Origin of the sequence: Burkholderia cepacia ATCC 25416 (genome assembly GCF_001411495.1) — a bacterium.
GTDB classification, from domain to species: domain Bacteria; phylum Pseudomonadota; class Gammaproteobacteria; order Burkholderiales; family Burkholderiaceae; genus Burkholderia; species Burkholderia cepacia.
This window is the reverse complement of record NZ_CP012981.1, coordinates 3497655-3553894: the sequence shown is the minus strand read 5'-3', so window position 1 is coordinate 3553894 and position 56240 is coordinate 3497655. Positions and strand designations below refer to the sequence as shown.

52 protein-coding genes, 3 tRNA genes, 3 rRNA genes and 1 pseudogene (2 of these 59 cut by a window edge) are annotated in these 56240 nt (G+C 64.6%); 31 read left to right on the top strand and 28 right to left on the bottom strand.

The features are described from left to right. On the bottom strand, positions 1–470 hold the 5' end (the start) of the coding sequence (locus APZ15_RS16425; protein WP_027786884.1) for a DUF2863 family protein. Its footprint begins 748 nt before the window's first position; only the first 470 of its 1218 coding nucleotides appear in the window; its start codon is at positions 468–470; the stop codon falls past the left edge of the window. A gap of 567 nt (positions 471–1037) precedes the next feature. Between APZ15_RS16425 and APZ15_RS16420 the strand changes: the two genes are divergently transcribed. From APZ15_RS16420 to APZ15_RS16390, 8 genes are all read left to right on the top strand, one after another. Further along, positions 1038–2570, top strand: a 16S ribosomal RNA gene (locus APZ15_RS16420). A 63-nt stretch (positions 2571–2633) separates the two neighbouring features. Continuing rightward, a tRNA-Ile gene (locus APZ15_RS16415) sits at positions 2634–2710 on the top strand. A gap of 89 nt (positions 2711–2799) precedes the next feature. Continuing rightward, positions 2800–2875: transfer RNA gene (locus APZ15_RS16410), tRNA-Ala, on the top strand. Between the two features lie 287 nt (positions 2876–3162). Then, a 23S ribosomal RNA gene (locus tag APZ15_RS16405) occupies positions 3163–6043 on the top strand. A gap of 155 nt (positions 6044–6198) precedes the next feature. Next, positions 6199–6311 (top strand): 5S ribosomal RNA (gene rrf / locus APZ15_RS16400). The 16S, 23S and 5S rRNA genes sit together here with 2 tRNA genes alongside, the layout of an rRNA operon. 255 nt (positions 6312–6566) lie before the next feature. Further along, a complete protein-coding gene (gene cueR, locus APZ15_RS16395) occupies positions 6567–6971 on the top strand; it encodes a Cu(I)-responsive transcriptional regulator (protein WP_027786885.1) in 405 nt (134 codons plus the stop codon). Positions 6972–7186: 215 nt separating this feature from the next. Further along, positions 7187–7333, top strand: a complete 147-nt coding sequence (locus APZ15_RS39370; RefSeq protein ID WP_006478295.1) for a DUF3563 family protein — start codon at positions 7187–7189, stop codon at positions 7331–7333. A 114-nt stretch (positions 7334–7447) separates the two neighbouring features. Further along, positions 7448–7816, top strand: coding sequence for a hypothetical protein (locus APZ15_RS16390; protein WP_172535149.1), 369 nt, complete (start codon positions 7448–7450; stop codon positions 7814–7816). Between the two features lie 15 nt (positions 7817–7831). On the opposite strand, the gene APZ15_RS16385 is transcribed toward APZ15_RS16390, so the two are convergent. Both APZ15_RS16385 and APZ15_RS16380 read right to left on the bottom strand, forming a co-directional pair. After that, positions 7832–8677 (bottom strand): 23S rRNA (adenine(2030)-N(6))-methyltransferase RlmJ, encoded by an 846-nt coding sequence (locus APZ15_RS16385; RefSeq protein ID WP_021164367.1) that lies wholly within the window; start codon positions 8675–8677, stop codon positions 7832–7834. A 112-nt stretch (positions 8678–8789) separates the two neighbouring features. Next, entirely contained in the window at positions 8790–9761 is a 972-nt protein-coding gene (locus APZ15_RS16380; protein WP_027786887.1) for a potassium channel beta subunit family protein, read from the bottom strand. Positions 9762–9925: 164 nt separating this feature from the next. Here APZ15_RS16380 and APZ15_RS16375 point away from each other — a divergent pair, with 164 nt between their 5' ends. After that, positions 9926–10714 (top strand): 3-hydroxybutyrate dehydrogenase, encoded by a 789-nt coding sequence (locus APZ15_RS16375; protein WP_048026652.1) that lies wholly within the window; start codon positions 9926–9928, stop codon positions 10712–10714. 152 nt (positions 10715–10866) lie between these two features. On the opposite strand, the gene APZ15_RS16370 is transcribed toward APZ15_RS16375, so the two are convergent. Continuing rightward, positions 10867–12066: an amino acid aminotransferase gene (locus APZ15_RS16370; protein WP_027786889.1), complete on the bottom strand. Its 1200-nt coding sequence runs from the start codon at positions 12064–12066 to the stop codon at positions 10867–10869. Between the two features lie 263 nt (positions 12067–12329). On the opposite strand from APZ15_RS16370, the gene uvrB reads away from it, so the two are divergent. From uvrB to APZ15_RS16345, 5 genes are all read left to right on the top strand, one after another. Next, positions 12330–14420, top strand: a complete 2091-nt coding sequence (uvrB, locus tag APZ15_RS16365; RefSeq protein ID WP_027786890.1) for an excinuclease ABC subunit UvrB — start codon at positions 12330–12332, stop codon at positions 14418–14420. A gap of 220 nt (positions 14421–14640) precedes the next feature. Next, positions 14641–15192 (top strand): iron transporter, encoded by a 552-nt coding sequence (locus APZ15_RS16360; protein ID WP_021163417.1) that lies wholly within the window; start codon positions 14641–14643, stop codon positions 15190–15192. Between the two features lie 55 nt (positions 15193–15247). After that, entirely contained in the window at positions 15248–15580 is a 333-nt protein-coding gene (locus APZ15_RS16355) for a cupredoxin domain-containing protein (RefSeq protein ID WP_027786891.1), read from the top strand. A 58-nt stretch (positions 15581–15638) separates the two neighbouring features. Continuing rightward, on the top strand, positions 15639–16481 hold the full coding sequence (locus APZ15_RS16350; RefSeq protein WP_021163415.1) for an FTR1 family iron permease: 843 nt from the start codon (positions 15639–15641) through the stop codon (positions 16479–16481). After that, the gene (locus APZ15_RS16345; RefSeq protein WP_027786892.1) at positions 16478–17875 is read left to right on the top strand and encodes a 4Fe-4S binding protein; all 1398 of its coding nucleotides are present in this window, start codon (positions 16478–16480) and stop codon (positions 17873–17875) included. The genes APZ15_RS16350 and APZ15_RS16345 overlap by 4 nt, the downstream gene beginning before the upstream one ends. A 273-nt stretch (positions 17876–18148) precedes the next feature. Here APZ15_RS16345 and hemP read toward each other — a convergent pair whose 3' ends face one another. The 3 genes from hemP to APZ15_RS16330 form a co-directional block, all read right to left on the bottom strand. Then, the gene (hemP, locus tag APZ15_RS16340) at positions 18149–18394 is read right to left on the bottom strand and encodes a hemin uptake protein HemP (RefSeq protein ID WP_021163412.1); all 246 of its coding nucleotides are present in this window, start codon (positions 18392–18394) and stop codon (positions 18149–18151) included. Positions 18395–18532: 138 nt separating this feature from the next. Continuing rightward, positions 18533–19015, bottom strand: coding sequence for an SRPBCC family protein (locus tag APZ15_RS16335; protein ID WP_027786893.1), 483 nt, complete (start codon positions 19013–19015; stop codon positions 18533–18535). Positions 19016–19114: 99 nt separating this feature from the next. After that, positions 19115–19987: a pirin family protein gene (locus APZ15_RS16330; protein WP_027786894.1), complete on the bottom strand. Its 873-nt coding sequence runs from the start codon at positions 19985–19987 to the stop codon at positions 19115–19117. A 122-nt stretch (positions 19988–20109) separates the two neighbouring features. On the opposite strand from APZ15_RS16330, the gene APZ15_RS16325 reads away from it, so the two are divergent. Beyond that, complete coding sequence (locus APZ15_RS16325; protein WP_021163408.1) at positions 20110–21084, top strand: LysR family transcriptional regulator; 975 nt, start codon at positions 20110–20112, stop codon at positions 21082–21084. Between the two features lie 398 nt (positions 21085–21482). Here the strand turns inward: APZ15_RS16325 and APZ15_RS16320 are convergent, their stop codons facing one another. From APZ15_RS16320 to APZ15_RS16280, 9 genes are all read right to left on the bottom strand, one after another. Continuing rightward, on the bottom strand, positions 21483–21911 hold the full coding sequence (locus APZ15_RS16320; protein WP_021163407.1) for an ExbD/TolR family protein: 429 nt from the start codon (positions 21909–21911) through the stop codon (positions 21483–21485). A 13-nt stretch (positions 21912–21924) separates the two neighbouring features. Next, a complete protein-coding gene (locus APZ15_RS16315) occupies positions 21925–22656 on the bottom strand; it encodes a MotA/TolQ/ExbB proton channel family protein (protein ID WP_027786895.1) in 732 nt (243 codons plus the stop codon). A 36-nt stretch (positions 22657–22692) separates the two neighbouring features. Next, on the bottom strand, positions 22693–23424 hold the full coding sequence (locus APZ15_RS16310) for an energy transducer TonB (protein ID WP_027786896.1): 732 nt from the start codon (positions 23422–23424) through the stop codon (positions 22693–22695). Between the two features lie 217 nt (positions 23425–23641). Continuing rightward, complete coding sequence (locus tag APZ15_RS16305; RefSeq protein WP_011352654.1) at positions 23642–23878, bottom strand: (2Fe-2S)-binding protein; 237 nt, start codon at positions 23876–23878, stop codon at positions 23642–23644. A gap of 151 nt (positions 23879–24029) precedes the next feature. Beyond that, a complete protein-coding gene (gene murI, locus APZ15_RS16300) occupies positions 24030–24890 on the bottom strand; it encodes a glutamate racemase (RefSeq protein ID WP_027786897.1) in 861 nt (286 codons plus the stop codon). Between the two features lie 39 nt (positions 24891–24929). Next, the gene (gene bfr / locus APZ15_RS16295; protein ID WP_011352652.1) at positions 24930–25406 is read right to left on the bottom strand and encodes a bacterioferritin; all 477 of its coding nucleotides are present in this window, start codon (positions 25404–25406) and stop codon (positions 24930–24932) included. A gap of 194 nt (positions 25407–25600) precedes the next feature. Beyond that, positions 25601–27124 carry a fumarate hydratase gene (locus tag APZ15_RS16290; protein WP_006478316.1) on the bottom strand — a complete coding sequence of 508 codons (1524 nt, stop codon included), beginning with the start codon at positions 27122–27124 and terminating at the stop codon, positions 25601–25603. A 34-nt stretch (positions 27125–27158) separates the two neighbouring features. Further along, positions 27159–27776: a TIGR00645 family protein gene (locus APZ15_RS16285; protein ID WP_027786898.1), complete on the bottom strand. Its 618-nt coding sequence runs from the start codon at positions 27774–27776 to the stop codon at positions 27159–27161. Between the two features lie 113 nt (positions 27777–27889). Further along, on the bottom strand, positions 27890–28786 hold the full coding sequence (locus APZ15_RS16280; RefSeq protein WP_027786899.1) for a DMT family transporter: 897 nt from the start codon (positions 28784–28786) through the stop codon (positions 27890–27892). Between the two features lie 316 nt (positions 28787–29102). Here APZ15_RS16280 and acs point away from each other — a divergent pair, with 316 nt between their 5' ends. The 3 genes from acs to APZ15_RS16265 all read left to right on the top strand — a co-directional run bounded on the left by acs (position 29103) and on the right by APZ15_RS16265 (position 33532). Then, positions 29103–31085 (top strand): acetate--CoA ligase, encoded by a 1983-nt coding sequence (gene acs, locus APZ15_RS16275; RefSeq protein WP_027786900.1) that lies wholly within the window; start codon positions 29103–29105, stop codon positions 31083–31085. A gap of 83 nt (positions 31086–31168) precedes the next feature. Further along, positions 31169–31513: a DUF4212 domain-containing protein gene (locus tag APZ15_RS16270; protein WP_021163615.1), complete on the top strand. Its 345-nt coding sequence runs from the start codon at positions 31169–31171 to the stop codon at positions 31511–31513. Positions 31514–31516: 3 nt separating this feature from the next. Then, positions 31517–33532: a sodium:solute symporter family protein gene (locus tag APZ15_RS16265; protein WP_027786903.1), complete on the top strand. Its 2016-nt coding sequence runs from the start codon at positions 31517–31519 to the stop codon at positions 33530–33532. Between the two features lie 63 nt (positions 33533–33595). On the opposite strand, the gene APZ15_RS16260 is transcribed toward APZ15_RS16265, so the two are convergent. The 4 genes and pseudogenes from APZ15_RS16260 to APZ15_RS16250 form a co-directional block, all read right to left on the bottom strand. Further along, complete coding sequence (locus tag APZ15_RS16260; protein ID WP_226153356.1) at positions 33596–34249, bottom strand: hypothetical protein; 654 nt, start codon at positions 34247–34249, stop codon at positions 33596–33598. A 2-nt stretch (positions 34250–34251) separates the two neighbouring features. Beyond that, positions 34252–34413, bottom strand: coding sequence for a hypothetical protein (locus tag APZ15_RS39355; RefSeq protein WP_226129833.1), 162 nt, complete (start codon positions 34411–34413; stop codon positions 34252–34254). Between the two features lie 324 nt (positions 34414–34737). Continuing rightward, positions 34738–34828 (bottom strand) — tRNA-Ser (locus APZ15_RS16255). Between the two features lie 57 nt (positions 34829–34885). Continuing rightward, positions 34886–35074, bottom strand: a pseudogene (locus tag APZ15_RS16250) (hypothetical protein); the annotation flags it as partial. Positions 35075–35229: 155 nt separating this feature from the next. Here APZ15_RS16250 and APZ15_RS16245 point away from each other — a divergent pair. The 8 genes from APZ15_RS16245 to APZ15_RS16210 all read left to right on the top strand — a co-directional run bounded on the left by APZ15_RS16245 (position 35230) and on the right by APZ15_RS16210 (position 42034). After that, positions 35230–35859: a LysE family translocator gene (locus APZ15_RS16245; protein WP_027786907.1), complete on the top strand. Its 630-nt coding sequence runs from the start codon at positions 35230–35232 to the stop codon at positions 35857–35859. A gap of 45 nt (positions 35860–35904) precedes the next feature. Further along, positions 35905–36321 (top strand): hypothetical protein, encoded by a 417-nt coding sequence (locus APZ15_RS16240; RefSeq protein ID WP_027786908.1) that lies wholly within the window; start codon positions 35905–35907, stop codon positions 36319–36321. A gap of 353 nt (positions 36322–36674) precedes the next feature. Then, positions 36675–37766: a toxic anion resistance protein gene (locus tag APZ15_RS16235; RefSeq protein WP_027786909.1), complete on the top strand. Its 1092-nt coding sequence runs from the start codon at positions 36675–36677 to the stop codon at positions 37764–37766. A gap of 20 nt (positions 37767–37786) precedes the next feature. After that, positions 37787–38533, top strand: coding sequence for a VWA domain-containing protein (locus tag APZ15_RS16230; RefSeq protein ID WP_027786910.1), 747 nt, complete (start codon positions 37787–37789; stop codon positions 38531–38533). 45 nt (positions 38534–38578) lie between these two features. Beyond that, positions 38579–39595 carry a DUF475 domain-containing protein gene (locus APZ15_RS16225; RefSeq protein ID WP_027786911.1) on the top strand — a complete coding sequence of 339 codons (1017 nt, stop codon included), beginning with the start codon at positions 38579–38581 and terminating at the stop codon, positions 39593–39595. 101 nt (positions 39596–39696) lie between these two features. After that, positions 39697–40353: a TerD family protein gene (locus APZ15_RS16220; RefSeq protein WP_021163605.1), complete on the top strand. Its 657-nt coding sequence runs from the start codon at positions 39697–39699 to the stop codon at positions 40351–40353. Between the two features lie 51 nt (positions 40354–40404). Beyond that, complete coding sequence (locus APZ15_RS16215; RefSeq protein ID WP_027786912.1) at positions 40405–41271, top strand: hypothetical protein; 867 nt, start codon at positions 40405–40407, stop codon at positions 41269–41271. 142 nt (positions 41272–41413) lie between these two features. Then, a complete protein-coding gene (locus APZ15_RS16210; RefSeq protein ID WP_027786913.1) occupies positions 41414–42034 on the top strand; it encodes an HAD family hydrolase in 621 nt (206 codons plus the stop codon). Between the two features lie 23 nt (positions 42035–42057). On the opposite strand, the gene APZ15_RS16205 is transcribed toward APZ15_RS16210, so the two are convergent. Further along, positions 42058–43167, bottom strand: a complete 1110-nt coding sequence (locus APZ15_RS16205; RefSeq protein WP_027786914.1) for a fatty acid desaturase — start codon at positions 43165–43167, stop codon at positions 42058–42060. Between the two features lie 204 nt (positions 43168–43371). On the opposite strand from APZ15_RS16205, the gene APZ15_RS16200 reads away from it, so the two are divergent. Further along, entirely contained in the window at positions 43372–44409 is a 1038-nt protein-coding gene (locus tag APZ15_RS16200) for an AraC family transcriptional regulator (protein WP_027786915.1), read from the top strand. A 61-nt stretch (positions 44410–44470) separates the two neighbouring features. Here the strand turns inward: APZ15_RS16200 and APZ15_RS16195 are convergent, their stop codons facing one another. The 5 genes from APZ15_RS16195 to cysD all read right to left on the bottom strand — a co-directional run bounded on the left by APZ15_RS16195 (position 44471) and on the right by cysD (position 51328). After that, on the bottom strand, positions 44471–45520 hold the full coding sequence (locus tag APZ15_RS16195) for a lactonase family protein (protein WP_027786916.1): 1050 nt from the start codon (positions 45518–45520) through the stop codon (positions 44471–44473). Next, positions 45507–46874 carry an MFS transporter gene (locus tag APZ15_RS16190; RefSeq protein WP_027786917.1) on the bottom strand — a complete coding sequence of 456 codons (1368 nt, stop codon included), beginning with the start codon at positions 46872–46874 and terminating at the stop codon, positions 45507–45509. The genes APZ15_RS16195 and APZ15_RS16190 overlap by 14 nt, the downstream gene beginning before the upstream one ends. Before the next feature lie 257 nt (positions 46875–47131). After that, positions 47132–48319 carry a helix-turn-helix transcriptional regulator gene (locus tag APZ15_RS16185; protein WP_027786918.1) on the bottom strand — a complete coding sequence of 396 codons (1188 nt, stop codon included), beginning with the start codon at positions 48317–48319 and terminating at the stop codon, positions 47132–47134. A gap of 115 nt (positions 48320–48434) precedes the next feature. Beyond that, a complete protein-coding gene (cysN, locus tag APZ15_RS16180; RefSeq protein WP_027786919.1) occupies positions 48435–50348 on the bottom strand; it encodes a sulfate adenylyltransferase subunit CysN in 1914 nt (637 codons plus the stop codon). Next, positions 50348–51328, bottom strand: a complete 981-nt coding sequence (cysD, locus tag APZ15_RS16175; protein ID WP_226153355.1) for a sulfate adenylyltransferase subunit CysD — start codon at positions 51326–51328, stop codon at positions 50348–50350. Before cysD ends, cysN begins: the two co-directional genes overlap by 1 nt. A 130-nt stretch (positions 51329–51458) precedes the next feature. Between cysD and APZ15_RS16170 the strand changes: the two genes are divergently transcribed. The 4 genes from APZ15_RS16170 to APZ15_RS16155 are packed head-to-tail and all read left to right on the top strand — an operon-like array spanning position 51459 to position 55589. Beyond that, positions 51459–52568: a DUF1214 domain-containing protein gene (locus APZ15_RS16170; RefSeq protein ID WP_027786921.1), complete on the top strand. Its 1110-nt coding sequence runs from the start codon at positions 51459–51461 to the stop codon at positions 52566–52568. Further along, positions 52565–53758 carry a sulfotransferase family protein gene (locus APZ15_RS16165; RefSeq protein ID WP_027786922.1) on the top strand — a complete coding sequence of 398 codons (1194 nt, stop codon included), beginning with the start codon at positions 52565–52567 and terminating at the stop codon, positions 53756–53758. The genes APZ15_RS16170 and APZ15_RS16165 overlap by 4 nt, the downstream gene beginning before the upstream one ends. A 41-nt stretch (positions 53759–53799) precedes the next feature. Beyond that, positions 53800–54591, top strand: a complete 792-nt coding sequence (locus APZ15_RS16160) for an SDR family oxidoreductase (RefSeq protein WP_027786923.1) — start codon at positions 53800–53802, stop codon at positions 54589–54591. A 17-nt stretch (positions 54592–54608) separates the two neighbouring features. Further along, entirely contained in the window at positions 54609–55589 is a 981-nt protein-coding gene (locus tag APZ15_RS16155; protein WP_027786924.1) for a hypothetical protein, read from the top strand. A gap of 50 nt (positions 55590–55639) precedes the next feature. On the opposite strand, the gene APZ15_RS16150 is transcribed toward APZ15_RS16155, so the two are convergent. Both APZ15_RS16150 and APZ15_RS16145 read right to left on the bottom strand, forming a co-directional pair. Then, the gene (locus APZ15_RS16150) at positions 55640–56092 is read right to left on the bottom strand and encodes a nuclear transport factor 2 family protein (RefSeq protein ID WP_027786925.1); all 453 of its coding nucleotides are present in this window, start codon (positions 56090–56092) and stop codon (positions 55640–55642) included. Positions 56093–56105: 13 nt separating this feature from the next. After that, a protein-coding gene (locus APZ15_RS16145; RefSeq protein ID WP_027786926.1) for an SRPBCC domain-containing protein crosses the window boundary here: on the bottom strand, positions 56106–56240 show its final stretch. Its footprint extends 345 nt past the window's final position; 135 of the gene's 480 nt are visible here — the last part of the coding sequence; its start codon lies off the right edge, out of view; its stop codon occupies positions 56106–56108.

The window sequence follows — 56240 nt, the reverse complement described above, 5'->3', positions numbered from 1 at the left end:
GTCTCGACGTGGTGCCGCGGCAACTGGTCAATGCTGTAAAGGAACGGTGCCAGGCCGACGAGGGTGCCGTTCGCAAGGACGTGTGCCTGCAGGTGCGTTCGCAGCGCGTCGGCAACGTCACTCTTGAGCGGGCCGGACGGAATCATGTAGCGCGTCCATGCGAGAACCGGGACGGCGACCAGCAGCGCGTCGAACGGTTGGCCGTCGTGCTCGATCACCATCGACTCGCTGTGCGTCTCGGCCATGTCGGCGAGCGCGCCATAGGCGTCGGGATGATTCTGCTGAAGATGGTCGAGCGCTGCGTCGAGCGTGGTCTGGTTGCCGTTGCGGACAATCTTGGCGAGCAGCGCGTCGAGCTTCGCTTCCCAGAAGCGATCCTCGATGCGGCTGCCCGACGCGAAGAGCGCAAGCGACAGACCGACCAGTTTGTCGGCATCGGGGGGGAGGCGTTTGGCGATTCGCTGGCGCATATTAAAGACGTATATAGAAAGAGGCGAAGAACCTCACATTCTAGTCCGTTCTTTGCACCATAAGCGGTCTCGTGCCAAGGCATGGCAGATCGGCCGGATTGCAGCCCTTGTAAAAAAGTTGCGTCAAACCCCTTGCGCAGTTGGAAGAGGGTGCTTAGAATCACGCCTCTTTCGCGCTAACGGAAACGCGGCGCGGGAGAGGGAAGCGAAGCTGGTGGTGTGCTGCAGTGTCGGGCGCGCGGCTGGTCTGGAAGTTGAACCCCGCAGTCGCAACGATGTAGTGTAAAAAGTTGTTGACGAGCTGCGAAACACGGTTCATAATCTCGCTTCTCTGCTGCTGAAAACGCAGCGCTGCCGGGAAACACGAAGTTCCTCGCAGATTGCTCTTTAAAAATTAACAGCCGATAAGTGTGGGCGCTTGATGGAAGCGAGCTGATCCTCGGATCAGATAGCAAAAGTATCAAGAGTCTCACACTAAAGTAAGTCAGGTTTATGAAGTAATTCATTTACCTGTCAGCTTTGAGTGAGCGACCGGTTCTTAACCGAACCGAAAACAGTAACAGGTTTAAACTGAAGAGTTTGATCCTGGCTCAGATTGAACGCTGGCGGCATGCCTTACACATGCAAGTCGAACGGCAGCACGGGTGCTTGCACCTGGTGGCGAGTGGCGAACGGGTGAGTAATACATCGGAACATGTCCTGTAGTGGGGGATAGCCCGGCGAAAGCCGGATTAATACCGCATACGATCTACGGATGAAAGCGGGGGACCTTCGGGCCTCGCGCTATAGGGTTGGCCGATGGCTGATTAGCTAGTTGGTGGGGTAAAGGCCTACCAAGGCGACGATCAGTAGCTGGTCTGAGAGGACGACCAGCCACACTGGGACTGAGACACGGCCCAGACTCCTACGGGAGGCAGCAGTGGGGAATTTTGGACAATGGGCGAAAGCCTGATCCAGCAATGCCGCGTGTGTGAAGAAGGCCTTCGGGTTGTAAAGCACTTTTGTCCGGAAAGAAATCCTTGGTTCTAATACAGCCGGGGGATGACGGTACCGGAAGAATAAGCACCGGCTAACTACGTGCCAGCAGCCGCGGTAATACGTAGGGTGCAAGCGTTAATCGGAATTACTGGGCGTAAAGCGTGCGCAGGCGGTTTGCTAAGACCGATGTGAAATCCCCGGGCTCAACCTGGGAACTGCATTGGTGACTGGCAGGCTAGAGTATGGCAGAGGGGGGTAGAATTCCACGTGTAGCAGTGAAATGCGTAGAGATGTGGAGGAATACCGATGGCGAAGGCAGCCCCCTGGGCCAATACTGACGCTCATGCACGAAAGCGTGGGGAGCAAACAGGATTAGATACCCTGGTAGTCCACGCCCTAAACGATGTCAACTAGTTGTTGGGGATTCATTTCCTTAGTAACGTAGCTAACGCGTGAAGTTGACCGCCTGGGGAGTACGGTCGCAAGATTAAAACTCAAAGGAATTGACGGGGACCCGCACAAGCGGTGGATGATGTGGATTAATTCGATGCAACGCGAAAAACCTTACCTACCCTTGACATGGTCGGAATCCTGCTGAGAGGCGGGAGTGCTCGAAAGAGAACCGGCGCACAGGTGCTGCATGGCTGTCGTCAGCTCGTGTCGTGAGATGTTGGGTTAAGTCCCGCAACGAGCGCAACCCTTGTCCTTAGTTGCTACGCAAGAGCACTCTAAGGAGACTGCCGGTGACAAACCGGAGGAAGGTGGGGATGACGTCAAGTCCTCATGGCCCTTATGGGTAGGGCTTCACACGTCATACAATGGTCGGAACAGAGGGTTGCCAACCCGCGAGGGGGAGCTAATCCCAGAAAACCGATCGTAGTCCGGATTGCACTCTGCAACTCGAGTGCATGAAGCTGGAATCGCTAGTAATCGCGGATCAGCATGCCGCGGTGAATACGTTCCCGGGTCTTGTACACACCGCCCGTCACACCATGGGAGTGGGTTTTACCAGAAGTGGCTAGTCTAACCGCAAGGACGACGGTCACCACGGTAGGATTCATGACTGGGGTGAAGTCGTAACAAGGTAGCCGTATCGGAAGGTGCGGCTGGATCACCTCCTTTCCAGAGCTATCTCGCAAAGTTGAGCGCTCACGCTTATCGGCTGTAAATTAAAGACAGACTCAGGGGTCTGTAGCTCAGTCGGTTAGAGCACCGTCTTGATAAGGCGGGGGTCGTTGGTTCGAATCCAACCAGACCCACCATTGTCTGACGTGTCGGTGATCGTTAGCGCTTTAGCGCTTACGAGTACCCCAAGCCGACCGGCTAACACCTGAGGGCATCTGTACTCAATGGGGGCATAGCTCAGCTGGGAGAGCACCTGCTTTGCAAGCAGGGGGTCGTCGGTTCGATCCCGTCTGCCTCCACCAATCACCAACGCTAAGTGCTTGGTTCATATGATGAACCGAGAATTTTGCATTGGCGATTGAGCCAGTCAGAGCGGTACGAAAGTATCGGCTGTCGTTCTTTAACAATCTGGAAGAAGTAAGTAATTTGGATAGCGGAAGCGTCTTGAGATGGACGTGGAAACTATCCGGGTTGTGATTGTATCGATGTATCTCAAGATGATTCGAACTCTAAGTTTGACTCAATTGGAATACGGCACAACGCGAGAACTCAACCTGTAGCGACTGTCGATGAGACAGACTCGTTATAGGGTCAAGCGAACAAGTGCATGTGGTGGATGCCTTGGCGATCACAGGCGATGAAGGACGCGGTAGCCTGCGAAAAGCTACGGGGAGCTGGCAAACAAGCTTTGATCCGTAGATGTCCGAATGGGGAAACCCACTCCTTTTGGAGTATCCATGGCTGAATACATAGGCCATGTGAAGCGAACGCGGTGAACTGAAACATCTAAGTAACCGCAGGAAAAGAAATCAACCGAGATTCCCAAAGTAGTGGCGAGCGAAATGGGATGAGCCTTGCACTCTTTATTTGTATTGTTAGCCGAACGCTCTGGAAAGTGCGGCCATAGCAGGTGATAGCCCTGTAGGCGAAAACAGTATGAAAGAACTAGGTGTGCGACAAGTAGGGCGGGACACGTGAAATCCTGTCTGAAGATGGGGGGACCATCCTCCAAGGCTAAATACTCGTGATCGACCGATAGTGAACCAGTACCGTGAGGGAAAGGCGAAAAGAACCCCGGGAGGGGAGTGAAATAGATCCTGAAACCGCATGCATACAAACAGTCGGAGCCTCGTAAGGGGTGACGGCGTACCTTTTGTATAATGGGTCAGCGACTTACGTTCAGTAGCAAGCTTAACCGTATAGGGCAGGCGTAGCGAAAGCGAGTCCGAATAGGGCGTTCAGTTGCTGGGCGTAGACCCGAAACCAGGTGATCTATCCATGGCCAGGATGAAGGTGCGGTAACACGTACTGGAGGTCCGAACCCACTAACGTTGAAAAGTTAGGGGATGAGCTGTGGATAGGGGTGAAAGGCTAAACAAACCTGGAAATAGCTGGTTCTCTCCGAAAACTATTTAGGTAGTGCCTCGTGTCTCACCTTCGGGGGTAGAGCACTGTCATGGTTGGGGGGTCTATTGCAGATTACCCCGCCATAGCAAACTCCGAATACCGAAGAGTGCAATCACGGGAGACAGACATCGGGTGCTAACGTCCGGTGTCAAGAGGGAAACAACCCAGACCGCCAGCTAAGGTCCCCAAATATAGCTAAGTGGGAAACGAAGTGGGAAGGCTAAAACAGTCAGGAGGTTGGCTTAGAAGCAGCCACCCTTTAAAGAAAGCGTAATAGCTCACTGATCGAGTCGTCCTGCGCGGAAGATGTAACGGGGCTAAGCTATATACCGAAGCTGCGGATGCGTGCTTGCACGCATGGTAGGAGAGCGTTCCGTAAGCCTGCGAAGGTGCCTTGTAAAGGGTGCTGGAGGTATCGGAAGTGCGAATGCTGACATGAGTAGCGATAAAGGGGGTGAAAGGCCCCCTCGCCGTAAGCCCAAGGTTTCCTACGCAACGTTCATCGGCGTAGGGTGAGTCGGCCCCTAAGGCGAGGCAGAAATGCGTAGCTGATGGGAAGCAGGTCAATATTCCTGCACCATTGTTAGATGCGATGGGGGGACGGATCGCGGAAGGTTGTCCGGGTGTTGGAAGTCCCGGTCGCTGCATTGGAGAAGGCACTTAGGCAAATCCGGGTGCGTAATTCAAGGGTGTGGCGCGAGCTTCTTCGGAAGCGAAGCAATTGGAAGTGGTTCCAAGAAAAGCCTCTAAGCTTCAGTCTAACGATGACCGTACCGCAAACCGACACAGGTGGGCGAGATGAGTATTCTAAGGCGCTTGAGAGAACTCGGGAGAAGGAACTCGGCAAATTGGTACCGTAACTTCGGGATAAGGTACGCCCTTGTAGCTTGACTGGCCTGCGCCAGGAGGGTGAAGGGGTTGCAATAAACTGGTGGCTGCGACTGTTTAATAAAAACACAGCACTCTGCAAACACGAAAGTGGACGTATAGGGTGTGACGCCTGCCCGGTGCCGGAAGATTAAATGATGGGGTGCAAGCTCTTGATTGAAGTCCCGGTAAACGGCGGCCGTAACTATAACGGTCCTAAGGTAGCGAAATTCCTTGTCGGGTAAGTTCCGACCTGCACGAATGGCGTAACGATGGCCACACTGTCTCCTCCCGAGACTCAGCGAAGTTGAAGTGTTTGTGATGATGCAATCTACCCGCGGCTAGACGGAAAGACCCCATGAACCTTTACTGTAGCTTTGCATTGGACTTTGAACCGATCTGTGTAGGATAGGTGGGAGGCTATGAAACCGGAACGCTAGTTTCGGTGGAGCCGTCCTTGAAATACCACCCTGGTTTGTTTGAGGTTCTAACCTTGGCCCGTGATCCGGGTCGGGGACAGTGCATGGTAGGCAGTTTGACTGGGGCGGTCTCCTCCCAAAGCGTAACGGAGGAGTACGAAGGTACGCTAGGTACGGTCGGAAATCGTGCTGATAGTGCAATGGCATAAGCGTGCTTAACTGCGAGACCGACAAGTCGAGCAGGTGCGAAAGCAGGTCATAGTGATCCGGTGGTTCTGTATGGAAGGGCCATCGCTCAACGGATAAAAGGTACTCTGGGGATAACAGGCTGATACCGCCCAAGAGTTCATATCGACGGCGGTGTTTGGCACCTCGATGTCGGCTCATCTCATCCTGGGGCTGTAGCCGGTCCCAAGGGTATGGCTGTTCGCCATTTAAAGAGGTACGTGAGCTGGGTTTAAAACGTCGTGAGACAGTTTGGTCCCTATCTGCCGTGGGCGTTGGATATTTGAAGGGGGCTGCTCCTAGTACGAGAGGACCGGAGTGGACGAACCTCTGGTGTACCGGTTGTCACGCCAGTGGCATCGCCGGGTAGCTATGTTCGGAAGAGATAACCGCTGAAAGCATCTAAGCGGGAAACTCGCCTTAAGATGAGATATCCCTGGGGACTAGATCCCCTTGAAGGGTCGTCCGAGACCAGGACGTTGATAGGTCAGGTGTGTAAGCGCAGTAATGCGTTCAGCTAACTGATACTAATTGCCCGTAAGGCTTGATCCTATAACAAGTCTGCCTTGTAGATCGGCGCCGTGTGAAAGCACCGGCCGCAAGATCCAGAGCGACATGTTGGATTCTCGTGTGTGATACACACAACCTAATTACTGCTTCTTCCCAGATTGGTTCTGTTGGCCACGCCAGCAGGACAACCCTCTTTGCCTGATGACCATAGCGAGTCGGTCCCACCCCTTCCCATCCCGAACAGGACCGTGAAACGACTCTACGCCGATGATAGTGCGGATTCCCGTGTGAAAGTAGGTAATCGTCAGGCTCCCTAAGCCAGAAACCCCCGCCCGAACAGGCGGGGGTTTTTGCATTTCGGCGACGAAAATATATCTGCGTTTGGAGAAAGGGCACGTCATTCATCCCCTCTACTTGGCGCGCCGGCCCGATCACTCAGCTGTAATCCTGCAGTCAAACCCTGCCCCGAAACGAAACCACGCGATTTGATACGATCGAAGCGGCGCCGGCGATTGCACTCGTCGACGTTCATGTTCGAAACCAGGGCTTGATGGAGAGGGCGGGAATGAATATCGGCGACGCGTCGCGCGAATCCGGAGTCAGCGCAAAAATGATCCGGTACTACGAACAGGTTGGCCTGCTTGCGCCGAGCAAACGTACCGACGCCGGCTACCGGATCTACGGCGCGGACGAAATTCATATCCTGCGCTTCATCCGTCAGGCGAGACGCCTAGGCTTTCTCGTCGAGGACATCCGCAAGCTGCTAACGCTCTGGCAAGATCGTTCCCGCGCGAGCTCAGAAGTGAAGTCGATCGCGCTCGAGCACGTGGCCGAACTCGACAAGCGCATCGCGGAGCTGAGCGACATGCGCGACACGCTGGCCGATCTTGCTGCGCACTGTCATGGTGACGGGCGTCCCGAATGCCCGATTTTGGCGCGTTTGTCCGACCCCGTCAGTGAACCAAATTAGTGCGCGTACTCGAGGATCAAGACGGGCCTCGATTCGATTTCCATAAAAATCAATAGGTTACGTGAAATTGATGCTCAGCCATTCCAAACAGGAATGGCTTCCATGCAAGTATTTCACTAGCATCTTGGTGCGGCATCGCTATAATTCGGGATAACCCTATACGGGAAATCCCTGAATCTCGATTCACCAGGGGTCCCCCTTCCTTGGAGAACGTCATGATCGCCTACATCGTCGAAAAGCTGAGCAACTGGTTCGAATCCGCAGAACGTGAACGTCGTGAGGCTTACCTCGCCACGTCGTCGGACATCGTCCAGCTCGAAAGCCGTATCCGCTCGCTCGAAACCAACGGCTACTCGCTGTAATCGGAGTCACCGTCAGGTGCCACGTGGCACCGAACGATAAGCAAGCCCCGTATTGACGGGGCTTTGTTTTTTTGTGCGCCGGATCTGGCGCAATCATCAGTGCAGCGCTATGGTATGGGCCTGCTTTTCATCCCGAAGGACACGATCATGCGTTTGCGTCTCGATGTGCGTCGCAGTACCCGCGCGCGTCTCGTTCTCGGCGCGGTGGCGCTTGTCCATGGATTCGCTGTCGCTGCCGCGACGTCGTCCAAACCGCTGATTCTCGATACGCAACGCGGCATCCAGGATGGCAAGGGCGGGTTGGTGCTGCAGACGGCGCCGTTGTCTCCCGAGCCGATCGTCGAGCCGGCAGGCATGCGGGCTCAGGCCGGGCAGGCGCCGAACACGTCGGTTCCGCTGTTCGTCGCGCCGTATATCAATGTACCCGCGTGGGGTGGGCAGCCGGCCAACCAGCCAAGGCTCGCGCCCAGACCGCAGCCGTAACGCGCAGTCGCGCGATCAGTTTCCGCGGTGCTCGATCTGGCAGCGGGCGCCGCTATCCTGTCCCAGCATCTCGACCAGATAGGGCAGTGCCTCGTTCATGCTCTGGGCGAGGGTGTACGGCGGATTCAGGATGAACATCCCGCTGCCGTAGAGACCGAGCCCGTCAGTGGGTGGATTCGACACCGTCAGTGTCAGGTGCAGCCAGTTGTTCGGTTGCAGGCGCTTCAACTGCTCGGGAAAGCGCTGCGATTCCGTTCGGGTCACCTGCGGGTACCAGACGGCATAGCAGCCCGTCGCGAAACGCTTCAGACACTCCGTCACGCAAGTCACCGTGCGCGCGTAATCCTTCTTGTCCTCGTAGGACGGGTCGATCAGCACGAGTGCGCGTCGCGGCGGCGGCGGCAGCAGCGCCTTGATGCCTTCGAAACCGTCTCCGGCAAAGATCATCGCGCGTCGCCCCGCATCGCGGAAATTGTGGCGCAGCACGTCGATTTCCGTCGTGTGCATTTCGAACAGCCGCATCCGGTCCTGCTCGCGCATCGATCGCCATGCGATGTACGGGGACCCCGGGTAGAAGCGCAGTTCACCGTCGTCGTTCAGCGCGCGGACTTCATCCACATAGTCGCCCAGCGCTTCCGGCAAGTTCTTTTCGTTCCACAGTCGGCCGATGCCGGTGTCGAATTCCGACGTCTTTGCCGCGTAACCGTCGCGCAGCGAGTACACGCCGGCACCTGCATGTGTGTCGATGTACCAGTACGACTTGTCTTTCTTGTTCAGGTAGCGCAGCAGCTGGACGACGACGGCGTGCTTGAGCACGTCCGCGTGGTTGCCTGCGTGAAAACCGTGACGATAACTGAGCATGGCGGGCTGCCTGAAACGAAAGGTGAATCGATGAAAGCGGTTGATCGGGCGCGGCCGTCAGGCCGGGCGCCGATACGGGCCGCGTATTGTACGCGAGTGGCCGTGCATCGCCTCATTCGTACGCATCGCCGACCACCTCTTCGATGCGTTGTTTCACATCCGGTGTCAGCTTCGAGGCAACGTCGAGCGCGCGCATGTTGTCGCCGATCTGCTCGATCCGCGACGCGCCAGTGATGACCGAGCTCACGTGAGGATTCGCGAGCACCCACGCGATCGCGAGCTGGCCGGTGCTGCAGCCGAGCTCCGTCGCAATTTCGCCGAGCCGTTCGACGATGTCGTTGGCGGCCTGGTCGGTCAGGCGGTCGCGCATCCAGTCGTACCCCTGTAACTGCGCGCGGCTGCCGGGCGGTACGCCGTTACGGTACTTGCCGGTGAGCAGGCCCGATGCCAGCGGGCTCCAGGTCGTGAGGCCGAGACCGTAGTCGTCGTAGAGCCGTGCATATTCCTTTTCGACCCGCGTGCGATGGAACAGGTTGTACTGCGGCTGCTCGACAACCGGCTTGTGCAGGTGGTGCCGTTCGGCGATCTCGCAGGCAGCACGGATCTCGTCGGCGCTCCATTCCGACGTGCCCCAGTACAGCGCCTTGCCGCGCACGATCATGTCGCTCATTGCCCAGACGGTTTCCTCGATCGGCGTGTTCGGATCGGGGCGATGGCAATAGACGAGATCGACGTAGTCGAGCTGAAGCCGGCGCAGTGAGCCGTCGATGGCGTTCAGCAGGTATTTCCGGTTCAGCGTGTGATACTGGTTCGGCGCTTCGGCGAGCCCCCAGAAGAACTTGGTGGACACGATATAGCTGACACGCGGCCAATCGAGGGACTTGAGCGCATGACCCATGATTTCCTCGGATTTGCCGCCGGCGTACACCTCGGCGTTGTCGAAGAAATTGACGCCCGCGTCGCGTGCCGCGGCAAGGCATTCGCGCGCGACCCGCTGGTCGACCTGGTTGCCGTACGTCACCCACGAGCCGAGCGAAAGCTCGCTGATCTGCAGGCCGGAGCGGCCTAGCCGTCGATAGTGCATGCGAATCTCCCGCGTGACAGAGCCGACCTTAAGCTTAGACGTTTTGCGCGCGAACGGCGGGGCCGATCGTGCACAATGGCGGCTGGCCCGCCGCGTCGATCATGCGATGAACGAAGAGATGACGGGCACGTACTTTTTCGATCCGACAACGGGAGGAGACGGACATGGCAGCAGATCTGAATGGCAAGACCGCAGTCGTCACGGGCGCCGCGAGCGGCATCGGCAAGGAAATCGCACTCGAGCTCGCGAAAGCGGGCGCGGCCGTCGCGATCGCCGACCTGAACCAGGACGGCGCGAACGCCGTTGCCGACGAGATCGTCAAGGCGGGCGGCAAGGCGATCGGCGTCGCGATGGACGTGACGAACGAGGAAGCCGTGAACAGCGGTATCGACAAGGTGGCCGAAACGTTCGGCTCGGTCGACATCCTCGTGTCGAACGCGGGCATCCAGATCGTCAACCCGATCGAGAACTACTCGTTCTCCGACTGGAAGAAGATGCAGGCGATCCACGTCGACGGGGCATTCCTGACGACCAAGGCCGCGCTCAAGCACATGTACAAGGATGATCGCGGCGGTGTCGTGATCTACATGGGTTCGGTGCACTCGCACGAAGCGTCGCCGCTGAAATCGGCGTACGTGACGGCCAAGCACGGGCTGCTCGGCCTGGCCCGCGTGCTGGCGAAGGAAGGCGCGAAGCACAACGTGCGCTCGCACGTCGTGTGTCCGGGCTTCGTGCGCACGCCGCTGGTCGACAAGCAGATTCCGGAACAGGCGAAGGAGCTCGGGATCAGCGAAGAGGAAGTGGTGAAGAAGGTGATGCTCGGCAATACGGTCGACGGCGTGTTCACGACGGTGCAGGACGTCGCGCAGACGGTGCTGTTCCTGTCGGCGTTCCCGAGCGCCGCGCTCACGGGCCAGTCGGTCGTCGTCAGCCACGGCTGGTTCATGCAGTAAAGGCTTCCGGCACGGGCGGTCGCGACACGTGCCGCCCGGGCGACGATTCCCCGGCAAGTCCGGAGAATCGCACAAAAAAACGCGCTCCGAGGAGCGCGTTTTTCGTTTCGGCAGGACGGGGCCGGTGATGGCTGCCGTCCGTTGGCGTCGACTTATTTCAGGACAGCTGCAACGGCATTGGCAACCGCGTCGAGGTTGCGCGTGTTCAGCGCGGCGACGCAGATCCGGCCCGTGCCGACCGCGTAGATGCCGAACTCGTCGCGCAGGCGATCGACTTGCGCCGAGGTCAGGCCCGAATACGAGAACATCCCGCGCTGCGCGTTGATGAAGCTGAAGTCGCGATCGACGCCGCTTGCCTTCAGGCGCTCGACGAGACCGTTGCGCATCGCGCGGATGCGGTCGCGCATTTCACCGAGTTCCTGCACCCACGAAGCGTACAGTTCCGGCGATGCGAGCACCGCTGCGACCACGGCGCCGCCATGGGTCGGCGGGTTCGAGTAGTTCGTGCGGATCACGCGCTTCAGTTGCGACAGCACACGCGTCGCTTCTTCCTTGCTCGACGTGATGATCGACAGGGCGCCGACGCGTTCGCCGTACAGCGAGAACGACTTCGAGAACGACGACGACACGAATGCGTTCAGGTCGGCCGCGGCAAACAGGCGCACGGCGGCAGCGTCGGCCTCGATGTTCTCGCCGAAGCCCTGGTAGGCCATGTCGAGGAACGGCACGAGGTTGCGTGCCTTCACGACGTCGACGACCTGTTGCCATTGCGCTTCGGTCAGGTCCACGCCGGTCGGGTTGTGGCAGCATGCGTGCAGCACGACGACCGTGCCGGCTTCGTAGCCGTTCAGCGCCGACAGCATGCCTTCGAAGTTCACGCCGTTGGTGGCCGCGTCGTAATACGGGTACGCAACGACTTCGAAGCCGGCCGCTTCGAACAGCGCGCGGTGGTTTTCCCAGCTCGGATCGCTGATCGCGACCTTCACGTTCGGGTTCACGGTGCGCAGGAAATCGGCGCCGATCTTCAGCGCGCCCGTGCCGCCCAGTGCCTGGGCCGTGACCACGCGGCCCGCTGCGATCAGCGGCGAATCGTTGCCGAGCAGCAGCTTCTGCACGGCCGCATCGTAGGCGGCGATGCCGTCGATCGGCAGGTAGCCGCGCGGCAGGCCCGCTTCAACGCGCACCTTCTCTGCTTCGCGAACCGCGCGCAGCAGCGGGATCTTGCCTTCTTCGTTCGTGTACACACCGACGCCGAGGTTGACCTTGGTCGGACGCGCATCGGCGTTGAAGGCTTCGTTCAGGCCCAGGATCGGGTCGCGGGGAGCAAGCTGGACAGCAGAGAAGAGCGACATGATGATTCGGCAGTAGTGAAAAGAGGGTCAGGCTTTCAACGGGCGGGGCGGGCGCGGGGGACCGCGCGCAGGCAGGCACGACGCCGGAAAGCGCAGCAGCCTGACATTGTAGCGAATTCGCGCTGGCGGGGGCGGCGTTTCGGCGGCGAAATTCGGCCGGGAACCGCGATTTGCGGCGGCCGTCGCGCGTCAGGAGCCGACAGCAGTTCGCCCGGCCGCGAAGCGCTAGAATGACTCTTTTGCCCTCGCTCCGGCCGCATTCCATGTCCGAACATCATGCCGAAACCGGCGACGCGCTCGACGAATCGAAATTCGTGACCTTCGAAGGGTCGCCGTTCCAGCTGTACCAACCGTATCCGCCCGCAGGCGACCAGCCGACCGCGATCGACACGCTCGTCGAAGGGGTCGAGGACGGCCTGTCGTTCCAGACGCTGCTCGGCGTGACGGGCTCGGGCAAGACCTTCACGATGGCGAACACGATCGCGCGGCTCGGCCGCCCGGCGATCGTGTTCGCGCCGAACAAGACGCTTGCCGCGCAACTCTACTCGGAATTCCGGGAGTTCTTCCCGCGCAACGCGGTCGAGTATTTCGTCTCTTACTACGACTATTACCAGCCTGAAGCCTACGTGCCGCAGCGCGACCTGTTCATCGAGAAGGACTCGTCGATCAACGAGCACATCGAGCAGATGCGGCTGTCGGCGACGAAGAGCCTGATGGAGCGCCGCGACGTCGTGATCGTCGCGACGGTGTCGGCGATCTACGGTATCGGCAATCCGTCCGAATACCACCAGATGATCCTGACGCTGCGCGCCGGCGACAAGCTCGGCCAGCGCGACGTGATCGCGCGGCTGATCGCGATGCAGTACACGCGCAACGAGCAGGATTTCCAGCGCGGCACGTTCCGCGTGCGCGGCGACACGATCGACATCTTCCCGGCCGAGCACGCCGAGCTGGCCGTGCGCGTCGAGCTGTTCGACGACGAGGTCGAGACGCTGCAGCTGTTCGACCCGCTGACCGGCCGTGTGCGGCAGAAGATTCCGCGCTTCACCGTGTATCCATCGTCGCACTATGTGACGCCGCGCGATACCGTGATGCGCGCGGTCGAGACGATCAAGGACGAACTGCGCGAGCGGCTCGAGTTCTTTCATAGCGACGGCAAGCTCGTCGAGGCGCAGCGCCTCGAACAGCGCACGCGTTTCGATCTCGAGATGCTGCAGGAGCTCGGCTTCTGCAAGGGCATCGAGAACTACTCGCGGCATTTCTCGGGGGCGGAGCCCGGCGATCCCCCGCCGACGCTCGTCGACTACCTGCCGCCCGACGCGCTGATGCTGCTCGACGAATCGCACGTGCTGATCGGCCAGTTGAACGGCATGTACAACGGCGACCGCGCACGCAAGGAAAACCTCGTCAACTATGGCTTCCGGCTGCCGTCGGCGCTGGACAACCGGCCGCTCAAGTTCCCCGAGTTCGAGCGCAAGATGCGCCAGGTCGTGTTCGTGTCGGCCACGCCGGCCGACTACGAGAAGCGCGTGACCGGGCAGATCGCCGAACAGGTCGTGCGGCCGACGGGGCTCGTCGATCCGGAAATCGAAGTGCGGCCGGCGAGCTCGCAGGTCGACGACGTGCTCGCCGAGATCAACGCGCGCGTGAAAGCCGAGGAGCGCGTGCTGATCACCGTGTTGACGAAGCGCATGGCCGAACAGCTCACCGAGTTCCTGGCCGACCACGGGGTCAAGGTGCGTTACCTGCACAGCGATATCGACACGGTCGAGCGTGTCGAAATCATCCGTGACCTGCGGCTCGGCACGTTCGACGTGCTGGTCGGGATCAACCTGCTGCGCGAAGGGCTCGACATTCCCGAGGTGTCGCTGGTCGCGATCCTCGACGCGGACAAGGAAGGCTTCCTGCGCGCGGAACGCTCGCTGATCCAGACGATCGGCCGGGCCGCGCGGAACGTGAACGGCAAGGCGATCCTCTACGCGGACAACATGACCGAGTCGATGAAGCGCGCGATCGGCGAGACCGAGCGGCGCCGCGCGAAGCAGATTGCCTACAACGAGCAGATGGGCATCACGCCGCGCGGTGTCGTGAAGCGCATCAAGGACATCATCGACGGCGTCTACAACGCGGACGAGGCACGCGCCGAGCTGAAGGAAGCCCAGCAGCGTGCGAAATTCGAGGACATGTCGGAAAAGCAGCTCGCCAAGGAAATCAAGCGCCTCGAGAAGCAGATGGCCGACTACGCGAAGAACCTCGAGTTCGAGAAGGCTGCCGCGACCCGCGACCAGCTTGCGCTGTTGCGTGAGCGCGTGTTCGGCGCGAACGTCGGCGATCACGTCAGCGGCGGCCGGTAAATCTTTCCAAGCGTCACAGAAACCTTACGGTAACGAGCCTGTAAGCCTTGTCGGATCAGGGGTTTACACGGCTCGTCGTTTGTTCCGGAACAGGTTCGGTGCTAAACTTCGCAATTATTGAGAATTGTTCGCATTAACGTTATTCGTCGCGTTAGTGTTTTCGGCGGGCAGGCCTGACGGTCGGTTCGCATGGTTCCAGATCAAATAACAAGGAGTGTCCATGTTGGGTTCTTCGTTCATCCGCACGACGGTTGCGGTAGCGGCGGCGCTTGCCGCGATGTCGGCCTCGGCTGCCGAATATCCGATCGGCAAGCAGCAGATCCAGGGCGGCATGGAAATCGGCGCGGTGTACCTGCAGCCGATCACGATGGACCCGGAAGGGATGATGCGCAAGGCGTCGGATTCCGACATCCACCTCGAGGCCGACATCCATGCGGTCAAGAACAACCCGACGGGTTTCGCGGAAGGCGACTGGATGCCGTACCTGCAGGTCACGTACAAGCTGACGAAGCAGGGTGACACGAAGTGGAAGGCCGAAGGCGACCTGATGGGCATGGTCGCGAGCGATGGTCCGCACTACGGCGACAACGTGAAGCTGAACGGCCCGGGCAAGTATCACCTGACGATGGTCGTCAAGCCGCCGATGCAGACGGGCCACATGGCGTTCGGTCGTCACATCGACAAGGAAACGGGCGTGGGCGCATGGTTCAAGCCCATTACCCTCGAATACGACTTCCCGTTCGCCGGTATCGGCAAGAAGGGCGGTTACTGATTGGTGGCATCACGGACGGCGCGCTTCGGCGCGCCGTCGGCGTAGAGAACCCAGAATGAAAATTCCCCAGAAAATCGTTGCCGCAGCCGCTGCGTTGTGGCTTGCCGGCGCAGCGTACGCTGCCGATCTGCCGACGTTCAAGCTCGAAATGACGGACGGCAAGCTGAATCCCGCCCGCATCGAAGTGCCGGCCGGCCAGCGTTTCAAGATCGAGATCAAGAACACCGGCAAGGGCGCAGCCGAATTCGAGAGCGTCCAGCTGCGCAAGGAGAAGGTGCTTGCGCCGGGTGCCGATTCGTTCGTGGTCGTCGCGCCGCTGTCGCCGGGCGAATACAAGTTTTTCGACGATTTCCACCAGCAGGCGCAGGGCGTGATCGTCGCGAAGTAACACGTTTTATCTGCGCGCAGGCTCACCTGCCGGGTGTTCTGCGCGTCAGGAGGTATCGATGGGTCAGATCTTGTTCATCGTCTGGCGGGAGAGCGTCGAAGCGCTGCTCGTCGTCGGCATTCTCTATGCATGGCTGAAAAACGGCGACGACGACGCGCGCCGCGGCCTGCCTTTCCTGTGGGCCGGCGTCGGTGTCGGCTTGCTGATGGCCGTGGGCCTCGGCGCCGCGCTGGTCGGTTTCACCGAAGTGCTGTCCGGTGACGCGCAGGACTACTTCCAGACTGCGATGGTGCTGATCGCATGCGTGCTGATCGTGCAGATGGTGCTGTGGATGCGCCGGCACGGCCGCACGCTGAAGCGCGACATGGAGCAATCGCTTCAGCAGAGCACGCGCGATTCGAACTGGTGGGGCGTCGCGGTGCTGGTCGCGCTTGCGATCGCGCGCGAGGGCAGCGAGACGGTGATCTTCCTGTACGGTCTCGGTTTCGGCCAGTCGGGCCACGTCGACGGCAGCCAGATGCTCGCGGTCGTGATCGGCCTCGGCCTTGCGTTCTTCACGTTCTATCTGCTGCAGCTCGGCGGCAAGTACTTCTCGTGGCGGCATTTCTTCCGCGTCACCGAAGTGATGCTGCTGTTCCTCGGCGCAGGCCTGTTCCAGACCGGCGTCGACAAGCTGATCGACAAGGAAATCCTGCCGCTCGGCATTTCGCAGGTGTGGGACACGTCCGCGATCCTCGATGATTCGGGCACGTTCGGCTCGCTCGTCGCGACGCTGACCGGTTATCGCGCGCACCCGGCACTGACCAACCTGGTTGCGTACGCGGTGTACTGGGCGGTGGTCTGGTTGCTGATGAAGCGTGCGAGCCGTCGCCCGGCCGTCGCTGCGGGTCGCGCGGCATGAGCGTTGCCGCCGCAGCCAAGCCGGGCTGGCTCGCGCAGGCGGGCCAGTGGATGCAGCGCCACGGCGCGCTGATCCGCGGCATCCAGTGGGCCGTCGTCGCCGTCTATGCATTCCTGATCATCGTGCCGGCGGTGTTGCCGCTGCCGGACGACTCCGCGCACCTGTGGAGCAACCTCACGCTGATCGCGCAATTCACGTTCTGGGGCATCTGGTGGCCGTTCGTGCTGCTGTCGATGGTGATGCTCGGCCGTGTCTGGTGCGGCGTGCTGTGTCCGGAGGGCGCGCTCACCGAATTCGCGAGCAAGTTCGGCCGGGGCGGCCCGATTCCGCGCTGGATACGGTGGGGTGGCTGGCCGTTCGTCGCGTTCGGACTCACGACGATCTACGGGCAGATGGTGAGCGTGTACCAGTACCCGCTCGCGGTGCTGTTCGTGCTCGGCGGCTCGACCGTCGGCGCGATCGTGATCGGCGTGCTGTACGGCCGCGAGAAGCGCGTGTGGTGCAAGTACCTGTGCCCGGTCAACGGCGTGTTCGGGCTGCTCGCGCGGCTTGCGCCGATGCGCTACAAGGTCGACGAGGAGGCATGGCGTCGTTCGTACAAGAACGGCGAGCATGGCCATCGCGTGATTCCGATCAACTGCGCACCGCTCGTGCCGTTGCGCAACATGCAGGGCGCGGCGGACTGCCATATGTGCGGCCGCTGCAGCGGGCACCGGGATGCGATCTCGCTGTCGTCGCGCTCGCCGTCCGACGAAGTCGTGAACCTCGGCGCGCAAAAGGCGAACCCGTGGGACACCGCGCTGATCCTGTACGGCCTGCTCGGCGTCGCGATCGGTGCGTTCCACTGGACCGTCAGCCCATGGTTCGTGCAGATCAAGCAATGGCTCGCGGGCTGGCTGATCGACCATGACATCACGTGGCCGCTCGAAACCAATGCACCGTGGTTCCTGCTCACGCATTATCCGGATCGCAACGACGTCTTCTCCTGGCTCGACGGTGGGTTGGTCGTCAGCTACATCGTCGGCACGGGGCTCGTGTACGGCACGGCGCTGCTGGTGCTGTTGGCCGGCGCCACGCTGATGCTCGGCCGCTTCGAGCGCGTGCGGCTCCATCATCTCGCGCAGGCTTTGATCCCGATCGCGGGCGCGGGCGTGTTTCTTGGCCTGTCGGCCACGACGCTGTCGCTGCTTCGTGCCGAGCATGTGCCGCTCGGTTGGGCAACCGATGTACGCATCGCGATCCTGGTCGGCGCCAACGCATGGAGTGCGTGGCTCGCGTGGAAAGTGACGGGGCGCTATGCGGCCTTGCCGCGCCGGCTTGCGGCATTCGCGTGGTTCGCTGTCGCGCTTGCCGTCATCGACAGCGCATGGTGGCTGATGTTCTGGGGTTTCTGAAGCGGCTCGCGCGCCGCTTCGGCGGTCATGTACTCACGCGGTAACGAATCTCGGGGACCTGCTTCGCGCATTGGCCGCCCAAACAAAAAAAGCGACACGTCGAAGGACGTGTCGCTTTTTTCTTCCTTGTGCGAGAACCAAAAAAGTGGCTTGGCTTGCTGCAACGGCTGCTTGAGTGTGTTTGCACGAAGGGGTCTAGATCTCGCGTGCAAGCCGTTACGCTGGCTAATGCCCAACACCTCTCAGGGAGGTGGTCCCCACAATACTCTGTCGTTACTTCGTCAGGATCAGTTTGCCGAGCCGTGTGGCGCGCAACTGATAGGTCTCTCCGTTATGCGCGATGCTGACGTGGCTTTGGCCTTGCAGCAGCGCATCGCTGCTGACGACCCGCGTGCCTGCATCGCGGTTGCCGGCGGGCTTCGCCGGCGTGGTGACCGCTGCCGTCTTCTGGCGGCTGCTGCCTGCGGTGCCGGTCGGGCGGCGCAAGGTCAGCGTGGTCGGGCGCATGGTGTCGGTCATTCGGTTGATCGGTGACTGTCGATACGATGGAATGAATTCTAAATGATAACTATTCCCATTTACAAAAACTCTTTATCGATCGGAATGGTGAATCTGATAGCTTGAATCAAAGGGGCGGCCCGCAGGCCGCCGCCGGGTTCAGTGCAGCGGATCGGGATCCTTGCGGCCCTGCGCGTACTCGCGGATCAGGCGAACCGTGTCGATATCCGACGTGCGGTACGCCTCCTTGACGATCCCGTGCGTCTGGCGCGCGTCTTCGCTGTCGTCGGTGACGACCAGCGTCGTGCGGTATTCGAAACGCAGGAACAGCTCGTGGTCGTCGCGTTCCTCGATCGTCATCGTCAGCGAGCCGCCGATCTCGCCGTCGGCGGCGCGGATGTCGTAGCGGACCTGCTGATTCGGCGTGAACGTGACGTGATCGCGCACGGTCGCGTGACCGTAGTGCAGTTCGCGTTCGAGCGTCGTCTCCGTCCGTTCGTGGACGACGCAGCTGTCGAGACCGAGCACGAACAGTTGCGGCTGTTCGGCGCGCAGCACGAGACCTTCCCAGAGCTGGTCGCGGGTGAGGGTGGGCACGGCCGGATCGTCGGAGTTGATCTGGATCAGATGTTCGAAGTTCAAGGGGACGGGTTCCTTCTGGTGGCGGGCGGCCACATGGCTCAAGAAGTCATTGTGACGCAAAACGGGCGGTTTCGCGGCACCTGCCCGTGTGTCCACGCCTCATGCCTCGATACGGCCCATGCGCCCCGTCTGGTAGTCGACGACCGCCTGCCGGATCTCTTCCTCGGTATTCATCACGAACGGGCCGTAGCGGACGATCGGCTCGTTGAGCGGTACGCCGCCGATCAGCAGCAGGTCGAGCGGCGTGTCGCCGGCAGCGAACGTGACCGTGTCGCCGTCGTCGCCATACACGACCATGTGCCGTGCGTCGACTGCCTGCCTGTCGGGCCCGTAGAGGCCCGTTCCGTCGATCGGATAGGCGAATACACGATAGCCTGCCGGGACGGGCTGCGTGACCGTTGCACCGGGCTGCAGCGTGAAATGCTGGTAGAGGATCGGCGTGCGCGTCTCGATCGCCGCCCGGACGCCGAACGCTTCGCCGGCGATGACGCGCACGCGCACGAGACCGTCCGGCGACGTGGCGCTCGGGATGCGATCGGCCGGGATTTCCTGGTAGCGCGGCGCGATCAGCTTGTCGCGCCGCGGCAGGTTGACCCACAGCTGGAAGCCGTGGGAGCGGCCGCCTGCCTGCGCGAATTCAGGATCCGGCATCTCGCTGTGCACGACGCCGGCGCCCGCCGTCATCCATTGCACGTCGCCCGGGCCGAGCGTGCCGGCATGGCCGGACGAGTCGCGATGACGGAAGCGCCCGTCGAGTGCATAGGTCACGGTCTCGAAGCCGCGATGCGGATGGTCGGGGGCGCCCTTGGCTTCGCCGGGCGCGTAGTCGACGGGGCCCATTTCGTCGAGCAGCAGGAACGGATCGAAATCCATCAGCAGCCGGGTCGGGAACGGGCGGTGAACCACGAAGCCGCCGCCTTCGGTCGTGCGAAGGGCGGGGTACGTGCGGTCAAGCGAGCGAGCGGTCGTCATGCGGATACCCTCGAAATCATCGGAATAGCGTTATTTTTGAAACATAGCGCTATTATATTGGGCGTTTTACCGCGCGATTCGCGACGGTTCGCAATGGATTGTTCTGAAATTGGAACGATGAGATGAATATCGATGCACACAACCTGAACGACCTCATGTACTTTTCGCAGGTCGTCGAACATGGCGGTTTCTCGGCCGCGGAGCGCGTGCTGGGCATCTCGAAATCGCGCCTGTCGCGGCGCCTGACCGAACTCGAGGCGGCGCTCGGCGTGCGCCTGCTGCAGCGCTCCACACGCAAGCTCGCGCTGACCGAGGCGGGGGAGCTGTTCTACCAGCACTGCCAGGCGATGCTGGCCGAAGCGCAGGCTGCAATGAACGCGGTCCAGCAGTTGCGCGCATCGCCGCGCGGCTCGGTGCGTGTCAGTGTGCCCGTGACGCTGTCGCAGACGATGCTGTCGCGCATCCTGCCCGAATTCCTGCGCCGCTATCCCGAGGTGAAGGTGCACGTCCGCGTGACGAATCGCGTGATCGACCTGTTCGAGGATTCGATCGACGTCGCGCTGCGTGTGCGCTCGGAGCCGCCGCAGAACGCGAATATCGTCGTGCGGCCGCTATGGCGCACCGAGCAGATGCTGGTCGGTGCGCCGAGCCTGCTGAGCCAGAATGCGCCGCCGCTGGTACCGGACGACCTGAGCGGATTCGAAACACTCGATACGCCGAGCGTCGACGGGCGGCACGTGTTCAACCTGATCGCGCCGGACGGTACGCGTCACGTGCACGAACACGACCCGCGGCTGGTGACGGCCGACCTGATGACGATTCGCGAAGCCGTGCTCGATGGCCTCGGCATCGCGGCGCTGCCCGAGATGATGTACGGCAACGCGCTGCGCGCGGGGCAACTGTCGCCGGTGATGCCAGGCTGGACGCTGCCCGTGCCGCAGCTGTACGCGGTGTTCGTGTCGCGGCAGGGGATGCCGCCTGCGGTGCGTGCGTTTGTCGACTATCTGGTCGAGAAGCTCGATCACGGCGCCTACAAGGAACCGGGGTGTCCGGAGCGTGCGAAGAAGGAAGCGGCGGCCGATGTTTCGGCGACCTGAACACGACGTGCACGGCGAGGCAAATTTGTTTTGTCATTGAAGCGTCGCCTGCAATCGCAAGTTTCAATCGCCGGAACCTTGAATGCGCGTGCGTGCGAGCCTATATTGAAATCCCATTTCGTGAAGGAAGTTCTGAGCGAAATCAGGTGGCCGCATATATTGTGAGCCAGATAGGGCAGAACGCGCAGTCCGTGCAGACCACGGCAGAGTCGCATTTGCGTTGCTCGAGGCGTAACCGATACCGCCAAAGAGCCCGCCGCCCGAAGGCGCCCGCGTGCGCATGAAAAAAGGCCTTCATCTGGCGATGAAGGCCTTTTACTTTGTGCGCGGCCGGCGAGGTGCGGCCGGCGAGGTGCGGCCGGCCAGGTGCAGCCGGCGAGCGCCTGATTGCGCGTGCGTTACTTCGCTTTTGCGGTCGGCTCGGTCACGAAGCCGAGCTTCGTCAAACCGCCGGCCTGCGCATCCGACATCACTTCGGCGACGTGTTCGTAGGCAACCTTGCGGTCCGCGCGCAGGTGCAACTCCGGCTGCGGCGTGCGTTTTGCCGCTTCCGCGATGCGTTCCTGCAATTGTTCGCGCGTGACCGTATGGTCGTCCCACAGGATCGTGCCGTCGCCCTGGATCGCGACGTCGACCGTCTGCGGTTTCTCGTCGACAGGCTGGCTGCTGGCATGCGGCAGGTCGATCTTCACCGCGTGCTGCATCGCCGGGATCGTCACGAGGAAAATGATCAGGAGTACGAGCATGACGTCGACGAGCGGCGTCATGTTGATCTCGCTCATCACTGCATCGTCGTCATCGTCGCTGAAACCGGTGTTCATTGCCATGGTTCACCCCGTCTCAGCTGGCGCGCGTCGCGAGACGCAGGCCGTCGCGCGTCGACGACGATGCGAGGCTCGCGCCCGTCACGAAATACGCGTGCAGGCCGTGCGCGAAGCGGCGCAGCTTGCTGACGACGCCCTTGTTCGCACGGGTGAGTGCGTTGTAGCCGAGCACGGCCGGGATCGCGACGAACAGGCCGAATGCGGTCATGATCAGCGATTCGCCGACCGGGCCCGCGACCTGGTCGATCGACGTCTGGCCGGATGCGCCGATCGCGAGCAGTGCGTGGTAGATCCCCCAGACCGTACCGAACAGGCCGACGAACGGCGCCGTGCTGCCGACCGACGCGAGGATCGCGAGGCCGCTTTGCATGCGCGAGATGCCTTCGTCCATCGTGTCCTTCAGGCAGCGCGTGACCCAGTCCGACACGTCCATGCGGTCGTGCAGGTGCGGTTGCGTCTGGTGGTGGTGATCGGCGGCTTCCTTGCCCGACAGCGCGAGCGCGAGGAACGGGTTGTCGTTCGGCGTCGAGGCGGCGAGCCCGAGCTTCTTGATGCCGTCGTCGAAGTTGTCCGAATGCCAGAACGCCTGTTCGGCGTTCTTCGTCAGGCGGTTCAGGCGGATCACGTTCCAGCCCTTGATGACGATCACGATCCACGACAGGACCGACATCACGAGCAGCGTGATCGCGATGGCGCGCGTGACGAAATCACCTTGCGCCCAGACGTGCGCGATACCGTAGCTTTGCATTTTCTTGTTTCCTTTGAATCTACCGAATATGACGGGTTAGTCGTCGAGCGTGAAGTTGAAGGGCAGCGTATGGGCGGCGCGGATCGCCTGGCCGTTCTCGATATACGGCGGGCAGGTGCTGGCGCGCGTCGCCTCGAGCGCGGCTTCGTCGAGACGCGGGTAGCCGCTGCTCTTCTGCAGCTGGACGCTTTCGATCTTGCCCGTCACGCCGATGATGAAGTGAACATAAGCCGTGCCCGTTTCGCCGCGACGCTTCGACATCGTCGGATAGGCGGGCTTCACGAAATTGCAGCTGAGCGCCGTGACGTTCTTCGGTGCGCTGACCTGCATTGTCTCGCGCGCCGGGCCGGGTGCTGCAGCCGGTGCGGCAGGCGCCGGCGCGGCGGGAGCCGGCGTCGGATCGACCACTGCCGGCGCGGGTGTCGGCGACGGTGCCTGCGCGACCGGCTGAGGCGTCGGGACGGCTTTCTGTACCGGCTTCGGCTCGACCTTCGGCTTCACGCGCGGCGTGGGCTTGGGGGGCGTGGGCTGCTGCGCGGCCGACTGGACCGCGACCGGCTGGGCAGGGGGCGCGGGCGGAATGAGCTGTGCGGTGATCGACTGAACCTCGATCTCCTTCGCCGGCGGCGGCGCGTTGCGATGGAGCCAGGCGGCCGTCAGCATGATCGCATGTGCGGCAAGCACACCGACCGCGGCGACGATCACTCGGGGATTCATACGTGGTGCAGCCGGCAAGATGCTGGCGGGAGTGGAATGCGAAGCCTGCATGTTAGCTTGAAAGAACGATGTCGCACCCGGGGCGCGGCGGGTGAATCGGCATCACTTGCGGAAGATCAGCAGCGAGATGCAAACGGTGGTCACAAATCCGATCAGCAATTCCATGACAGGCTCCTTGGCAGGTAAGCCGCTGGCTCGCGCATACGGTGGCTTGCTGACGGTCAAAACAAAAATGCGGCCTGGGCCGCATGTACACACCCGGCGCCGGTCAAGCAGCCTTGCGTTCGTAGAACGTGACCGGGATCGGATGAGCGTGGTGCTCGACACCGCACTGGCTCGCGCAGACGCCTTGTTCGGCCATGAGGTCGCGTACGGACTCCTCGCACTTGCCGCAGCACGTGGCCACGCCGAGCTCGAACTGGAGTTCATCGAAAGAGTTCACACCCTCTGCGAGGGACGCGCGAATCTTGCGATCGGAAACAGACTTGCACACGCAGACGATCATGGTGAGTTGCGATAGCTAACGTTAATGCGAATTATTATCATTAATTTTGCGGACGTTGACAAGCGCGGGTCGGGCTTTTTTTAAGGTCATCGGACCCTTGAAACGATGGGGGCGGTGGAGCGGCACGCGGAAGCGGGCGTGCCGGCTCGTGTCAGGCGGTCGCGCAGGCGCGCGCGTTCGGCGAGGAAATGGTGACGGATTCGACCGGTGCGGCGAGGCCGAGCAGCGTCGACGCGAGTACCTGCAACTGGCGGCCGTCGCTGGTCGAGCAGAAGCGGGGTGGCGCCGCGCGCGTGCCGGCCGGCGCACGCAGGCTGCGCTCGTCGAGAATCCGGGCGAGCTGGCGCGCGATTGCGTCGCTCGTGTCGACGATCGTCAGGCGGTCGCCCACAAGGTCACGAATCGTTTCCGTGAAGAACGGATAATGCGTGCAGCCGAGTACCAGCGTATCGGCGCCGTCGTCGAGCATCGGCTGCAGGTAGCTGTCGAGCAACGCGCGCAATGCGGGCGAGTTCGTGTCGCCGCGCTCGATGGCCTCGACGAGCCCGTGGCCGGGCTGGCAGATGAAGCGGCGGCCGGCGCCGTAGCGGTCGAGCAGCGCCTGGAAGCGCGGGCTGTTCAGCGTCGACTGCGTGGCGAGGACGCCCGCGACGCCGCTCGCGGACACGGCGACGGCCGGCTTGATGCCCGGCTCGACGCCGACGAGCGGCATCGGCAGGTGTTCGCGGATCGCGGCGATCGCGCGTGCGGTTGCGGTGTTGCAGGCGATGACGAGCGCCTTCGCCCCTTCGCGGGCCAGCCACTCGCCGATTGCCAGCGTACGTTCCGTAATGAACGCCTCATCGCGCGGACCATAAGGTGCGTGGTGCGAATCGGCGACGTAGATGAACGATTCGTCGGGCAGCTGCGCACGCGCGGCGCGCAGTACCGACAGGCCACCCAGCCCTGAATCGAAGATGCCGATGGGGGCAGCGGTCGTGGACGTCGCGGCGATAACGGAAGGTGTCGACATGAAAGGGCGGGTGGCGATGGCGGGAAGGGCGGAGCGCGCTTACTCCGGCGAACCCATCATCGTTTGCTGGTAGTTCTGCAGGCCGACCTTGCCGATCAGGTCGATCTGCGTTTCCAGCCAGTCGATGTGCTCTTCGGTGTCGTCGAGGATCTTTTCGAAGATCTCGCGCGACACGTAGTCACGAACCGATTCGCAATAGGCGATCGCTTCCTTGCAGGTGGACTGCGAAATCTGCTCGAGCTTCAGGTCGCACTTCAGGATCTCTTCGGTTTCCTCGCCGACGAGCAGCTTGTGCAGGTCCTGCAGGTTCGGCAGGCCGTCGAGCATGAAGACGCGCTCGATCAGCCAGTCGGCGTGCTTCATTTCGCCGATCGACTCGTCGTACTCGTGCTTGCCGAGTTTCTCGAGGCCCCAGTGCTTGTACATGCGCGCATGCAGGAAGTACTGGTTGATCGCCGTGAGTTCATTCTTCAACTGGGCGTTCAGATATTCGATGACTTTCTTGTCGCCTTGCATGGCTTGTTCCTTGTTCAGTGGGGCTTCAGAAACCGAAAGATAATCGCTCGTACGAGAAAAGCCAAGCCTCGAAGCCTTGCCGGGCCTGCCTTTTGCATGTAATGAGAATCAGCCTCGAATAACCGGCCGCATGCAGGAATGAGAACGAGAAGCAAAAAGGCCGGACTTGCGTCCGGCCTTGCATTCGATCGCGCTCAAGCGGTTGCGACCGGGATCTTGCCGATCTTCGCCTGCCACTCCTTCGGGCCGGTCTGGTGCACCGACGTGCCCGACGAATCGACGGCGACCGTCACCGGCATGTCCTGCACGTCGAACTCGTAGATCGCTTCCATGCCGAGGTCCTCGAATGCGAGCACCTTCGCGCCGCGGATCGCCTTCGACACGAGGTACGCGGCGCCGCCGACGGCCATCAGGTAGGCCGCCTTGTGCTTCTTGATCGCGTCGATCGCGACCGGGCCGCGCTCGGCCTTGCCGACCATCGAGATCAGGCCGGTCTGCGCGAGCATCGTCTCGGTGAACTTGTCCATGCGCGTGGCCGTCGTCGGGCCTGCCGGGCCGACCACTTCGTCGCGCACCGGATCGACCGGGCCGACGTAGTAGATCACGCGGTTGGTGAAGTCGACCGGCAGCTTCTCGCCCTTCGCGAGCATGTCGGCGATGCGCTTGTGCGCAGCGTCGCGGCCGGTGAGCATCTTGCCCGACAGCAGCAGCGTCTGGCCCGGCGTCCAGCTGGCGACTTCTTCCGGCGTCAGCGTGTTCAGGTCGACGCGCTTGCTGGTTTCCGTGTTGGGTTCCCACTGGACCTTCGGCCATGCGTCGAGCGACGGTGCTTCAAGCTTGGCCGGGCCCGAGCCGTCGAGCACGAAGTGCGCGTGGCGCGTGGCCGCGCAGTTCGGGATCAGCGCGACCGGCTTCGATGCCGCGTGCGTCGGTGCCGCCATGATCTTCACGTCGAGCACCGTTGCGAGGCCACCGAGGCCCTGGGCGCCGATGCCGAGAGCGTTGACCTTCTCGTGCAGTTCGACACGCAGTTCCTCGACCCAGTCCTTCGGGCCGCGCGCGATGATTTCCTGGATGTCGATCGGCTCCATCAGCGATTCCTTCGCCATCAGCATCGCCTTCTCGGCGGTGCCGCCGATGCCGATCCCGAGCATGCCCGGCGGGCACCAGCCCGCGCCCATCGTCGGGACCGTCTTCAGCACCCAGTCGACGATCGAGTCGGACGGGTTCAGCATCACGAACTTCGACTTGTTCTCCGAGCCGCCGCCCTTCGCCGCGACCTGCACGTCGACCTTGTCGCCCGGCACGATCTCGTAGTGGATCACGGCCGGCGTGTTGTCCTTCGTGTTCTTGCGGGCGCCTTCCGGCGGATTGACGATCGACGCGCGCAGCACGTTGTCCGGGTGCGTGTAACCGCGGCGCACGCCTTCGTTGATCATGTCGGTGAGGCCCATCGTCGCGCCGTCCCAGCGCACGTCCATGCCGACCTTCACGAAGATCGTGACGATGCCGGTGTCCTGGCAGATCGGACGCTTGCCTTCCGCGCACATGCGGCTGTTCGTGAGGATCTGCGCGATCGCATCCTTCGCGGCCGGGCTTTCTTCCAGCTCGTATGCGCGGCCGAGGGCCTGGATGTAGTCGAGCGGGTGGTAGTAGCTGATGTACTGCAGCGAATCCGCGATGCTCTGGATCAGGTCTTCCTGTTTGATGACGGTCATGGCTGAGACTCTGTGGGGACAGTGGGGAATGCGTTTATGCGTTGGCGGCTGCTTCGGCCGGCTTGCGGGACGCGGGCACGGCGCTCGCGTGCGGCGCGTGCGTCTCGTGGAAATGGGCCGGGTGCGTGTGCGTCGTCAGGCGGTCGACCCACGCCATCACGAGCGCCGACACCAGGAACGACACGTGGATGATCACCTGCCACATGATCGCGTGCATCGTGTGCTGGTCGGGGTTGATGAACGTCTTCAGCAGGTGGATCGACGAAATGCTGATCAGCGCCATCGACAGCTTGACCTTCAGCACGCCCGCGTTCACGTGGTCGAGCCATTCGGGCTCGTCGGGGTGGCCCTCGATGCCGAGGCGCGACACGAACGTTTCGTAACCGCCGACGATCACCATGATCAGCAGGTTCGAGATCATCACCACGTCGATCAGGCCGAGCACCGCGAGCATCACGCTGATTTCGTCGAGGCTGGTCGCATGCGACAGCAGGTGCCAGACTTCCTTCAGGAACAGGAACACGTAGACGGCCTGCGCGACGATCAGGCCGAGGTAAAGCGGAACCTGGAGCCAGCGGCTCATGAAAATCAGCGCGGGAAGCGGGCGAAGCGGGCGACGGGCGGGGCGGCCGGGCGAATGCGGGGCGGACATGGTGGAGAGTCGGGCGCGGTGCGCAGGTATCGGGGGTAATCTTGAAAAGGCGCGCTATTGTAACGCGTCGGCCGGCGCGACTGCAGTGACGCGCCGGCACAGCCGGGGACGGATCAGGACGCGGCGGCGGGCACGCGTTTCACGCGCAGGCTTGCGAGCACGATGCCGGTGACGACGCACGCGAGCGCAATGCCGTGGGCGAGGGTCGGCCGCTCGCCGAGGAACGCGATGCCATACGCGGCTGCGGCGACCGGCAGCACCGCGCTGAACACGCCCGCGAGGCTGCCCGGCACGTGCCGGATGCCTTTCATCCACAGCCAGAACGAGAAGATGCTGGCCGACAGGCCGTACCAGACGACGAGCGCCCAGGTGCCGGCCGGCACGCTCGCGTAATCGAAATGCCACATGGCCGTCGCGCCGAGCGGCAGCATCAGGCACAGGCCGAACAGGTGCGTGTACGCGCAGATGTCGATCGGCGCGAGCGTCTGCGTGAGGCGGCGCGACAGGATCACGTAGATCGATTCGCAGCACACCGCGCCGAGGATCAGCAGGTTGCCGGTCAGCGACGACGATGCGCCGTGCCCGGCGGCGCTGCCGTTCGCGAGGTTGATCGTCACGACGCCGGCGATCGCGAGCGCGATCGACACGAGCGCACGGCCGTTCGGTTTTTCACGCAGGATCAGCCACGCGAACAGCGCGACGATCGCCGGAATCGTGCTGGTGATCACGCCGGCCGCGACCGCGCTCGTGCGCTGCACGCCGTTCAGCATCAGCAGCGTGAACATGAAGGTGCCGAAGAACGCCTGCAAGAACAGGTTCAGCCATTCGCCGCGCTTGACGGTGCGCATCTTCACCGGGCTGAACAGCGGCCACAGCACGGCGATCGCAATCACGAAGCGCAGCGTGGCGAGGATGGCGACGGGAACGAAGACGACGATCGATTTGCCGATACCGACATTGCTGCCGACGAACAGCATCGACAGAACGAGAAAGAAAGCATAGCGATTCAAGCTGGAATCCGGAAGGCGAGTTCAGTTAGGATTGTAGGGTCGCGCTCGTTACAGCGTAAAGCTGCAAGCGGCGCCGCCCGGCGGGCGAAACGGCCGTGCCGCGTAAGTGACGGGTAAGTTGGAGCGCTTATTGTGGACACTGTCGGGTCGCCCGGTCGCCATCGGGCGACGTGGTGCGGCGCAGCATCGCGCAGCGGCCTTCGGACCGTGCGCGGATGGTGGGTAGGAGACAGCGGCGCGCATGCGCCGGCCAAGACGCGCGGCGTGCACGATCGCGCCGCCATGCAGAGGATTCATGTTCACCAAGGGGTAGTCGATGTCTGCGATTGAATCGGTTCTTCACGAAACCCGCCAGTTTGCGCCGCCCGCGGCGCTCGAGCAGGCGGCGACCATTTCCGGCATGCCGGCCTATCGGGCGCTCGTCGCCGAGGCCGAGCGCGATTACGAAGGCTTCTGGGCGCGCCTCGCGCGCGAGGGCCTCGCGTGGCACAAGCCGTTCACCAAAGTGCTCGACGAGTCCAACGCGCCGTTCTACAAGTGGTTCGACGACGGCGAGCTCAACGCGTCGTACAACTGCCTCGACCGTCACGTCGAAGCCGGCAACGGCGAGCGCGTCGCGGTGATCTTCGAAGCCGACGACGGCACCGTCACGCGCGTCACCTATGCGGATCTCCTCGCCCGCGTGTCGCGTTTCGCGAATGCGCTGAAGAAGCGCGGCATCGGCAAGGGCGACCGCGTCGTCATCTATATCCCGATGTCGATCGAAGGCATCGTCGCGATGCAGGCCTGCGCGCGCATCGGCGCGACCCACTCGGTCGTGTTCGGCGGCTTCTCCGCGAAGTCGCTGAACGAGCGGCTCGTCGACGTCGGCGCGACGGCGCTGATCACGGCCGACGAGCAGGCACGCGGCGGCAAGACGCTGCCGCTCAAGAGCATCGCCGACGAGGCGCTCGCGCTGGGCGGCTGCGAAGCGGTGAAGAGCGTGATCGTCTATCGCCGCACCGGCGGCAAGATCGACTGGCATGCCGACCGCGACCTGTGGATGCACGAACTGACGGCCGCCGAATCCGACACCTGCGAGCCGGAATGGGTGAGCGCCGAGCATCCGCTGTTCATCCTGTATACGTCGGGCTCGACCGGCAAGCCGAAGGGCGTGCAGCACAGCACCGGCGGCTACCTGCTGTGGGCCGCGCAGACGATGAAGTGGACCTTCGACTGGAAGCCCACCGACGTGTTCTGGTGCACGGCCGACATCGGCTGGGTCACCGGCCACACGTACATCACGTACGGCCCGCTCGCCTGCGGCGGCACGCAGGTCGTGTTCGAGGGCGTGCCGACCTGGCCGGACGCCGGCCGCTTCTGGAAGATGATCGGCGACCACAAGGTCAGCGTGTTCTACACCGCGCCGACGGCGATCCGTTCGCTGATCAAGGCCGCCGAGGCCGACGACAAGGTGCATCCGAAGAGCTACGACCTGTCGAGCCTGCGCATCATCGGCACGGTCGGCGAGCCGATCAATCCGGAAGCGTGGATGTGGTATCACAAGCACGTCGGCCAGGAGCGCTGCCCGATCGTCGATACGTGGTGGCAGACCGAGACGGGCGGCCACATGATCACGCCGCTGCCGGGCGCGACGCCGACCGTGCCCGGTTCGTGCACGCTGCCGCTGCCGGGCATCATGGCCGCGGTGGTCGACGAAACCGGCCAGGACGTGCCGAACGGGCAAGGCGGCATTCTCGTCGTCAAGCGCCCGTGGCCGGCGATGATCCGCACGATCTGGGGCGACCCGGAACGCTTCAAGAAGAGCTACTACCCGGAAGAACTCGGCGGCACGCTGTACCTCGCCGGCGACGGCACCGTGCGCGACAAGGACACCGGCTACTTCACGATCATGGGCCGGATCGACGACGTGCTGAACGTGTCGGGCCACCGGCTCGGCACGATGGAGATCGAATCGGCGCTGGTCTCGCACGAGCTGGTGGCCGAGGCGGCCGTGGTCGGCCGTCCTGACGACACGACGGGCGAGGCGGTGGTCGCGTTCGTGGTGCTCAAGCGTGCGCGTCCGGAAGGCGAGGAGGCCGCGGCGCTCGCCAAGACGCTGCGCGACTGGGTCGGCAAGCAGATCGGGCCGATCGCGAAGCCGAAGGACATCCGCTTCGGCGACAACCTGCCGAAGACGCGCTCGGGCAAGATCATGCGGCGCCTGCTGCGCTCGCTCGCCAAGGGCGAAGCGATCACGCAGGACACGTCCACGCTCGAGAACCCGGCCATCCTCGAGCAGCTCGCCGAAGTGCGCTGACCGTACCGGTTGCGCATCACGCGCACGAGCCCCTGCGCGGCAATCCCGATTGCCCGCGCAGGGGCTTTTTGTTACATAACGGCATGACCGTTCCGACCCGATCCGCGCCTGCCGCGCCACCGCCCGTTCCCGAGCCGCTCGCGCGTGCCCACGCACGCTACTGGCGCTTCAATGTCGCGCTGATCGCGGTGCTGATGGCGATCGGTTTCGCCGTGTCGTTCATCGTGCCGTTCTTCGGGCCCGCGCTCGCGAGCGTGCGCTTCGCCGGGTTCAGCCTGCCGTTCTACGTCGGTGCGCAGGGCGCGATTCTCGTGTATCTCGTGCTGATCGTCGCGTATATCGGGCTGATGCAGCGCGCCGACCGCACGCTGCGCCGCGCGTACGACGATCATGCGGCGCGTACCGGCCATCCGAACGGCGGGCGCTGATTCATGCTGACGCATCGACTGATCCGCGCGTATGCGCTCTACACGCTGGGGTTTCTCGGATTCGTGCTGCTGATGTGGCGGATCGAGCGCGCCACCGGCTCCGGCGTCTGGATCGGCTACGTGTTCCTGTTCGTGCCGATCGCGGTGTACGCGGTGATCGGGCTGCTGTCGCGCACGTCCGATCTCGTCGAATACTACGTGGCCGGGCGGCGCGTGCCGTCCGCGTTCAACGGGATGGCGACGGCGGCCGACTGGCTGTCGGCCGCGTCGTTCATCGGCCTGGCCGGCTCGCTCTATACGACCGGCTACGATGCGCTCGCGTACGTGATGGGCTGGACGGGCGGGTTCTGCCTCGTGGCGTTCCTGCTTGCGCCTTATGTGCGCAAGCTCGCGCGCTACACGATTCCCGATTTTCTCGGTACGCGCTTTTCGAGCACGGCCGTGCGTGCGCTCGCGGCCGGCGCGGCGATCCTGTGTTCGTTCGTGTACCTGGTCGCGCAGATCCAGGGGATCGGCCTGATCGCGACGCGCTTCATTGGCGTCGATTTCGCGATCGGGATCTTCTGCGGGCTCGCGGGCATTCTCGTATGCTCGTTTCTCGGCGGGATGCGCGCGGTCACCTGGACGCAGGTCGCGCAGTACATCATCCTGATCAGCGCGATCCTGATTCCGGTGTCGCTGATCGCGATGAAGAACGGGCTCGGCCCGGTGCCGCAGTTCAGCTACGGCAAGCTGATGGAGCGCGTCGCGGCGCGCGAGGCGCAGGTGCGCGATGCGTCCGACGAACAGCAGGTGCGCGACGCATATCGACGACAAGCCGCGGACATCCAGACGCGGCTCGACCGGCTGCCTTCGTCGTATGCGGATGCACGCCGGCATCTCGCCGACCAGTTGGCCGACCTGCGGCGCCACAACGGACCGCTGCGCGAGATCAGCCAGCGCGAGCGCGAGCTGGCGGACTTTCCGCGCGATCCGGCGGCGGCGCGGGTCGCGTGGACGCAGGCGCGTGACGACCTGCTGGCCCGTGCCGAGCCGCCCGTGCCGATGCACGAACCGTTTCCCGCCGCGAGCGATGACGAGCGCAAGCCGCGCGAGCGGAACTTCCTCGCGCTGCTGCTGTGCCTGTCGCTCGGCACCGCGAGCCTGCCGCACATCCTGACGCGTTACAACACGACCACGTCGGTCGCGTCGGCGCGGCGCTCGGTCGGGTGGACCCTGTTCTTCATCGCGCTGTTCTACCTCAGCGTGCCGGTGCTCGCGGTGCTGATCAAGTACGAGATCCTCGCGAACCTCGTCGGGCGGCCGTTCGCCGAATTGCCGGCGTGGGTCACGCAATGGCATCACTTCGAGCCCGACCTGATCAGCGTCGTCGAGGTGATTCGCGATGGCATCGTGCACTGGTCGGAAATCCAGATGCAGCCGGACATGGTCGTACTGGCCGCGCCGGAGATTGCCGGGCTACCGTACGTCGTGTCGGGACTGATCGCGGCCGGTGCGCTTGCCGCGGCGCTGTCGACCGCGGACGGGCTGCTGCTGACGATCGCCAACGCGCTGTCGCACGACGTCTACTACTGCATGGTCGCGCCCGACGCATCGAGCCAGCGGCGCGTGACGATCTCGAAGGTGCTGCTGCTCGGCGTCGCCCTGTTCGCGTCGTATGTCGCGTCGCTCAATACGGGGAAGATCCTGTTTCTCGTCGGCGCTGCGTTCTCGCTGGCGGCCTCGAGCTTTTTTCCGGTGCTGGTGCTCGGCGTGTTCTGGAAGCGCACGACGACGCGCGGTGCGATCGCCGGGATGGTGACCGGGCTCGCGGTGTGCGTGTACTACATCGTGTCGACCTATCCGTACTTCACGCAGCTGACGGGATTCGCGGGGCGCACGTGGTTCGGGATCGAGTCGATCAGTTCGGGCGTGTTCGGGGTGCCGGCGGGGTTCGCGGTGGCGATCGTCGTGAGTCTGTTCGATCGTAAGCCGGATGACTATACGCGGGCGCTGGTGGATTACATCCGGCATCCGTGACGCGGGTGTCGTTCGGCATGCTCGCGTGCCGGGGCAGCCAGTGCCGGCGCCGTGACGGGCGGGTCAGAGCGCGGAAATGCCGAGCTCGGCGCCCTTGGTCGTCTGTACCCGGCTGAAATCGCAGCTTCCGTCCGTCATGCCCTTGGCGTTCGGTATCGCGACGCACACATACGCACGGATGCCATGCGGCAGTGCCACGTGGCGAAACTCGCCGACCTTGATCGTCGCGACCCGGTCAACGGCAAAGCGATCGTTGATCGGTGTCGCGCTCGACGGGATCGACATCGTCACTTCCGACGCGGCGTTCCCGGTTTGCGATTTCAGCGTCTGGCTGCTGCCGATCTCTCCGCTGACCGAGAAGCGTATCGCCGCCTGTCCTTCGGACACGCGTTGAACCGTGACCGCGAGCGTCGGCATGGCGATTCCCGCCGCGCATTTGCCGGCAGCGCACTCGCGAACGGAAAGCAGCGTGCGAAACGGGGATGCAGGCTGACCGATGACCGACAGGTCGGTGGACGATCCGCCGTCGCGCAGCGCCTTGTCGACCGGCGGGGGAGAGGTCACCGCGACGGTGGTGGTGATCGACGGCGGCGAAAATGCCGTTGCGCAAGCTGACAGCATCGTCGAAGCGACAATCGTCATGGCGAACCCTGGATTGAATCGCATGGATCTGACTCGCGGAGCTGAAACCTCGGATATCGTCAGAAGAATACACATCTTTAGCGAGCGGGGTTCGGGGGGCGATGTGCGATGGGTGCCGGCGAAACCGCCGTGTCGATGACCTGATTCGCAAAGCCCATGGCCATCATCATTCCCGGGCCGGCGAATGCATTTCCGTTCATGGCGGGCGAATGCGCCATGTTCGCTTGCATCATGGTCATGAACTGCGCACGCAGATTTTCGCGCAGTGGCGGACAGTCGACGCGGGATGAAAAACGAGTCGGCATCCTTGTCGGCGATGCCGAAATGCGATCGTTATCGAGTTCGGAACGATGGATTGAATGGCGCTGTCGTCGCGTCGAGAAAAACGATGAAGCGATGAGTCGCAGTATTGAACTGCATGGCCGACCCGCTTGCCCGATGCCTGAAGGCGGAAGTCGATGCGAAGCGCATGATGGCGGGCATGTCGGCGCAGCGACGATTGTCGGGCGCTTGGGCGTGCAGAAACGAAAAACGGGCCGAGCGGCCCGTTTTTGCTGACATCCTGGCGGAGAGAGGGGGATTCGAACCCCCGATAGGCGATTAACCTATACACGCTTTCCAGGCGTGCGACTTAAACCACTCATCCATCTCTCCGGAAGACCGAGAGTATAGCAAACTCTGGCGGCAGCCCGCCACTCCCTTCCGCAATCGTCAAAAATCCGTCGTCATCGACAGCCACACCGACCGCGGATCGCCCTGTGTCAGGTACCCGCCGGTCGTCGACGACCAGTACGACTTGTTCGTGACGTTGCGCACGGCCGCTCGGAACGTCGTCTTCCTGCCGAACAGCGCCGTCGCATAACGCGCACCGAGATCGTAGCGGTCCCCCGCCGGGATCGACGCCACGCAACCGCCGAGCGGATCCCGGGGCGAACATGCGATCATCGGCCGTTCGAATGCGTCGTCATGATTCGCGCGTGCCGGCAGCGGCCCGCGCGGCCGAAGACGGCGACGCCATCCCGTTCGCAAGCTCCCTTCAGAAGGAACACCACGCCATGTCGCTGTCCGCCTTGCTCGCTTTTGCCCTGATCCTTTCCGTCGGCGTCGCGACGCCCGGCCCGACGGTGTTGCTCGCGATGAGCAACGGCTCACGGTACGGATTGCGTCACGCACTGGTCGGCATGCTCGGCGCAGTCACCGCCGATGTCGTGATGGTCGCGCTGGTCGGGTTCGGTCTCGGGATGCTGCTCGAAGCATCGGAAACGGCGTTCGTCACGCTGAAGCTGGCCGGTGCCGCGTGGCTCGCCTATGTCGGTGTGCGGATGCTGCTCTCGTCCGGCGGTCGTGCTGCCGCGCAGGCAGTCGATCAGGCGATGCCCGATCGCCGGACCGCGTTCCTGAAGAGTTTTTTCGTCGCAATGAGCAACCCGAAGTATTACCTGTTCATGTCCGCGCTGCTGCCGCAGTTCGTCGACCGGTCGCACGCGATCGCGCCGCAGTACGCGATCCTCGCAGCGACGATCGTCGCGATCGACGTCGTCGGGATGACCGGCTACGCGCTGCTCGGCGTGCACTCGGTGCGCGTGTGGAAAGCGGCCGGCGAGAAGTGGCTGAACCGCGTCAGCGGGGCGCTGCTGCTGATTCTCGCGGGATATGTCGCGTTGTACCGCAAGGCCGCGAACTGACGCGCCGATGCTTCCGGCACACGATCTCGGCCAACCGGCCCGGCGATGAAGCCGATCGAGCGTTTCGCGCTCGAAACGCACGACGGTCCGTACGAAACGTGGCCGTCGCGTACCGCCGTGCTCGTGAACGGCGAGCGCTCCGGCCTCACGGTTTCCGGTTACGTACTGCTTCGCCAGTTCGAGACGCCGGCCGCTTATCTGCTCGTCACCGACTACGACTGCCTGTTCGAGGAGGCCGTCACGTTCACGCTCGTGTCGAAGGATCCATTGAAGGAAATCGCGCGGCGCACGGTCGGCGCGATGTATGCGTCGTGCCATCTGGACGACCTCGCGTGGGCCGACGACCGGCATTTCAGCGCGACGTTCGTGGACATCGACGGACGATGGGATTTTACGATTCGTGACCGATCGGTGCCGTTCATCCTGCCCAGGCTCGGGATGAGTCGCGTGCGGGATCGGTAATGCGCGATCGATGCCCGCGAGGGGCTTGGCCGCGTGTGTGCGCCGTCTGAAACCCGCTCAAACAGGCGGTTTCATTTCTCTTTCGCATTGATCCGACATGTAAGTTTCGGCGCGTCCGAATCTCGCGTGGCCAGCCCGCATCGCGGCAGGAGCGGCGGCGCTCCTGCATGACGTCCGTTCGCCACCTTACAAAATGAATGGAAATTGAAAGAATTCCTTCCCTTGACGCAAGGCGCTCGGGCCATTTATTGTCCGTCTGCCGCCCGTGAGAGAGCACGGCGGCAATCGCGGATGCGCGCCACGCGCGCACGACAACACGCAGCAGAAAGCAGAAAAGGAAACGTGGTAGCCACATGAAGCCGCTATTCGATGACAAGAACTCCGATGCGGTCAGCGATCGTCCTTCCACCCCGTCTTCGTCACCCGTCGCCGTGCCTGCCGCCGCCGTCACCGTGCCGGCCGCGCGCCCGGCGGAGAATGTCCGCCTGATCACCGTCGACGAGATCGACCAGCTCGGCGCGACGCAGGGCACGCGAATCGCCGCTTTTTCCCAGCAGATTCTCGCGAGCGTCCGCGCGTCGGATGCCGACCAGTTCGGTGACAAGCTCAACGAACTGATCGCGACCGCGAAGGGGCTCGATCCGCGCGGCGCCGACAAGGGCGGGCTGCTTACGCAGGTCACGCGGCTGTTTCGCTCGACCAAGGAGAAGCTGCTGTCGCAATACGAATCGGTGAGCAAGCGGATGGACACGCTCGTCGTCGAGCTCGAGAGCCATGCGCGGCGCCAGAAGGCCGGCATCGACGAGCTCGAGCGGATGTACAACGACAACTACGCGCTGCACCAGGAGCTCGCGCAGTCGAAGGCGCACGGCGAAACGGCGCTCGCGACGCTGCGTGCGCATCTCGCGGCCGGCCAGCAGCCGGCGGACGACGCGTTCGCGGCACAACGCCTGCTCGACGTGAAGCGCAAGGTCGACGCGCTCGAAAGCAAGCTCGACGACCTCGACCGCGCGATGCTGATGTCGAAGCAGCTCGCGCCGCAGATCCGCATGGAGCAGGACCAGAAACGCACGCTGACGTCGAAGTTCATGACGATCAAGACCGTGCTGATCCCCGCGTGGACCAATGCGTTCGCGCTCTACCTCGAGCAGCTCAGCACGAAGCGCGCGGCGGCGCTCGCGAACGCGACGTACGACGCGGCCGACGAGGCGATCCGCGCGCAGGCCGACCTGAACCGCCAGAACGCGCAGGAAGTCGCGAAGCTCGGCCAGCGCCCGGTGATCTCGACCGACACGTTCGAATACGCGCAGCAGCAGCTGTTCGGCGCATTCGACGACATCACGCAGATCATCGCCGACGGCAAGCGCCAGCGCGAGCAGGACGCGCCGCGCCTGCGCCAGCTCGAACAGGACCTGATCACCCGATTCGCTCCGAAGCACAACTGAGAGAACTGAGAGAACACCGCATGATTACGCTTGAGAAACGCGCGGCGAAGGTCGCGATCGTCCTCGAAAAACGCCAGATCCTGAAGCCGCCCGTCGTGCGCGTCGGCGCGGCGCTCGACATCTCCGGCTCCGCGAAGCCGCTCTACCAGTCGGGCGTGATCCAGGAGACGCACGACCGGATCCTCGGCATCGCACTGAAGTTCGACGACAACGGCGAAGTCGACACGTGGACCTTCACCGAAGGCTACAACCGGCTGCCGACCGCGACGCCGGACAACTACGGCTCGTACATTTCCGACCACGTGCTCGAAGCGCGGATCGACAAATGGGGCGGCACGCAGTACGCGCCGGTGATGAACGACATCGTCGACTTCTTCTTCCGCGCGCCTCAGCCGTCGCCGCAACGCGAAGAGAAGCGCGGCTTCCTGAGCCGGCTGTTTGGCGGCGCGGACGAGACGCCGGCACCGGCGGCTTCCGCGCCGGTGAACGGCCATCTACCCGCATGGGTGCTGTTCGTCACCGACGGGCAGAACCCGAAGAACGATCGCAAGCGCGTGCGCCAGTTGCTGGCCGAGTCGCAGCACTACCCGCTGTACTGGTCGCTCGTCGGCGTCGGCGACCCGAGCGAATTCGGCTTCCTCGCGGAAATCGCGGAAGAGATGCCGAACGTCGGCTTCCTGCATCTCGAATCGCTCGACATCAGCGACGAACAGATCTACGAACAGTTGATCACGCAGGAATTCTGCGACTGGGTGCGCGCGAAGTAAGCGCGGCCCGCACGTCATTTTTCACGAAACTCGAAACTCCACATCATGTTGAAAGACTTCAAGATCCCGCTGTCGCTCACGGCGCTCGCACTGGTCGCCGCGTATTTCCTCGGCGGCGTGAAAGACATGCTGATCGTCGCGGTCCTGTGCGTGCTCGAAATCTCGTTGTCGCTCGACAACGCGGTCGTCAACGCCTCCGTGCTCAAGAACTGGTCGGAGAAGTGGCGCAACCGCTTCATGGTGTTCGGCCTGCCGGTCGCCGTGTTCGGCATGCGGCTCGTGTTCCCGCTGCTGATCGTCGCGGTGATCGGCCACATCGGCATGTGGGATGCGCTGACGCTCGCGATCGAGTCGCCGGAGAAGTACGCGGCGATCCTGACTTCCGCGCATCACCAGGTGTCGGCGTTCGGCGGCGCGTTCCTGCTGATGGTGTTCTTCAAGTTCATGCTCGACACCGAGAAGGACGAGCACTGGATCGGCTTCCTCGAGGGCCCGATGCGCCATCTCGGCCGCATCACCGCGCTGGAAGTGGCGCTGACGCTCGCGATCGTGATCGTCGCGTCGTTCTACGTGCCGTCGGCGGAACAGGTCGCCTTCCTGCTGGCGGGCGCGTTCGGCGTGATCAGCTTCGTGATCGCGCACGGCATCGGCGACCTGATCGGCGGCGAGGAAACGGGCACGCGCGTGGTGCGCGAAGGCGTCGCGGGTTTCATGTATCTCGAGGTGCTCGATTCGTCGTTCAGCTTCGACGGCGTGATCGGCGCATTCGCGCTGTCGAACAACATCTTCCTGATCGCGCTCGGCCTCGGCGTCGGCGCGGCCTATATCCGGGAGATGACGCTCGTGCTGCTGAAGAAGGGCACGCTCGCGCAATATCGCTATCTCGAGCACGGCGCGTTCTGGGCGATCGGTGCGCTCGCAACGATCATGTTCCTCGGCGTGAAGTTCGAGGTGCCCGAGGTCATCACGGGCCTGGTCGGCGCGGCGATGATCGCCGCGGCCGTGTGGTCGTCGATCGTCGTGCAGCGCAAGGAAGACCGCACCGCGGTGGCCGGCGAATAAGCACGCGCCGCACGCGGCACGCAAACCATCAACGAGGGGGCCGCGCAGGGCGGCCCGGCATTGCCGCCGGCGCAACGGCGGTTCCAGCAGAAGAGGTTCAGATGATCAATTTGTCGAAAGGCGGTCGCGTCAACCTGTCGAAGGAAGCGCCCGGCACGCAGAAATTCCGCATCGGTCTCGGTTGGGACGCGAACGCGACGGACACGGGCACGGATTTCGATCTCGACGTGTCGGTGTTCCTGTGCAAGTACGACGCGCAGAGCAATCCGAAGCTGATCTCGGATCAGCATTTCGTGTTCTACAACAGCGAAGTGCGCACGATGGAGCGCAAGGAAACCTTCATCCAGCCGGGCGACGATTTCCCGAAGCGCGGGATGCCCGCGTCGAAGTGCCTGGGTGTCGTGCACAGCGGCGACAACCGCACGGGCAGCGGCGGCGGCGACGACGAAGTGATCTTCATCGACGTGACGAAGCTCGCCGCGGATATCGAGGAAATCTCGGTGGTCGTGACGATCGACCAGGCCGAAGCGCGTCGCCAGAATTTCGGCCAGGTGCGCAACAGCTACATCCAGATCGCCGACGAGGTGTCGGGCGCGGTGATCGCGAAGTACGCACTCGAGGAAGACTTCTCGATGGAGACGTCGGTGCAGGTGGGCAGCTTCTATCGCCGCGACGGCCACTTCATGTTCAAGGCGGTCGGCGCCGGCTACAACCGCGGCCTGGGCGACTTCGTGCGCGCGTACGGCGGCGCGGTCTGACTGGCGGCAGTCCGGCCGGCGGGACACCGCCGCGCCGGGCAGGAAGCAGCGATGACGAATCCGTCCGACGAGCCGAAGCGGCTCGAGTTCGATACGACGCCCGAGCGCACGCCCGGGCGTCTTGCGTTCGACGCGCCGCCCGCGGCCGCGACGCAGGGCGCACGCGCGCCCGAGCGGCCGGCACCGCAGGCGCTCGACTTCGGGCCGGCGCCCGACAGGCCCGTGCGCACCGCGCCGGCCGAGGCGGTCGGCCGCGCGGTGTTCGGCGAATCGAACCATCCGCAGCTCGAAGCGTGCTTCCGCGCCGCGCAGGCCAGCTTCCCGAATCTCTATCCCGACTACGCGCCGCGCATCGAGCGGCACATCCGGCAACTGGTGCCGCTGAAGCTCACGACGGTCGCGACGATCGGCGACGGCGCGCTGGAGACGGCGGGCAACCTCGTCGAAGCCGTCGCGGCCGCCACGCGCGAATTCAACGAACTCGGCGCGGCCGACATGATGGCCGGCATGCTCGCGCAGGCGACGCGCAAGGCCGGCATGTTCGAACGCTGGTTCGGCGGGGCGGCGGGCCATGTCGACTACCGGGCGGCGCTCGGTGCGCTCAAGCAGTCGCTCGGCTTCTTTCCGCGCCGCACCGAGGAACTCGCCGCGAAGGTTCGCCATGCGGAAGAAAATCTCGTCGTCGTGCTCGCGGCGCTGAGCGCGGTGTCGGACGTCGTGCGCGCACCGGACGATGCGGGCATCGAGCGCACGCTGTTCGACCGCCGCAACATCGTCGGGCAGGCGGTGCAGCAGATCCGCATGCAACCCGCGCAATTGCGCGGGCTCGACGAGCGCGTGACCGATCTGCTGTCGCGCGCCGATCACCTGATGAACGTCGTGCTGCCGGCGGCGCTGGCGGCGCGGCCGCAGCGCTGAGCGAACGGCGCGAAGGCCACGGATGCGCGCGCCGCGGCGCGCGCGTTCGCTGCGCGGGCCACGCCGCGTCACGCCATTTCACGTGCACCGGCGCGAGTCTGCTATCTTCCCGGGCATCTCATTGCTTTCCCGCCGATTCTCCATGACCGACCGCATCGTTGCCGCATTCGATTTCGATGGCACCATCACGACGACCGACAGCTTTCGCCATTTCGTCCGCTATGCGGTCGGCACGCCGCGCTTCGCATGGGCCGGGCTCCGTGCGCTGCCGTGGATCGTCGCGATGAAGGCCGGGCTGCTGTCGCGTGGCGATGCGAAAGCGAAGTTCGCGTCGTTCGCGTTCGGGCCCGTGCGCGAGGACGCGCTCGATGCGCAGGCGCGTACGTTCGTCGACACCTACCTGCCGGGCCTCGTGCGTCCGGAAATGCTCGAACGCATTCGCGAGCACCGGGCACGCGGGCACGAAGTCGTGCTGGTGAGCGCGTCGCCGTCGCTGTACCTGGAGAAGTGGGCGAAGACGGCCGGCTTCGATGCGGTGCTCGCGACGCGGCTCGCGTTCGAGCGCGGCACGTTTGCCGGCCGGCTCGACGGCGAAAACTGCTGGGGGCCGCAGAAGGTCGTGCGGCTGCGCGGGTGGTGGGGCAGCCGGCCGCCGAAACAGCTGTTCGCGTACGGCGACAGCCGCGGCGACAAGGAAATGGCCGAGCTCGCGAACTGGTCGTGGATCCGCGGGCAGGGGCCGATGCCGCCGATCGGCGGCTGAGCCGGCGCGGCGCGGGTTTTACATCACGCGTCGGCTTGCGCGTGGCGAGCGCGGCGCGACGGTCGATACGGGCCCCAGCGATTCGCTCGCGCGAAGGTGCCGACGTCGTTGAAGCGCACGCCGACTTCACGCAGCGCCGCATGCGCGGTGCGCGCGGTCAGCTGGCGAATGTAGAACGGGTCGCGCACCACGAAGTGATGGATCGCATGCGTGCTGCCGAAGTTGAAGCAGAACAGCTGGAACGGCAGCATCCACCACGGGTTGAGCACCTGCGTCTGCTGGATCACGTTGCGTGAATCGATATCGCCGAAGTAATGCATGTTCGAGCTGACGAAGTTGATGCAGAAGCTGCGCACGAAGTTCGGCCCGAGCCACACCACGGCCAGGAAATCGACGACGCTCATCGCGCGCGCGACGATGGCCGGCACCGTCACCGCGTAGCCGAACGCATGCAGCGCGAACAGGCCGGCGTGATAGACGATGAACGCATGCCACAGCACGTAATACACGTGACCGACCGGCATGTACGACGACACCTGCTCGACGCGCAACTGCATGCGTTCGGACGGGTCCTGCACCGGTTGCGCTGCCACGTACTGCTTCACCTTGCGGCGCATCGCGGCCGGCCGCAGCACGACGGCGAGCATGCCGTCGGCGATCATCAGCAGGCGCTTCACGCCCCAGCGCTCGCCGTTGGTGATGCCGAATTCCTCGAGATCCGATTCGCCGCCCGACACCTTGTGGTGATGCAGGTGCATGCGCCGCCGCGTCCACGGGTTGATCGTGCCGGGCCGCGTGAGCCAGCACAGCGCCATCATCAGGTGATAGGCCCACGGCGTCTTCTTGAAGTACATCAGGTGGATCAGGTCGTGCTCGAGCTCGTGGATCAGCGACGTGACGAACGCGGCGAGCGGCAGCGCGACGTACCACGCGATCGCCCCGCGCGCATACAGCCAGGCGATCGCGAGCATCGCGCTCACCGACACGGCCATCACGGTCGCGCCGACGAGGTTCTGGTTGTCGAGCAGCGGAAAGCGCGCGCGGATCGCGTCGCTCGCGGCGTTGACCTCGCGGCGGACGTACGCGACCTTGTCCGCGTCGTGGCGAAAGGCGGTTCGTGCGGGTTGGCTCATCGACCGGATTCCTGCGGAAAGAGTGGGGCGTTATGCCGATGTGACAAGCATAGGCGCGCACCGGGCCGCCCGCGAGGGCCGCGGGTGCCAATGGCGGTGTCATTTCGGGCCACGTTGGCCGGCCGGCGCGGCTAGAGTCTTGCCCCGGTGTCATTGCGGGCCAGCGGCGCTACAATCCGCCGAAACCGCTCCGGAGTCCTCCACATGACCCTGTCCGTCCCGGATGCCGCGCGCCAGTTGAACAAGGCGACGGTGTCGTCCGCGTATGCGCTGTTCATGCTGATGCTGGCCGAGGAACGCGGTATCGACGGCGGCCGCATTCTCGCGGGCTCGGGTGTCGAGCGCGACCGGCTCGCGCAGCCCGATGCGCGCATCACGCCGCTGCAACAGGCGGCGATCGTGTTCAACCTGCTCGACGCGACGGACGATCCGTCGATCGCGATCGAGATTGGCCTGCGCAGCAGCCTGACGAAAGCGGGACTGATCGGCTTCGGGCTGATGAGCTGCGCGACGCTCGGCGAGGCGATCTCGCTCGGCATCCGCTACCTGCCGACGCGCGTGCCGTTCTTCTCGGTGCGGCTCGCGCGGCTCGACGGGACCGTCGACATCGACGTGCTCGAAGCGTTTCCGCTCGGCCGGCTGCGGCAGTTCGCGGTCGAGAACTTCCTGGTCGAGACGGCGATCCTGTTCAATTCTCTGCTGTATCCGGTGCCGGGACGCACGTTGCAGTCGCGCGCCGAACTCCATTTCGAATGGCCCGAGCCGCCGTGGTTCGAGCGTTATCGCGCGCGGCTGCCGCGCTGCCATTTCGACGCGAGCGCGAACCGCATCCGTTGCGATGCCGCGCTGCTCGACGAACCGATCGGCACCGCGAACGCGCACACCGCGCAGATGATCGTGCAGCAGTGCGAGGCCGAACTCGCGCGGCTCGGTTATGCGGAAAGCATCGTCGAGCGCGTGCGCAACCTGCTGATCTGCGGCGAGGGCGGCTATCCGGCGGTCGACGACGTCGCGCGCGAGCTGCATGTATCGGCGCGTACGCTCAAGCGCAAGCTCGCCGAATACGGTGCGACCTATTCGGCGCTGCTCGACGAGATCCGGTTGCGCGACGCGCTGCGGCTGCTCGAGGGGACGCGGCTGCCGGTGGACGAGATCGCCGCGCGCGTCGGTTATACGGATCGCGCGAACTTCACGCGCGCATTCAAGCGCTGGACGGGTGTCGCGCCGAGCGAGCGGCGCTGAACGCGGGCATGCGCCGGCCCGCGTGGCGGGACTGCCGAGTCGTGCCCCACGTATCCCTTCTTCAGACGATCGCGACCCAGTTCGCGCCGCGCCCGCCCGGCACGCGTGCGTGCGGCGACAGCGCGCCATCGTCCTGCGAGATCGCATACACCGACACGTATTCCGACTGTTCGCCGCACGCGACGAGCCAGCGCCCCGACGGGTCGATCGCGAACCCGCGCGGTTGCGTCTCGGTGGCCGTTGCATGCGCGGGTTCGAACGTGCCGTCTGCGGTGCGGCGATAGCAGAGCAGGCGGCTCGACGTGCGTTCGCTGACGTAGGCGAAACGCTCGTCGGGGCTCAGGTGCAGGTCGGCGGCCCAGACGGAGGGCTCGGCGGGCGCGGGCGGCCGCGCATGGCCCGGCGCGAGTTCGGCGACGGCCGGATGGCGCGCACTCACGTGCACCTCGCCGAGCCGGCCGGTATCGGGGTCGCGCGCGAACGTGGCGAGCGTGGCCTGGAATTCGCTGACGACGACGAGCGCTCGGCCGTCGCGCGCGAACTGCAGGTGGCGCGGGCCGAACCCGGCCGGCACGCGCGTTTCGCCGTGTTCGAGCGCGCGCAGGCCGGCCGCGTCCTCGACCAGCGCGAAGCTGAACACGCGATCCGAGCCGAGCGAGCTGACATAGGCGAAACGGTTGTCCGGCGACACGATCACCGAGTGCGCGTTCGCGATGCCGCCCACGACCTGCAGCGGCGTGCCGTCGCCGTCGCGCACGCGCGCGGCGTCGTAGAGGCTCAGCGAATTTCCGCCGTACGACGCGCCGAGCAGCCAGCGGCCGCCGCGGTCGAGCGACAGGTACGCATGGCTCGCGTCGATCGCGGTCGCGCCGATGCGCACGAGCGCGCCGGTGGCCGGCACGACGCGGAACGCGACGATCGTCGGCTGTTCGCCGCGCGTCGCGACGTAGAGCCGCGCGCGGTCGGCCTGCACGGCGATCGGCATCGCGACGTCGGCTGCGGGATAGCGGGCGAGCGGCGCGAGCGTGCCGTCGGCCGCGAGGGAAAACGTGGCGAGGTCGGCGTCGGCGGCGTTCGAGACGACGACGGTCAGGCGGTCAGTGTTCGGCATGGCGGAGCATCGATGCGTTCGTCAGGGCGGTGTCGGCCGGCAGGCCGCGCGGCGGATCGCTGCGCCGGTGCGTGCGCGCGAACAGCGCGGCCACGGCGGCGACGAGCGAAGCGATCGCGAGCGCATACAGCCCGCCCGTGATCGAACCCGTATGTTGCTTCAGATAGCCGAAGGCCGTCGGCGCGACGAAGCCGCCGAGGTTGCCGACCGAGTTGATCAGCGCGATCACGGCCGCGGCCACGCGCGTGTCGAGATAGCCCTGCGGGATCGGCCAGAACAGCGACGCCGCGGCCTTGAAGCCGAGCGCGGCGAAGCAGATCGACGCGAACGACCAGGCCGGATCGTGCGACGTCGACGCGAACAGCCCGCACGCGGCGAGCACGAGCGCGAACGCGAGCCAGCGCTGCGGATGCTTCCATTTCGACGACAGCACCGCGAAGCCGTACATCGCGCCGATCGCGATCATCCACGGAATCGTGTTGTACAGGCCGACCTGGAAATCGGTGAGGCCGCCCATCTTGCGGATGATCGTCGGCAGCCAGAACGTCGCCGCGTAGATCGTCAGCTGGATCGAGAAATACAGGAAGCAGAACAGCGTGATCTGCGGATCGCGCAGCAGCGCGGTGGCGCGCACCGGCACGTTCGAACGGACGTCGCGCGCCGCGCGTTCCTCGTCGAGCGCGTTCTGTAGTGCCGTGCGTTCCTCGGTGGTGAGCCACGTCGCGTCGCGGATGTGCGATTTCAGCAGCAGCCAGCTCGCGCCGCACAGCGCGACGGAGAATAGCCCTTCGATCAGGAACATCCACTGCCAGCCTTCGAGGCCGAAGCCGCGGATCGACAGCAGCGCACCGGTGACGGGCCCGGACAGCACCGACGCGAATGCGGAGCCGCCGAGGAAGATCGCCATCGCCTTGCCGCGTTCCTGCGGCGGCAGCCATTGCGACAGGTACAGCACGACGCCGGGGAAGAAACCGGCCTCGGCCGCGCCGAGCAGGAAGCGCAGGGCATAGAACGACGTGTCGTTCCACACGAACGCCATCGCGGCCGCGACGATGCCCCACGTCGCCATGATCCGCGCGAGCCACACGCGGGCGCCGTAGCGTTGCATCAGCAGGTTCGACGGCACCTCGAACAGCGCGTAGCCGACGAAGAACAACCCGGCACCGAGGCCGTACGCGGCCGCGCCGATGCCGATCGACGCTTCGAGATGGCGGTCGACGAAGCCGACGTTCACGCGGTCGATGTAGTTCGCGATGAACATGATCAGCACGAGCGGCAGCACATGCCACTTCACTTTCGAGACGGCGGACGCGAGCGGGTCGCGTCCGGGCAGGGCGGGCGAGGGCGGGTTCAAGCGTGTCTCCGGTCGGGCGAGGCTGTGTAGTATGTCGTCGTATGACATGGTACGCCTGAGTGCCGATGGAGACGTCGCGGGTTTACCCGGGAATTACCCGGATATTGGGGAATTTCATGAGATTCTTCGGGCGGCCGTCAATGTCTGATGACATATGACATGAAACGAGTGTGTACCAATCGCCGGGATACCCGGTGGCGATCCGCGCGCGTGGTGCATCTCCTAGGCAACCCGTCCGGCGGCTGCCCTCGCGGCCGCTACGCCATCGACACGACGCTGTTGAGCAGCGTCTTCACGAGCACGGCCTGCCGCGTCGCGCCCGTTTTCGCGAAGATGCCGCGCAGGTGCGCACGCGCGGTGTTCTTCGTGATGCCGGTCGCGGCGGCGGCCTCGTCGAGCGTCAGCCCGTCGACGAGCAGCAGTGCGATTTCGGTTTCCATCGGCGTGAGCCGGAACAGCCGGTGCAGCATGTCGCGCGACGTCTGCGGCGACGACACGGGATCGCGCACGAACACCGCGACGGCCGGCCGGTGCCGGCGGTCCTCGGCGCCGCGGTAGGGGGCGAGCGGGCGCAGCAGCACGCTCAACGGCATCGCGCCGCCGGGGCGCGACAGCGTGGTGGCTTCGATGCGGGCGAGCGCGCCCGCGCGGAAATGCTCGAGCGCGGCCTGCAGCGCCTTCTGCAGCCGGCGCTCGTCGAGCGGGCACGAGGCGTGGAGCCGCTCGTGGCGCACGCACAGCCCGTCCTGCTGCTCGATCAGCCGCTCGGCGATGCGGTTGCGCTTGATCACGCGGCCGTCCTCGTCGACGATCGCGGTGCCGACATCGAGCCGGTCGACGGTGCCCGCGTACAGCGCGCGTTCGGCATCGAGCACGTCGAACGCCGCGTGCAGCTCGACTGCCCGCTGCAGGTGCGGCAGCAGCGTCGCGACCTGCGCGCGTTCGGCCGCGTCGAAGTCCCGCCCGCCGTGCGCGCGGCTCACGAAGAACGCGCATTCGACGCCGCGTTCGCCGCGCAGGTTCGCGCCGAGGATGTAGCGCAGGTCGAGCGGCTGCAGGTACTGCCGGTAGAAATCGTGCGCGCGCCACGCGGTTTCGCCGAACAGCCGGTCGGCCGTGAAGACCTGGCCGGGCGGCTGATCGAGAAACGGGCACAGCGCATAGAACTGCTCGCTGTACGACGGCTCGCCGGGCAGCAGCGGGCCGTGCGCCGACGCGTTGATGATGAGCCCGTGCCGCGTGCCGCCCGGGTTGCGCAGCACCAGTGTCGTGAAGCGCGCGTCGAGCCGCACGCGGACCGCTTCGAGGAAGCCGGCCCACGGGGTCGCTTCCGACGGGCCCTGATAGACGAGCCCGAGCCACGCGCTGAGTTCGCGCGCCGTCCACGCGGCGTCGTCGAAGCCGTCGTGCGCGGCCGGATCGCCGGGTGCCAGCGCGGTGGGCATGCTCGTGTTCTCCTGGATCGGGGTGAAGGGTTCCCGAGCCAGCATACCGGCCGCCCGGCGGCCCGCGTCATCCGAACGGAGGAGGCGGCGCGCCCGGGCTGCCCGCCGGCGGCGCCTACGCCGCGCGTTCGCGCAGCAGGTAAGCGACGATGCGCCCGGCCGCTTCGTCGGGGGACTCGGCGACCGTATCGACGCGCAGTTCGGGCCGCGCGGGCGGCTCGTACGGCGAATCGATGCCCGTGAAATGCTTCAGCTCGCCGCGCCGCGCCTTCTTGTACAGGCCCTTCGGGTCGCGCTCCTCGGCGACCGCGAGCGGCGTGTCGACGAACACCTCGACGAACTCGTCGGGGCCGGCGAGCGCACGCGCCATCTCGCGTTCCGAGCGGAACGGCGAGATGAACGACACGAGCGTGATGAGCCCCGCGTCGAGCATCAGCCGCGCGACTTCGGCGACGCGCCGGATGTTCTCCACGCGATCGGCCTCGGTGAAGCCGAGATCGCGATTGAGCCCGTGCCGCACGTTGTCGCCGTCGAGCAGGTACGTGTGCTTGCCGAGCGCGTGCAGCCGCTTCTCGACGAGGTTCGCGATCGTCGACTTGCCGGCGCCCGACAGCCCCGTCAGCCACACGATGCGCGGCGTCTGCGCCTTCTGCGCGGCACGCGCGGCGCGGTCGACGTCGACGGCCTGCCAGTGCACGTTGTGCGCGCGGCGCAGCGCGAAGTGCAGCATCCCGGCACCGACCGTGTCGTTGGTGAAGCGGTCGATCACGATGAAGCCGCCCGTGTGGCGGTTGCGGTCGTACGGATCGAATGCCACGGGCCGGTCGAAGCTCAGGTTGCACACGCCGATTTCGTTGAGCGCGAGCGTGCGCGCCGCGAGATGCTCGCGCGTGTTCACGTCGACCTTGTACTTCGGCGTCGCGCAGGTCGCGCCGACCGTCTGCGTGCCGAGTTTCACGAGATACGGGCGGCCGGGCAGCAGCGGCGCGTCGTGCATCCACACGAGCGTCGCCTCGAACTGGTCGGCCACCTCGGGCGGCGCATCCGCGCGCGCGATCATGTCGCCGCGGCTGATGTCGATCTCGTCGGCGAGCGTGAGCGTCACCGCGTCGCCGGCGTGCGCGATGTCGCTTTCGCCGCGTTGCGTGATCACCGACGCGACGCGGCTCTCCTTGCCGGACGGCAGCACGCGCACGCGCTCGCCGACGCGGATCTCGCCCGATGCGATGCTGCCCGCGTAGCCGCGGAAATTCAGGTGCGGGCGGTTGACCCACTGCACCGGCAGCCGGAACGGCTCGTCGCGCGTCACGCGCGCGGCAAGCGGCAGCGTGTCGAGATGCTGCATCAGCGTCGGGCCCGCGTACCACGGCATCCGCGTGCCCGGCGCGATCACGTTGTCGCCGCGCAGCGCCGACATCGGGATGCTGACGATCTCCGCCAGCCCGAGCTCGGCCGCGAACGCGCGATAGTCGGCGTCGATGCGCTCGAACACGGCCCGGTCGTAGTCGACCAGGTCCATCTTGTTGATCGCGAGCACCACGCGCCTGATGCCGATCAGCGCGACGAGATGGCTATGACGGCGCGTCTGCGTGAGCATGCCCTTGCGCGCGTCGATCAGGATCACGGCGAGATCGGCGGTCGACGCGCCGGTGATCATGTTGCGCGTGTACTGCTCGTGGCCGGGCGTGTCGGCGACGATGAACTTGCGGCGCGCGGTCGCGAAGAAGCGGTACGCGACGTCGATCGTGATCCCTTGCTCGCGCTCGGCCGACAGGCCGTCGACGAGCAGCGCGAAATCGAGCTCGCCGCCCTGCGTGCCGACTTTCTTCGAGTCGGCTTCGAGCTGCGTGAGCTGGTCGTCGAACAGCATGTTCGATTCGTAGAGCAGGCGGCCGATCAGCGTGCTCTTGCCGTCGTCGACGCTGCCGCACGTGATGAAGCGCAGCAGGTCCTTCGTCTGCGCATCGTCGGCGTGCATGTTGGGCGTTGCGTGCGTGGGCGCCTCGGGCGCGGTGAGAACGTGTGCCATCAGAAATATCCCTCCTGTTTCTTCTTTTCCATCGAGCCGGCCGAATCGCTGTCGATCAGGCGTCCTTGTCGTTCCGACGTGCGCGTCTCGCGCATTTCCCGAAGGATGTTGTCGAGCGAGCTCGCATCGCTGTCGATCGCGCCTGTCAGCGGATAGCAGCCGAGCGTGCGAAAGCGCACCTTGCGCATCTGCGGCGCTTCGCCGTGGCGCAGCGGCAGGCGTTCGTCGTCGACCATGATCAGCGCGCCGTCGCGTTCGACGACGGGCCGTTCCTTCGCGAAGTAGAGCGGCACGATCGGGATGTCGTGAAGCTGGATGTACTGCCAGATGTCGAGCTCGGTCCAGTTCGAGATCGGGAACACGCGCAGGCTTTCGCCCTTGCGCTTGCGCGCGTTGTACAGCGACCAGAGTTCGGGGCGCTGGCGCTTCGGGTCCCAGCGGTGCTGCTCGGAGCGCAGCGACACGATGCGTTCCTTCGCGCGCGATTTCTCCTCGTCGCGGCGCGCGCCGCCGAACGCGGCATCGAAGCCGTAATGATCGAGCGCCTGCTTGAGCCCCTGGGTCTTCCACACGTCGGTGTGCATGGCCGAGCCGTGCGTGAACGGATTGATGTCGTTCGCGATGCCGTCGGGGTTCACGTGCACGCGCAGGTCGAGGCCGAGGCGCGCGGCCATCTCGTCGCGAAACGCGATCATCTCGCGGAATTTCCACGTCGTATCGACGTGCAGCAGCGGAAAGGGCGGCTTCGCCGGGTAGAACGCCTTCATCGCGAGATGCAGCATGACCGAGCTGTCCTTGCCGATCGAATACAGCATCACCGGGTTCTCGCTCTCGGCCACCACCTCGCGCATGATGTGGATGCTTTCGGCCTCCAGTCGCTCCAAGTGGGTCAACATCGTTCGTCTCCTTGTTTCATGCCGGCGCCGCGCGACATGTGCGGCGTTTCGTGCATGACGCCAACGGTATCGAGCGAGCGGCATGCCGCTCTTCGTCCGGGTGGACTAAACCGCGGCGCGGCGGTGGAGCGGATATTTCCTTAGTCCACCCGGACGAAGAGGTGCGCGACGGCGGCGCTTAAGGTGAGTGCTCGACCATCGGCGGAGACGACACATGACGGACGACACACGTGCCACGCAATTGCTTTCGGGCCAGACCTGGGCCGATTTCTGCGACACCCTGAAACGCAGCGGCGAGCAGATCCTGCGCGCCGAGGCGCCGGACGATCCGCTGACACGCGCGGAAGGCTTCCGTTACCTGAGCCGGCTGATGCGTATCGCGCTCGAAATGCACGTCGAATTCGCGGACGGCGCGTGGCCCGGCTTTTTCTCGCCGTCGCACGAGACCGCGAAGATCGGCGCCGACAATCCCGACAACCTGTACCAGTACGCGCGGCTCGACGGCCGTTGCGAATACCGCGTGACGGGGCGGCGCGGCACGGTGGCCTACCTGAGCTTCGGCACGCAGAAGGGCGGCTACGAGACCGACGGCAAGATGCTGCAGACGGGCTTTCTCGATGCGAAGCAGCTCGAGATCGCACCGGACGGCAGCTTCGAGATCGTGCTCGGCGGCACACCGCGCGCGGGCAACTGGGTACGCATGGAGCCGGGCACCAATGCGTTGCTGGTGCGACAGACATTCCTCGACCGGCGCGCGGAGACGCCCGCGCAACTGAAGATCGAACGCATCGGCGCGCACGATCGCCCGGCGCCGCTCGATCCGCTCGCGTTGCAGGGCGGCCTCACGCGCGCCGCGCAGTTCGTCGAGCAGACGGCGAAGCTGTTCGCCGACTGGGCCGCGGGCTACCGGTCGCACGTGAACGCGCTGCCGCCCGCCGACCAGGCGCTGTGCCAGTCGGTCGGCGGCGACCCGAACATCTACTACTACCACTCGTGCTGGGAACTGGCCGACGACGAGGCGCTCGTGATCGACGTCGACACGGTGCCCGACTGCGATTTCTGGAACGTGCAGCTCAACAACTACTGGATGGAGTCGCTCGACTACCGGCACTTCGATATCTGCGTGAACAAGCACGGCGAGCGACGGAATGCGGACGGTGGCGTGACGGTGGTCGTCGCGGCCGCGCGGCCGGGCGACGCGAACTGGCTCGATACGGCCGGGCATCGCACCGGCACGATCTGCTGGCGCTGGGTCGGCGCCGCGCAGCCGGTGCATCCGCGCACGCGGGTCGTGAAGCTCGCCGCGCTGAAGGAGGCCGCATGAACGCGCCGATCGACCTGATCCGCACGCGGCTCGACGCCGACGGACTGATCGCCGAGGCCGTGTCGCGCACGGGCGGGCTCACCGCGTTCGGCGACGGACCGTATCGCGAGGCGCTCGACGTGATGTGCGCGTCGCTGATCGACGAAGCGAAGCTGTCCGAACGCGGCGCGGCGATGATGCGCGAGAAGCTCGTCGGGCAACTCGTGAACCGGCTGGTCGTCGAGGATTACTTCCGGCGCCATCCGGAGATCGCGGACATCGCGATCGACGATCCGCTCGTGATCGTCGGCCTGCCGCGCACGGGTACGACGCTGTTGCAGCGGCTGCTGGCCGTCGATCCGCGCTTCCATACTGCCGCGTGGTGGGAAACCCGCTACCCGGCGCCGCTCGCGGGCGAGACGCTGGCCGAGCCGGCGGTGCGCATCGCCCGCGCGCAGGCCGAAGTCGCGACGATGATCGACTGCATTCCGCAGATCCTGACGATTCATCCGCTCGATGCGATGCTCGCCGACGAGGAGTTCATGCTGATGGAACACTCGTTCGTGTGCGCGATGGATTCGTACGCGAACGTGCCGCGCTATACGGCGTGGCTCGCACGGCAGGATCTCACGCCGGTCTATACGTACCTGAAGCGGATGCTGCAGTTCCTGCAATGGCAGAAGGCGCAGCGCGGGGTCGCGCCGGCCGCGCGCTGGCTGCTGAAGACGCCGCAGCACCTGCATGCGCTCGACGTGCTGTGCCGCGTGTTCCCGCGCGCGCAGGTCGTGCTCACGCACCGCGACCCGGCGCAGACGATTCCGTCGATGGCCAGCATGGCGCACACACTGTGGCAGATGTATGCGGACGATCCCGATCCGCTTGCGGTCGGCGCGCAGTGGAACGCGGGGATGGCACGCGCGATCGGCGCCGCGATGGCCGCGCGCGATGCGCTGCCGGCCGGCCGCTTCCTCGACGTGCGTTTCGAGGACACGGTGTCGAATCCGCTCGGCGTGGCCGAGGCCGTGTACGCGTTTGCCGGCCTGCCGCTCGATGCGCGGCGGCGCACGGCGATGACCGACTGGATGGCGCGCAACGGCCGCGACAAGCGTGCCGCGCACGACTATTCGATCGCGCGCTTCGGCTTCACCGATGCGCAGCTCGCGCGCGACTTCGCCGCGTATCGCGCGCGGCACCTGCGGGCGGCCGGCTGACGGCCCGGCTCGCGAGACCAACGACAACCAGGAGACAAGCCATGTTGCTGAAGGACAAGATCGTCGTGATTTCCGGGATCGGGCCGGGGCTCGGCGTGAAGCTCGCCGTCGAGGCCGCGCGGGAGGGCGCGCGCGGCGTGGTCGTCGCGGCGCGCACGACGGAAAAGCTCGACGACGCCGAAACGCGGATCCGCGCACTCGGCGTCGATTGCGACGTGCTGAAGGTGAAGACCGACATCACCGATCGCGCACAATGCCGGCAGCTCGCGACGCAGGCCGTCGAGCGCTTCGGCCGGATCGATGCGCTCGTGAACAGCGCATTCGTGCACGGCAGGTTTCCCGAACCGGTGGAGGACGCCGACCTCGACGGCTGGCGCGCGGTGTTCGACACCAACGTGTTCGGCACGATGGCGCTTACGCAGGAAGTCGTGCCGCACATGAAGCGGCACAAGCGCGGCGCGATCGTGATGATCAACACGCAGGCGACCCGCAAGCCGTTTGCAGGGGAAGGCGGCTACGCTGTATCGAAGGGGGCGCTCGCCGTTGCGGCAAAATACCTGGCGCGCGAACTCGGCGTGCACGGCATTCGCGCGAACAGCATCCACATGGGGTGGATGTGGGGCGTGCCGACCCAGACGTATTTCCGGCAGGCGGCGGCCGAATACGGGATGACGGAAGAGCAGGTCATCGCGCCGGTGGCGTCGAACATCGCGCTCGCGAAGCTGCCGACCGACGACGATTGCGCGCGCGCGGCGCTGTTCCTCGCGTCGGACTACGCGAACGCGGTGACGGGCGCGACGCTCGACGCAAATGGCGGCGATTTCATGCCCTGACGACGGAGCAAAGGATCATGCAGGACAACCACGACGAACGACACTTCCTTGCGTTCAACGGCGACGCGGACGGCCTGTGCGCGCTTCAGCAACTGCGGCTCGCGGAAGGCGTGCGCGGCACGCTCGTGACCGGCGTGAAGCGCGACATCAGGCTGCTCGAGCGGATCGACGCGCGCGCGGGCGACATCGTCACCGTGCTCGACGTGTCGCACGACCAGAATCGCGATGCCTGCGCGCGGCTGCTGCGTGCAGGCGCGACGGTCCGCTATTTCGACCATCACTTCGCGGGCGAGCTGCCCGACGATCCGCGCTTCGACGCGCATATCGACACGGCGGCCGACGTCTGCACGAGCGCGATCGTGAACCGTTATCTCGGCGGCCGGCACGTGCGCTGGGCGATCGTCGCGGCATTCGGCGACGAGCTGCCGGCGCTCGGCGGCGCGCTCGCGCGCGAACACGGGATCGACGACGCGGCGCGCGACACGCTCGCCGAACTGGGCCTCTACCTGAACTACAACGCGTACGGCGAGTGTGTCGGCGATCTGCATTTCGACCCGGCGGCACTTGCCGATGCGATGCTGCCGTGCGTCGACCCGCTCGAGTTCGTGCGCGAGACCGCCGTGTTCGCCGCGCTGCGCGACGGCTACCGCGACGACATGGCACGGGCGTGCGCACTCGCGCCGCTGCGCGAGGTGCCCGGCGCGACGCTGGTCCGGATGCCCGATCATCCATGGGCGCGGCGCGCGACGGGCATGCTTGCGAACGAGCGAATGCGCAACGCGCCGCATGCGGCGCTCGCGGTGCTGTCGCCGCGCGCGGACGGCGGGCTCGTCGTCAGCGTGCGCGTGCCCGACGGCCGGCCGCTCGGCGCCGACGAGTTCTGTCGCGGCTTTCCGACCGGCGGCGGGCGCAAGCGCGCGGGCGGCATCAATCACCTGCCGGAAACCGAGTTCGACGCGTTCGCCGAGCGGTTCGAGGCGGCGTTCCGGCTCGATTGATGCGACGGCCTGCGATGCGTGCGCCTCGCGGGCGGCGGGTTGCGGCGCGATCAACCGGTCGCGCCCGCGAGCATGGCCGGCACGTTGTGGCCATAGCAGCGCTCCTCGACACGCTCGGCGATGCGCCAGCCGAGCGCGGTACGCGCGAACCGGTCGACGTACCACAGCCCGAGAAACATCACCTGCGTGCCGCCGTCCGGCAGCGCGACTTCCATCGGATTGAAGCAGATCGTGCGGCCGCGCGCGGTGTCGCCGTCGAGCCGGATCGACAGGTTGCCGACCAGGTGCTGGTACTGCGGAAACCGCGGCAGCACGGTGCGCAGCCACGCCTTCACTTCCGGATAACGGCCCGCGATGCCGCCCATCGCGCGATAGTCGATCGCCGCGTCGGGCGTGAACACCGCGTCGAGCGCGTCGAAGTCGCGCGTGTCGATCGCGGTCGAATACGCGACGATCAGTTCGCGGATGTCGTGATGGTCGGACAGCGTTTGCAGATCGGGCATCGGCGGCTCCCGGTCAGGCGCCGTTGCGCCGGCGTGCCGCATGGAGCGCTTCGGCGCGCCGCTTCACGTCGCGCGCGCACTGGTCGAAACCCTGTTTCACCCACGCACCGTGGTTCTGCATGATCGCGTCCGCGTTGATGCCGAGGAA

What these genes read in the sequence shown, in the direction of transcription:
- cueR (WP_027786885.1), top strand. Translation starts at nt 6,567, where the DNA reads ATGAATATCGGCGACGCGTCGCGCGAATCCGGAGTCAGCGCAAAAATG.
- APZ15_RS39370 (WP_006478295.1), top strand. Translation starts at nt 7,187, where the DNA reads ATGATCGCCTACATCGTCGAAAAGCTGAGCAACTGGTTCGAATCCGCA.
- APZ15_RS16390 (WP_172535149.1), top strand. Translation starts at nt 7,448, where the DNA reads ATGGGCCTGCTTTTCATCCCGAAGGACACGATCATGCGTTTGCGTCTC.
- APZ15_RS16385 (WP_021164367.1), bottom strand. Translation starts at nt 8,677, where the DNA reads ATGCTCAGTTATCGTCACGGTTTTCACGCAGGCAACCACGCGGACGTG.
- APZ15_RS16380 (WP_027786887.1), bottom strand. Translation starts at nt 9,761, where the DNA reads ATGCACTATCGACGGCTAGGCCGCTCCGGCCTGCAGATCAGCGAGCTT.
- APZ15_RS16375 (WP_048026652.1), top strand. Translation starts at nt 9,926, where the DNA reads ATGGCAGCAGATCTGAATGGCAAGACCGCAGTCGTCACGGGCGCCGCG.
- APZ15_RS16370 (WP_027786889.1), bottom strand. Translation starts at nt 12,066, where the DNA reads ATGTCGCTCTTCTCTGCTGTCCAGCTTGCTCCCCGCGACCCGATCCTG.
- uvrB (WP_027786890.1), top strand. Translation starts at nt 12,330, where the DNA reads ATGTCCGAACATCATGCCGAAACCGGCGACGCGCTCGACGAATCGAAA.
- APZ15_RS16360 (WP_021163417.1), top strand. Translation starts at nt 14,641, where the DNA reads ATGTTGGGTTCTTCGTTCATCCGCACGACGGTTGCGGTAGCGGCGGCG.
- APZ15_RS16355 (WP_027786891.1), top strand. Translation starts at nt 15,248, where the DNA reads ATGAAAATTCCCCAGAAAATCGTTGCCGCAGCCGCTGCGTTGTGGCTT.
- APZ15_RS16350 (WP_021163415.1), top strand. Translation starts at nt 15,639, where the DNA reads ATGGGTCAGATCTTGTTCATCGTCTGGCGGGAGAGCGTCGAAGCGCTG.
- APZ15_RS16345 (WP_027786892.1), top strand. Translation starts at nt 16,478, where the DNA reads ATGAGCGTTGCCGCCGCAGCCAAGCCGGGCTGGCTCGCGCAGGCGGGC.
- hemP (WP_021163412.1), bottom strand. Translation starts at nt 18,394, where the DNA reads ATGACCGACACCATGCGCCCGACCACGCTGACCTTGCGCCGCCCGACC.
- APZ15_RS16330 (WP_027786894.1), bottom strand. Translation starts at nt 19,987, where the DNA reads ATGACGACCGCTCGCTCGCTTGACCGCACGTACCCCGCCCTTCGCACG.
- APZ15_RS16325 (WP_021163408.1), top strand. Translation starts at nt 20,110, where the DNA reads ATGAATATCGATGCACACAACCTGAACGACCTCATGTACTTTTCGCAG.
- APZ15_RS16320 (WP_021163407.1), bottom strand. Translation starts at nt 21,911, where the DNA reads ATGGCAATGAACACCGGTTTCAGCGACGATGACGACGATGCAGTGATG.
- APZ15_RS16315 (WP_027786895.1), bottom strand. Translation starts at nt 22,656, where the DNA reads ATGCAAAGCTACGGTATCGCGCACGTCTGGGCGCAAGGTGATTTCGTC.
- APZ15_RS16310 (WP_027786896.1), bottom strand. Translation starts at nt 23,424, where the DNA reads ATGCAGGCTTCGCATTCCACTCCCGCCAGCATCTTGCCGGCTGCACCA.
- APZ15_RS16305 (WP_011352654.1), bottom strand. Translation starts at nt 23,878, where the DNA reads ATGATCGTCTGCGTGTGCAAGTCTGTTTCCGATCGCAAGATTCGCGCG.
- murI (WP_027786897.1), bottom strand. Translation starts at nt 24,890, where the DNA reads ATGTCGACACCTTCCGTTATCGCCGCGACGTCCACGACCGCTGCCCCC.
- bfr (WP_011352652.1), bottom strand. Translation starts at nt 25,406, where the DNA reads ATGCAAGGCGACAAGAAAGTCATCGAATATCTGAACGCCCAGTTGAAG.
- APZ15_RS16290 (WP_006478316.1), bottom strand. Translation starts at nt 27,124, where the DNA reads ATGACCGTCATCAAACAGGAAGACCTGATCCAGAGCATCGCGGATTCG.
- APZ15_RS16285 (WP_027786898.1), bottom strand. Translation starts at nt 27,776, where the DNA reads ATGTCCGCCCCGCATTCGCCCGGCCGCCCCGCCCGTCGCCCGCTTCGC.
- acs (WP_027786900.1), top strand. Translation starts at nt 29,103, where the DNA reads ATGTCTGCGATTGAATCGGTTCTTCACGAAACCCGCCAGTTTGCGCCG.
- APZ15_RS16270 (WP_021163615.1), top strand. Translation starts at nt 31,169, where the DNA reads ATGACCGTTCCGACCCGATCCGCGCCTGCCGCGCCACCGCCCGTTCCC.
- APZ15_RS16265 (WP_027786903.1), top strand. Translation starts at nt 31,517, where the DNA reads ATGCTGACGCATCGACTGATCCGCGCGTATGCGCTCTACACGCTGGGG.
- APZ15_RS16260 (WP_226153356.1), bottom strand. Translation starts at nt 34,249, where the DNA reads ATGTGTATTCTTCTGACGATATCCGAGGTTTCAGCTCCGCGAGTCAGA.
- APZ15_RS39355 (WP_226129833.1), bottom strand. Translation starts at nt 34,413, where the DNA reads ATGACCATGATGCAAGCGAACATGGCGCATTCGCCCGCCATGAACGGA.
- APZ15_RS16245 (WP_027786907.1), top strand. Translation starts at nt 35,230, where the DNA reads ATGTCGCTGTCCGCCTTGCTCGCTTTTGCCCTGATCCTTTCCGTCGGC.
- APZ15_RS16240 (WP_027786908.1), top strand. Translation starts at nt 35,905, where the DNA reads ATGAAGCCGATCGAGCGTTTCGCGCTCGAAACGCACGACGGTCCGTAC.
- APZ15_RS16235 (WP_027786909.1), top strand. Translation starts at nt 36,675, where the DNA reads ATGAAGCCGCTATTCGATGACAAGAACTCCGATGCGGTCAGCGATCGT.
- APZ15_RS16230 (WP_027786910.1), top strand. Translation starts at nt 37,787, where the DNA reads ATGATTACGCTTGAGAAACGCGCGGCGAAGGTCGCGATCGTCCTCGAA.
- APZ15_RS16225 (WP_027786911.1), top strand. Translation starts at nt 38,579, where the DNA reads ATGTTGAAAGACTTCAAGATCCCGCTGTCGCTCACGGCGCTCGCACTG.
- APZ15_RS16220 (WP_021163605.1), top strand. Translation starts at nt 39,697, where the DNA reads ATGATCAATTTGTCGAAAGGCGGTCGCGTCAACCTGTCGAAGGAAGCG.
- APZ15_RS16215 (WP_027786912.1), top strand. Translation starts at nt 40,405, where the DNA reads ATGACGAATCCGTCCGACGAGCCGAAGCGGCTCGAGTTCGATACGACG.
- APZ15_RS16210 (WP_027786913.1), top strand. Translation starts at nt 41,414, where the DNA reads ATGACCGACCGCATCGTTGCCGCATTCGATTTCGATGGCACCATCACG.
- APZ15_RS16205 (WP_027786914.1), bottom strand. Translation starts at nt 43,167, where the DNA reads ATGAGCCAACCCGCACGAACCGCCTTTCGCCACGACGCGGACAAGGTC.
- APZ15_RS16200 (WP_027786915.1), top strand. Translation starts at nt 43,372, where the DNA reads ATGACCCTGTCCGTCCCGGATGCCGCGCGCCAGTTGAACAAGGCGACG.
- APZ15_RS16195 (WP_027786916.1), bottom strand. Translation starts at nt 45,520, where the DNA reads ATGCCGAACACTGACCGCCTGACCGTCGTCGTCTCGAACGCCGCCGAC.
- APZ15_RS16185 (WP_027786918.1), bottom strand. Translation starts at nt 48,319, where the DNA reads ATGCCCACCGCGCTGGCACCCGGCGATCCGGCCGCGCACGACGGCTTC.
- cysN (WP_027786919.1), bottom strand. Translation starts at nt 50,348, where the DNA reads ATGGCACACGTTCTCACCGCGCCCGAGGCGCCCACGCACGCAACGCCC.
- cysD (WP_226153355.1), bottom strand. Translation starts at nt 51,328, where the DNA reads ATGCCGCTCGCTCGATACCGTTGGCGTCATGCACGAAACGCCGCACAT.
- APZ15_RS16170 (WP_027786921.1), top strand. Translation starts at nt 51,459, where the DNA reads ATGACGGACGACACACGTGCCACGCAATTGCTTTCGGGCCAGACCTGG.
- APZ15_RS16165 (WP_027786922.1), top strand. Translation starts at nt 52,565, where the DNA reads ATGAACGCGCCGATCGACCTGATCCGCACGCGGCTCGACGCCGACGGA.
- APZ15_RS16160 (WP_027786923.1), top strand. Translation starts at nt 53,800, where the DNA reads ATGTTGCTGAAGGACAAGATCGTCGTGATTTCCGGGATCGGGCCGGGG.
- APZ15_RS16155 (WP_027786924.1), top strand. Translation starts at nt 54,609, where the DNA reads ATGCAGGACAACCACGACGAACGACACTTCCTTGCGTTCAACGGCGAC.
- APZ15_RS16150 (WP_027786925.1), bottom strand. Translation starts at nt 56,092, where the DNA reads ATGCCCGATCTGCAAACGCTGTCCGACCATCACGACATCCGCGAACTG.